The organism is Chryseolinea soli, assembly GCF_003589925.1.
Taxonomy (GTDB): domain Bacteria; phylum Bacteroidota; class Bacteroidia; order Cytophagales; family Cyclobacteriaceae; genus Chryseolinea; species Chryseolinea soli.
The window spans coordinates 4,206,119-4,263,789 of the sequence record NZ_CP032382.1; the positions used below are offsets into that span (position 1 = coordinate 4,206,119).

Here is a 57,671-nt window from a genome sequence, read left to right on the forward strand (position 1 = left end):
TTATTTGGATGAATCCTGCATAAATATCTATACCAGAATGTCAGTAAGCAAGAAAGATGCGATTATCAATATCCGGGCAACGGGCCTGGTCCCGGTCTACTTTCACCACGACGTAGACATGTTGCTCCGCAGCGTGTCGGTGAGTTATGCCTGTGGCATTCGCGCTTTCGAGTTTATGCACCAGCGCGACAACAAAGGCCTGCGCTATTTCGAATACCTCGTAGAGCGCCTCGATAAATTTCCCGGGCTCATGCTCGGCGTGGGCACGGTGCTGGATGCCACCATGACGGAGCGCTACATTCACTCCGGTGCAAGTTTTATAGCATCGCCTTTTCTGCGCCCCGACATGGGCGAAGTGTGCCAACGCCACGACATCCTCTGGATGCCCGGATGCTCCGCAGTACCGGAAATAGAAAAAGCAAAAGCGCTGGGCGCAGAGGTCATCAACGTGTCGCCAGGCAACGTGCTGGGTCCTGAATTTGTCGCCACGGTGGCACGCCAGTTCACCGACTTGCAATTCATACCATCCGGCATAGCCGATCTGCGCGACGCCGAGTTGATGAAATGGTTCGAGTCCGGGGCGATGGCCGTGAAATTGAACGCCCTGCTTTTTACCAAAGACCTGATCGCCGAAAAAAACTGGAAAGCCATTGAACAGAATCTTATAGCATTATTGAAAAGTATTCGTAAAATTCAGGCCACGGTAAAACCCCTGAATATTCTCAAATGACTCCCATCAACACTGCACTCCTTTCCTTCGGCATGTCGGGGGAAGTTTTTCATGCCCCTTTAATAAACGCCCATTCCGGATTTAACCTCACCACCGTCTTGCAGCGCAGTTCCACGCGTGCCAAGGACCTGTACCCCAACGTGAAGATCGTACGCCAGTTGGACGAGGTGATCAACGACAAGAGTATTGAGCTGGTCGTGGTGAACACCCCCAACGATACGCATCAACCCTATGCGGCCAAAGCTTTGGAAGCCGGCAAGCACGTGATCGTGGAGAAACCTTTCACCGTCACCACCCCGGAAGCCGACAGCCTCATCGCCTTGGCAAAAAAGGTAGGCAAGACCCTCACGGTTTTTCAAAGCCGGCGATGGGATGGAGATTACCTCACGCTAAAGCGGGTGATCGATAACAAGCTTGTGGGAAAGATCGTGGAGATCGAGTTGCACTATGACCGCTTCCGCAATTACATCGAACCCAACACGTGGAAAGAAGAGGCCGGCCCGGGAAAAGGGATTCTCTACAATCTGGGCTCACACATGCTGGACCAGGTGCTGGTCATGTTCGGCATGCCCAAGATGGTAGATGCCCGCATCGGCACACAGCGCCCGGGTGGAAAAGTGGACGATTATTATGATATACGCCTGCAGTACGATGGTTTTCATGCCATTGTGAAATCCAGTTACCTCGTGCGGGAGCCTGGGCCACGGTATATTTTGCATGGCGTGGACGGTTCTTTTGTGAAATATGGAATTGATCTGCAAGAACAAGCTTTAAAAGAGGGTAAGAGCCCGAAATCTACGTCATGGGCTATAGAGGGGAAAGAATGGTGGGGGACGCTGAATACGAGCATCGGATCACTTCATGTGGAGGGTGCTGTGGAAACCGTGCCGGGTAACTATCTGGGATTCTATCAGAATGTATACGAGGCGGTGCGGGAAGGAAAGGCGTTGGCGGTGAAGCCGGAGGAGTCGCGCGATGTCATCCGGTTGATTGAATTGTGTTATGAGAGCAGCCGCTTGAACAAGGCGGTTCCTGGAGCCTAAAGATCTTAAAACGCTTCGCCTTCGCTAAAAGCTTCGGCGAGCAAGGAGATGCGTCCTACTTCGCTGAAGCTTTGGCGAAGGTGAGGCGGTAAAAATATAGGTAACGATGAAGAAAAAGATAGTCACTTTTGGGGAGATCATGCTGCGGCTTTCTGCGCCGGGGTTCGCCCGGTTTACACAAGCGAAAAGTTTTGATGCGATGTATGCCGGTTCGGAGGCAAACGTGGCGGTATCGATGCGCAATTTTGGATTTGAAGCGGCGCACGTCACGCGCTTTCCCAGCAATGACCTGGGTAAAGCAGCCACCCAAACCCTGCAGCGCAACGGCGTGGATACCCGCCACATCCTTTACGGCGACGAGCGAATGGGTCTCTATTTTCTCGAGAACGGTGCCATGCAACGCTCGTCGCGTATCATTTATGATCGCTTCGACTCCGCCTTTGCCCACATTGCCCCGGGGAGTGTAGACTGGGACAGTATTATGAAAGACGCCGCCTGGTTTCACTGGACCGGCATCACACCCGCCATCTCGGAGGGTGCTGCCACCGTGTGTCGCGAGGCCCTGGTGTCCGCGCGCAAACACGGTGTGATGATCTCCGGCGACATCAACTACCGGCGCAACTTGTGGCAATACGGCAAGACCGCCCGCGATATAATGCCCGAACTCATTCAGCTCACCGATCGGGTAGTGGCCGGCATCACCGATTTTGAGAACTGCATCGGCGTGAGCGGCAAGACCTTTGAAGAAGTCAGCCACCACGCGATGAAGCAATACCCCAACATCCAAAAGGTGTCGTGCACCTACCGGGAGTCGATCAGCTCATCGCACAACAACGTCTCGGCAGTGATCTGGAATGGCAAGACCTTGAGCACCTCCAAAACCTATGCGCTCACCCACATCGTTGACCGGGTAGGAGGAGGCGATGCGTTCATGGCCGGTCTTATTTATGGCTGGCTCACCGGCAAGACCGACGAACAAACCGTGGAGTTTGCCGCGGCGGCCACGGCGCTCAAACACAGCATTGAAGGCGATGTGAACCTGGTGTCCGTCGAAGAGGTGGAGACACTGATGAAGGGTGAAAATATTGGAAAACTTTTACGATAACGCGCATGACATTCAGCAAGCAAAAGATAGTGGAGACTATAAAAGCATCGGGCATGGTCCCGTTGTTCACGCACGACGATCCCAAAGATGCACAGGAAGTGATCGAAGCCTCCTATGCCGGTGGCGTTCGCGTGTTTGAGTTTACAAACCGTAAGAAAAATTCTTTCGAAGTGTTTTCACATTTGTTGAGTGCCCGCGAGAAGTACCCCGATCTCATGCTCGGCATTGGCACGGTGATGGATGGACCAACCACCAAGCGTTTCATCGATGCAGGCGCACACTTCATCATTTCTCCTATCATGAAACCCGAGATGGCCGAAGTCTGCCACGCTCACGACATGCTGTGGATCCCCGGCTGTGCCACCGCTACGGAGATTGTGAATGCGAAGCAGCTGGGTGCCGAGGTCATAAAAATTTTTCCGGGATCGGTGTTAGGTCCGAACTTTGTGTCGTCGATCATGCCCGTTGTGCCGGATCTGCAGCTCATGATCACGGGCGGCGTGGAACCCACCGAGGCAAGCCTTTCTTCCTGGTTCAAGGCAGGTGCCATGTGCGTGGGTATGGGTTCTCAACTGTTTACAAAAGATATACTTCAACAACGGAATTGGCCTTTGTTGAAACAACGCGTGGAAGAGACCTTGCGCCTGGTGAAGGCGATACGAAAATAAACTTCTTTCCCTTAAATTATTTATTGTGCAAAACCTGTCCCAACCTGTAGGCAAATACCGCTGGGTGATCTGTGCCCTGCTGTTCTTCGCCACGACCATCAATTACATCGACCGTCAGGTGATCGGGTTGCTGAAGCCAACGCTGGAGCAGGACTTTGGTTGGTCGGAGACGGACTACAGCAACATCGTGATGGCCTTCAGTGCAGCCTATGCGTTGGGTCTGTTGCTGTTTGGAAAGATCGTCGACGCGATCGGGACAAAGATGGGGTATATTGTTTCGGTGGTGTTCTGGAGCATCGCCGCCATGTTGCACGCGCTGGTGAATACAACGCTGGGGTTTGGCGCGGTGCGTGCGTTTCTCGGCATCAGTGAAGCAGGAAATTTTCCAACCGCCATCAAGGCCACGGCCGAATGGTTTCCAAAAAAGGAGCGCGCCTTTGCCACCGGTATTTTTAATTCCGGTTCCAATATCGGGGCCGTTGTGGCGCCAGTGATGGTTCCCTGGATATTGGGCATGTATGGATGGCGTCAGGCGTTTGTCTGGACAGGCGCCTTGGGATTTATCTGGCTGATTTTTTGGATTATTTTTTATGAAATTCCTTCCAGGCAAAAGCGATTGTCGACGGAAGAGTTTGAGTACATCCACAGCGATGTGGATGAGAAGGCCGAGGCAAACATCGCCTCGCCGTCGTGGAAGACGCTGCTGGGGATCCGTCAGACCTGGGCCTTTGTGTTTGGTAAATTGCTGACCGATCCGATCTGGTGGTTCTTTCTCTTTTGGTTGCCCTCTTATTTTTCCGAAGCCTACCAGATCGATCTGAAGAAGCCGAACCTGCAACTGGTCATCGTTTACACAGCGACGACGTTGGGGAGCATTGGTGGCGGTTATCTGTCTTCCTATTTGATCCGCCGAGGTTGGGCGGTGTTCAAAGCGCGTAAGGCGTCGATGTTATTTTTTGCTTTGTGTGTGGTCCCCATCATGACTGCGCAATTTGCGGGCAACGTGTGGATTGCTGTCGCCCTCATCAGCTTGGCTGCAGCGGCACACCAGGCCTGGAGTGCCAACGTATTTACGACGGTGTCGGACATGTTTCCAAAAAATGCGGTGAGTTCTGTTGTGGGCATCGGGGGTATGGCCGGATCGATTGGCGGCATGCTTTTTCCGTTGCTCGTGGGAAATTTGCTGGACCATTATAAAGCGGCGGGCAACATCACGATCGGGTATAACATTTTGTTTGTCATTTGCGGTTTTGGTTATTTGTTAGCCTGGGGGATGATGCATTTGCTGGCGCCGAAAATGGAGCGGGTAAAATTGTAGCCGATCATCCTAAGCCTGCTTTTATTGGCCATCCCAACTTCACGCGGCAACCGTCGCGCAACAAGCGCGTGATTATCCGAAAGATTTTTCCTACTTTTCTTCCACTTGTGAAGAAGAGACTACACCTGTTCCTGATTCTGTCGATCCTCGTATGCGATTTTGAGGAGATTTGTGCGCAAACGGAGCAATACAAGTTTTCGCACGTCAACGTGAACCAAGGGCTGTCCCACAACCAGATCAAGTGCTTTCTCAAAGACAGCCGCGGTTTTGTGTGGTTTGGCACCCTTTCGGGATTGAATCGCTACGACGGCTACGCCATCAAAGTCTTCCGCAACACTGCGGGCGACACCACCTCCATCCGCAACAGCGATATCAACAAAATGTTTGAGGACCCCGATGGCAGGATCTGGATCGCTACCTGGACCGGCATCGATGTGTATGATCCCGCAACCGAAACCTTTCATCATAACCCCAGCGTCTACCTTAACCGCTTCGGCATTCCCAACGGCACCATCAACGATATTCGCAAAGACAGCCAGGGGAATTTCTGGTTTGTACACAACACCCTGGGGCTTTTCAAATTCCAGGCGACCACCCAAACCCTGACCCCGCTCTTTCACAAAGAAGCCGATACCACCTCGATCGCCACCAATCACATTGCATCCCTGGCCGACGACACCCATGGAAATCTCTGGCTCGTGCACAAGAACGGCATCGTGGAAAGGGCGGACACAAAAACAGGCGCCGTTACGTATCGCAGTTTTGCATTGCACAACTTTCTGAAGAGCGACGACCAGCGATATGTCATCACCGTGGACGCCGACGGCGACGTGTGGATCTTTATGGCCGACAGCAACCGGGGGATCTTTCATTTTGCCAACGACGGGAAAACTTTTGTTCACATCGACGACCGTTCATCGCCGCTGCGATTGAAGACCAGCATTGTGCGGGGCATCGTGCAAGACAACAAGGGGGTGATCTGGGTGGCGACCGATCATGGGGGCATCAACCTGATCCATAAAAAAGAGCAGCAGGTCACCTACCTGTTCACCGATCCCTCCGATGAAAAGAGCCTGAGTCAGAACAGTATCAATACCATGTACAAGGATTACGAGGGTATTATCTGGATTGGCACTTTTAAACAAGGCGTGGACTATTACCACGAAAACATTATCCGCTTCAACCTCTACCGGCATGCTCCCGGCGCGACGAGTTTACCCTTTGATGACATCAACGCATTTGTGAGCGACGAGAAAGGCAACTTGTGGATCGGCACCAACGGCGGCGGCCTCATTTTTTTTGACCGTGAACGAAACCGGTTTACGCAATACCTTCATAACCCCAGCAACCCGCAAAGCATCAGCAACAATGTGATCGTGAGTCTGCGGATGGGGCATGATAAGAAATTATGGATCGGCACCTACTTCGGCGGCCTCAACATGTTCGACGGTGTAAAGTTCACGCGCTACAAACATGATCCCGACAATCCGTCGAGCCTTGCCGATGACAATGTGTGGGAGATTTTGGAAGACCGGCAACATCAACTTTGGATCGGCACATTAAACCAGGGGCTTGAGCGGTTCGATCAACAAACCCAAAAATTCCATCACTACCCGATCGGTGAAAATTCCGTTCACTCCACCTACGTCCCGGCGTTGATGGAGGACAGGGATGGCAATTTGTGGGTGGGCACCGGTTATGGCATCGATGTCATGGAAAAATCTACCGGCAAAATACTGCACTACCTCAATGATGCGAAAGACCCCGGCAGTTTGAGCAACAACAGCGTGCTTTTCCTGCTGCAGGACAGCCGCGGGTTGATTTGGGTTGGAACGCACGGCGGGCTCAATGTTTTCGATGCACGCACCAAAACGTTCAAACATTTTACGGAAGAAGATGGCTTGCCCCATAATTCCATTCTTACATTGGTGGAAGATCGCCAGCGGAATTTGTGGGTGAGCACACCACATGGACTTTCCAATGTTGTCATAGGCTATGACTCCGTCTCGCAGGCCATAAAAATTTCCTGCAAGAACTACGATGAGTCGGATGGATTGCAAGGCCGGCAATTCAATGACAACGCTGTGGGAGAAACCCCACAGGGTGAACTTGTTTTCGGGGGATCGAACGGCTTCAACCTTTTCCGCCCGGATGAGATCGGTGTCAACAAAAACATTCCCAAGGTCATCCTCACCGATTTGCAGATTTTCAACAAAAGCGTGAAGATCGGGGAGACGCTTCACAAGCAAGTGATCCTGGAGCGATCCATCGGCGAGACAGAGACGATCACACTGCCCCACAACGACAATGTATTCTCCCTCGAATTCGTGGCGCTCAACTATTTCCATCCTCAAAAGAGTCAATACAAATACAAGCTGGAAGGCTTCAGCAAAGATTGGCTCACCACCGACGGCACGCAACGCAAAGTGACCTACACCAACCTGGATCCAGGCGACTACACGTTTCTCGTGACAGCATCCAACAACGAGGGTGTCTGGAACGAAAAGCCGGCGCGACTGAAGATCGTCGTGCTGCCGCCCTTCTGGAAAACAAAGACGGCCTTTGTACTCTATGTGTTTATCATCCTGGGCGCGTTGTTGCTTTCGCGTCAGCTCATCCTGGAGCGCGAGCGTATGAAATACCGGATTGAAAAGGAACGGCAGGAAGCGCAACAGCTTCATGAATTGGACATGATGAAGATAAAATTCTTCACCAACGTAAGCCATGAATTCCGAACACCGCTCACGCTCATCCTAACCCCGCTGGAGCGCTTGCTGAAGACCACCAGGGACGACGAGCAACGCGGACAATTTCAACTCATCCACCGCAATGCCCGCCGTTTGCTCAACCTCGTGAATCAACTTCTTGATTTTCGTCGCCTGGAGGTGCAGGAAGTGAAACTGAACAGTTCCGAAGGCGACATCGTGGCGTTTGTGAAAGAAGCGACGCTTTCGTTTTCCGATTTGTCGGAAAAGAAAAATATCGAACTCGCTTTCCATACCGCGGTGCCTTCTTTGGAGACCGTGTTTGATAAAGACAAACTGGAGAAGATCCTGTTCAACCTTTTATCGAACGCCTTCAAATTTACACCCGAGGGGGGCAAGGTGGATGTGGCCATGGCGTTGCGCGTGCAGGAAGACGAGTCGAAATGGATGGAAATAAAAGTGAAGGACACAGGCATTGGCGTGTCGGCCGAAAAACACGAAAAGATCTTCGAGCGGTTTTTCCAAAATGACCTGCCGCGCACGATGGTGAACCAGGGAAGTGGTATTGGACTGTCCATCACGCGGGAGTTTGTGAAAGCCCACAACGGCACCATCACGGTGGAGAGCGCACCAAACGAAGGAAGCTGCTTTACGGTGAGGATCCCCGTCGTTGAGATCTCGGGCGAAGGCGTACAGGATGCTCAGCCGCAATGGGAAGAGACCACACTAAGCCAACCCGCGACGGCGTGGGTTGCCCCCGATAGCCAGTCACCCCAACTCAAAAAACCGGTGCTGCTGTTGGTGGAGGACAACGAGGATTTCCGGTTCTATCTGAAAGACAATTTGAAAGGACAATACCAGATCCTGGAGGCCCGCAACGGCAGCGAAGGCTGGGAAAAAGTTGTGCAGCATCTACCCGACCTGGTGGTGAGCGATGTGATGATGCCGGTGATGAACGGGATCGAGTTGTGCAAGAAGATCAAAAACGATCCCGCTGTTTCACACACGCCCGTCGTGTTGCTGACGGCACGCACCAACGAGGAACAAAAAATGGAAGGCTTCGAGATCGGCGCCGACGACTACGTGACGAAGCCTTTTAACTTCGAAATTCTACAGTCGCGTATCCGCAACCTGATCCATCAGCGGGAATTGTTCCACAAGGAGTTTCGCAAGCAGATCGAGGTCAAGGCCACCGACATCAACATCACCTCGCTGGACGAGAAACTGATCAAGAATGCCATCAAGGCGGTGGAAGATCAATTGGAGAACCCCGACTTTTCCGTGGAGGACCTGAGTCGCGAGCTGGGGATGAGCCGGGTGCACCTGTATAAAAAGCTGTTGGCCCTTACGGGAAAAGCGCCCCTGGAGTTTATCCGCACCATTCGCCTGCAACGGTCGGCGCAACTGCTGGAGAAAAGCCAGCTCACCATTTCGGAGGTGGCCTATAAGGTGGGCTTCAACAGCCCGAAGTATTTTGCCAAATATTTCAAGGACGAGTTCGGGATGCTTCCGTCCGCTTACGTAGCCACAAAAAAGAATGGTCCGGCGCCCGCGGCAGGCTGACTTAACATTTGCAACCCTATGGGTTAACGTTCTGCGCTGTGAAATTTTGGGTCACGCAACATTTCAAACCCATATTGTTACGATTTGATAACCGTGCCGGGAGGGGCCGGCGTGTAGCTTTGAAGAAATTTACCTCGGAGCCACCATCATGCCGGTCGACAATCACAAGAAGAAACTTTCCCGCTTCATGCTCGTCCTCGAGATTATTCTCTATATATTTATTGCTTCCGCCATGGCCTATGCCATTGTAACCTAGGGGACTTGGCGTACCGCTTCATGACCAGCATGCGAACCTACATCGTCCTTGCCGCGGCACTCTCCGGGTTGCTTTCCTGTAGCAAGCCTGCTTCCGAAACCAAGAAGACCCTTTTCCAGAAGCTGGAACCGGAACAAACCGGTGTCTCATTCTCCAACCTGAACCATGAAGGGGAGGGGCAACACATTCTCGCCTACGAATATTTTTATAACGGGGGCGGCGTAGCCGTGGGCGATATTAACAACGATGGATATGTCGACTTGTATTTCTCATCCAATCAAGGAGAAAACAAACTTTACCTGAACAAAGGGAATTTCACCTTCGAAGACATCACCGAAAAAGCCGGCGTGACAGCCAAAAGCGGTTGGAAGACCGGCGTAGCCATGGTGGATATCAACGCCGACGGATACCTGGATATTTATGTGTGTCGTTCCGGACCGCAGCATGAAATGCTCCGGCAAAATGCGCTGTACATCAACAACGGGAACCTCACCTTCACCAACAAAGCCAAGGAATTCGGTCTGGACGATAACTCCTATTCAACCCAGGCCGCCTTCCTGGATTACGATCGCGACGGAGACCTCGACATGTTTCTGCTCAATCACTCGCGGCTCACCATCTCCAATTCGTACGACATCACCCAGCGCTACAAGACCACACGCGTGCCGTATGTAGGGAACAAGTTATTTCGCAACGACAACCAAAAGTTTGTCGATGTGAGCGATGTGATGGGGATCTATGGCCCCGCCTCTAACTATGGATTGGGCATTGTGTATGGGGACTTGAACGCCGATGGCTGGCCCGATCTCTACACTTCAAACGACTACACCGAAAAAGACAACGTGCTTTTGAACGACCACGGCCGTTTCTTCAACGAAGTGAGCGACAGCCTGCTCACCCACATGTCGCAATTTTCCATGGGCGTAGACATGGCCGATGTGAACAACGACGGCCGCCTCGACCTGGTCACGCTGGACATGTTGCCCGACAACAATCAACGCCAAAAGGAATTCTTTTGGCCCGATCGCTACGACGTCTACGCCGCCATGGTGAAAAGCGGGCGACACCATCAGTACATGCGCAACATGCTGCACCTCAACAACGGTGACGGTACGTTTTCCGAGATCGGGCAACTGGCCGGCATCTCCAATACCGACTGGAGCTGGTCGGCGCTCATTGCCGACTATGACAACGACGGGTGGCAGGACTTGTTTATCTCCAATGGCTTCAAACGCAATTTCACCAGCAACGATTTTCTTCGCTACAAGATCGATCTGGCCATCAAAGCACAGAAAGGACAACGCGATGCCACGTTGCAAGATGTGCTCAATAAAATGCCCTCGAGCAAGGAGCACAATTACATGTTCCATAATACGAACGGAATCCAATTTGAGGACCTGAGCGACGCCTGGGGCTTTGCACCAAAAAATCTGACCAACGGAACTGCTTATGCCGATCTCGACAACGACGGTGATCTGGATCTGGTGATGAATAACCTCGATGAAACGGCCGGCATCTACCGCAACGATGCGGGCAGTACCCTGCAAAATCATTATCTCAACATTCGCTTGCAGGGAAACGACAAGAACACCGCAGGGTTGGGTAGCACCGTGACGGTGTTTGCCGGAGGCCAAACCTTGAAACGAACGATGTGTCCTTATCGTGGCTTTCAGTCCTCGGTGGAGCCGATGTTGTTTTTTGGATTGGGCAAGCTGTCAACGATCGATTCACTCGTGGTGGACTGGCCGAAGGGAGAACAGCAAAAGTTAACAAACGTGACGGCCGACCGCGTGTTGGTGTTGCAACAAAAGGATGCCGCCGTGCAAGAAGAAGAAAAAAAGATCTCAACGCCAGCATGGTTCACGAAGGTTGAAAATGCCATTCCCTTCCGGCACAAGGAGAATGACTACATCGATTTTAAAGTGCAATCCCTGCTGCCCCGCATGTATTCAACGGAAGGACCGGCATTGGCTTCCGCCGATATTAATGGCGACGGCCTGGCCGATGTATTTGCAGGGGGAGCAAAAGGACAACGCAGCGCCGTCTTTCTTCAGCACAAGGACGGAACCTTTGCAGCGAAATCACAAACCTGGAAGGATGACCAATCTGAAAATACAGATGCTGTTTTCTTCGACATGGACAACGATGGCGACCAGGACCTCTATGTTGTGAGCGGCGGCTATGAATATGATACTACCGACGTCGCCCTAGGCGATCATCTGTATCGGAATGATGGAAAAGGAAATTTCAAAGATGTAGCCTTGCCACGGATGCTCAACAGCGGTTCTTGCGCCAGGCCTGCCGACATTGACCACGACGGCGATCTCGACCTGTTTGTAGGAGGAAGAATAATTCCAGGCCGTTATCCCGAAGCTCCACGCAGCTATGTATTGTTGAATGACGGCAAAGGAAATTTTTCCGAGCACACCCCAACGATAGCACCCGACCTCATCCGCCCGGGCATGGTAACGGACGCAACATGGCTGGATGTGAACCGCGATGAGTGGGCAGACCTTATTGTAGTAGGGGAGTGGATGCCGGTGAAGGTGTATCTGAATGACAAAGGAAAACTGAAAGACCAGTCAGCGCTCTATATTAAAGAGAAAACCGAAGGCTGGTGGAATCGCATCCTGATGGAAGACCTCGATGGTGACGGTGACAAAGACCTGGTGATTGGAAATTTTGGAATGAACAATCAATTCAAAGCCACTCCGGGACAACCGGTCTCGTTGTTTGCTTTGGATCTCGATAACAACGGCTCCATCGACCCGCTGATGAGCTATTTCATCGGTGGAAAATCCTATCCCATGCCCACGCGTGATGAATTGACCGATCAGGTGCCATCCTTCAAAAAGAAATTCCCCGACTATGGCCGGTACACGCAGGCCACGCTTCAAACCATGCTCACACCGGAAGATTTGAAGAAAGGGCAGATGTTTGAGGCCGTCACTTTCGAAACCAGTTGGTTTGAAAACACGGGCGCAGGCTTCGTGAGGCGATCACTGCCCATCCAAATTCAATTTGCTCCCGTACTGGCCCTGGCCTTTCTGGATGTTAACGGCGACGGCCACGGCGATCTCGTGACCGGCGGCAACCTTTCGCGCACGCGGTCGCGTTTTGGCAAAGCGACTGGAAATTTTGGTACCGCATTGTTGGGCGATGGCCACGGCCATTTCCGCGCAGCCGACCCGTTAGAAACCGGCCTTTGCCTTCGCGGCGATGCCCGCCGCATGATCCTCCTGGATGGTAAAACCCTGCTCGTGGGAATGAACAACGACTTCCCCCAAGTCTATAAACATTGAGTTTGGATTGTTATTGACCACAGGTTTAGGATGACTCCTGAACGCCTTTTTTCTGCCCGCTCCGGGCTTTTCGCCGTGCGGCGTTAACAAATTACCCTGTCTCCTGAAACATTTCATCCCCCCGGTTAACGCCACGGGAAGTAATCCGCAACATTTTCATACCCTCCTCCGCGCCTTTACGGCCCAAATTTGTCATGACGAATTTCAATCGTTTGTGAAATCGAAAGAAATCAAAACGGTTGGTCTGCTAAAGAACGGTACCTGGGTTAGGTATGATTCGGGCGTTGCCGGGGAGGCTGGCTGATAGAAACGGCCTCCTTCCGGCAACCCTCGCGGCGGGCGCGATTCTGAACAAATGCGGTTTACCCAACAAACTATACTCTATCCACTAAACCAAATCTATGATTATGAAAGAAGTCTACCGAAGCTTTTTCAAGAGGGCTTCCGTGTTTTTGTTGCTGCTGACGAGCGTGGCCGCCTATGGCCAGCACCTCGTCACGGGAACAATCAAGGACCCCGCGGGCAATGGTATGCCCGGTGTGAACGTGCTCATCAAGGGCACCGGCAATGGGACCACGACCACCATTGACGGAAACTATACCCTGGAGGCAAACGATGAAGATGTGCTCGTCATCTCCTTCATCGGCTACAAATCGCAGGAGATCAGGGTGGGCAACCAAACCCGCATCGATGCCGACATGCGGGAAGATGTGTCCACGCTCCAGGAAGTGGTTGTCGTGGGATACGGTGAAATGAAACGCACGGATCTTTCGGGAGCCCAAACGTCTGTGGGTTCCGATCAAATTGCAAAAACCATCAACACCACCATCGAACAGGCCATCCAAGGCCGGGCCGCGGGTGTGTATGTAACGCAAAACACCGGCCAGCCCGGGGGTGGCATCTCGGTGAACATCCGCGGTGTGAATACCATCACCGGATCGAACGAGCCGTTGTATGTGGTGGACGGCGTGCAGATCCAACCGGCCACGCTGAGCTATGGGGCTACGAGTTCCGCGAACGTCCTGGCGGGGATCAACCCTTCCGATATTTCCAACATTGAAATTCTGCAAGGCCCTTCGGCCACCGCCATCTATGGATCGCGGGGTACGAACGGCGTGGTGCTCATCAGTACCAAGCGTGGCAAGGCTGGTGACATGAAAGTGAACTATGGGTTCACCTACAGTTTGCAAGAAAAACCGAAGAACCTGGCCGTGATGACGCTGCCACAGTTTGCCGAAATGACAAACGAGATCCGCGCCATCACCGGTGGCACACCGCCGCCGGAATTTGGCAATCCTTCGTTGTTGGGTCCCGGCACCAATTGGCAAGATGCGCTTTTCAAAACCGCGCCACTCACCAAACACCAGCTAAGCCTTAGCGGCGGAAGCGAAAAAACCACCTTCTATTTATCCGGCGAACATTTCGACCAGGAAGGTGTAGCCCTCGGTTCGAGCTTTGCCCGTTCCAGCATTCGCCTCAATATGGACAACCAGACCCGTAAATGGTTGAAGATCGGTGCAAACCTGAGTGTGAACCAAACCAAGGAAAAGATCACCGCCACGCAGGAGAACACCATTCTCAATGCGCTTCAACTGGCGCCGAACATTCCGGTGAAAAATCCCGACGGAACATGGGGTGGTGCCAACAGCGTCAACGGAAGCAGCGTGCAGTTCACGCCCCTCAACCCCGTGGCAATCTCCAGCCTGATCCAGAACAAACAGAAAAAATTTCAGGTTTTGGGTGGTGTCAATGTGGACGTGACCTTGCTGAAGGGATTGGTTTTCCGCACTTCCCTCAATGGTAACCTCGGCTTCAACCGCACCGACTACTTCATACCCACCTATAGGCTAGGCGACAAGACCAACGATGTGGCCAGCCTCACCTCCGGAAGCAGCGACAATACCTACTGGAACTGGAACCAGATGCTCCAATACAATACGCGCATCGGAAAACATGACCTGGGTGTCATGGCCAGCCACGAATCGCAGGAATCGCATTGGGAAAATGTGAGTGGCTCCAAAAGAGGCTTTGTGACCAACACCGTGCCCGACCTGAACGTGGGCAACACACAAGGTGCGACAACCTCGGGTGGACAATCTCCCTGGGCGATGGAATCATACTTCGGACGTTTGAACTATACCTTTAATGACAAGTACATCGTGCAAGGTTCGATCCGCGCCGATGGCTCGGTCAATTTTGGTCCCGACAACAAATGGGGATACTTCCCTTCCGTGTCCGCTGCCTGGAGAGTGACACAAGAACCCTTCATGCAAAACGTGTCCTTTATCAACGAATTGAAATTGAGAGTCGAGACCGGCGTGACGGGTAACCAGGGAGGTACCTCGTACTATGGACCGCTGGCCAGTGTGTCCACCCCTTGGGGCACAGGCTTTCCGTTGTCCCGCTATCCGAACGCTGCGCTGCAGTGGGAAGAGACGCATACAAACAACATCGGCTTCAACCTGAACCTATTCCAAAACCGCATTCAATTGGAAGGTGACTTCTACGTAAAGAAAACCAGCAACCTCCTGATGACAAGTCCGCTTCCCGACTACATGGGCGTGAGCGCGGAAGGATCGATCGGTCCCCCGCAAGTAAACGTAGGGTCGCTCGAGAACAGAGGCTGGGGATTCACTTTGAATACCGTGAACATCGATCGCGGTGGTTTTGTCTGGCGAAGCAATTTCAACGTGTCGGGTTTCAAGACCGAAATGACACAGCTTTATTCAGCCAACGCATTCTTTGATCGCACAGCGTGGTTCATCGGTGATACAGGCTCCGGCAACAACTGGACGCAACGTTCGGCCGTGGGCCAGGCACCCTGGTTGTTCCGCGGATATTTGTATGACGGCATCTTTCAATCCGTGGACCAGATCAACAACAGCGCCATCCCCGTCAAGGTCAATGGCGATCGTCAGGATGTGGCGCCCGGTGGAGTTTGGGTGGGCGACATCAAATACAAAGACCTGAACGGCGACAACAAGATCGACGAAAAGGACATCACCAACATTGGTAACCCCTGGCCTAAAGCAACCTTCGGCTTTACCAACACATTTACGTACCTGGGCTTTGATTTGAATATCTTGTTGACGGCCTCCTATGGCAACGACATCTACAATTTTCTCCGGTTCAGCAACACGAACCCCAACAACATCAACCTCGGCCGGAATTTGATGGCAGAAACGTTCAACTATGCCCGCGTAGAGGGCAGCGGTTCGGAAACACACTTGACCAATCCCGGTACCGACATTCCCCGTATCGTGACGCCCGACGTGAACGGCAACGGTTTGCGTTTTACAGACAAGTTTGTGGAAGACGGATCCTACATCCGCATCAAGAACATTACGCTTGGCTACAGCATTCCCAAGACCCTCATCGGAAAACAGAATGTCGTGCAAGGCGTGCGACTCGCCGTGGGTGTACAAAACCTGTATACGTTCACCAAGTACAAAGGCTATGATCCGGAAGTGGGTGCCTATGTAGGACGCGATTCTCAATCCACGAATCAATCCATCGGCGTGGATTTTGGAAGATACCCGATGACACCGGTGTATACGTTCAACCTGGCCGTTGATTTTTAAGTCACAAAAAAAGCAAGAGCAATGAAAACATTAAAACATATCAAAATCAAAATCTGCCTCGCTGTCCTGCTTTTGGTTGGACTGTTTGCTGGCTGCAGCAGCGATTTTCTGGATCAGCCGCCTCAGGATACGATCCTCGATGTAAACTTCTACAAAACATCCGAACAGGTGTTGGCGGGTAGCGGGCCCCTGTATGGCGTTGTTTGGTTTGCCTACAACGACAAAGCTTCGCACGGTATCGGCGATGGAAGAGGTGGCGTGCTCACGTCGGGCTCTTATCAATTGGAAAACGTAGAGTTCAAAACCACCAGCGTTACCGCGGAGAATTTGAGTGCATGGCGTGCGTTCTACAACATTGTAGGGCAATCCAACACACTCATCACCAACCTGCGCAAATATGCGGGAGAAGAAGTACCACAGAATATCGTCGAACACGCCATCGCCGAAGCCCGCTTCATGCGCGGCATGGCCTACATGTTCCTGGTGCAGAACTGGGGTGAGGTGCCGATCATCACCGACAACACCGCGTTGCTGCAGGACACGACGATCACGCGCAATACCGTGCCGTCCATTTGGGAATTTATTACCCGTGACATTCGCTATGGGACGACGCATTTGCCTGAAACACCCATCATGAAGGGAAGACTCACCAAATATTCCGCCGAAGGCATGCTGGCCAAAGTTTACCTGACGCGCGCTGGCGTGGGCAAAAGCCTGACCCGCGACGCCGTGTTCCTGGACAGCGCCCGCATCCTGGCCAAAGACGTGATCGAGAACAGCAGTGCTTCGCTGATGACGGACTATGAAGAACTGTTCAAGACCAAGAACAACAACAACCAGGAAACCTTGTTCGCTTTGCAATGGGTATACAACGGTGCAGACTGGGGCTCACAGAACAGCGTGCAGGCCTTCCTCGCCTTCGGTTCCAGCATCACCGGCTTTGCCGATGGATGGGGTGGCGACATCGGCGCCTCGCTGTACTTGCTGAACAAGTATGATGGTTTGATCGACAACGGCAACACGCCCGACGCGCGCCGCAAAGCTACGTTTATGTTCCCCGGCGATCACTACACCTACATCCACCAACAGGTGATCGATCCGAACACCGGCAATCCTATAACACAGGAGTTGCGTGTTCCGCTCGGAGGCAGCGGCTACAACAATCGTGCATGGGTGAAGAAATATGTAGTGGGGCGCCCGGAAGACAACGACGGAAAAGTTTCTCAACAACATACCGAGAACTGCACCTACATGATGCGTCTTGCCGAAGTATACCTGATCTATGCCGAGGCGATATTGGGCGATGCGGCATCGACCTCCGATGCTGAAGCGTTGAAATACTATAACCGCGTGCGCCTTCGCGCGAACGTTGCGACCAAGAGTGTCATCACGTGGCAAGACATCTTTGACGAACGCCATTTAGAGTTCGCCATGGAGGGACAGCTTTGGTATGATTTCGTTCGCCTGCACTACTATAATCCTCAAAAGGCTTACGACATCCTGAGTACGCAAGACCGTGGCTTCTACCGGATCACACCGGATAAGATCCCCGACCCGACCAAGTGGACCATCGCGGTCGATCCCGATGATCAATCCCGGAACTTCCCCGTTGACGACGGTAACTTTAAAATACCGTTGCCTTCCACCGAAGTGTTGCGGGCTCCGAACCTGTCGAAGACACCCGTTCCTTATGTTTTTAACTGATCGACAAAAACGCTGGACAGGGCCTGAGAAAATGAAAGGCCTTGCCTCAGCCTAAAAAATAAACTTATGGATATACAGAAAAAAATAACGCGAAAAGTATTGACGGCGATGAGCCTGTTGATCGTTGTGGCGTCATTGTTTGTGGCGTGTAACGACGACGATCAAGGCGGCACCCCGGCCCTGGAGCGTGTAAGTTTGGTGGCCAAGGACTCCACCACGCAAAGCGGAAGGAGAGGGACCACGTATGTGATCTATGGCAACAACCTGGCCACGACCAGAGAGGTGTATTTCAACGAATCGCTGGCGCCGCTGAACGTCACGCTGGTGCGCAACGATAACATCATCATCCGGATCCCCGACAACGCCCCGTTTGCCAACGTGCCCAACAAGATCAGGGTGGTTACTGAATTCGGGCAAGCCGAACTGGACTTTGTCATCCAACAACCCGGACCGTCCATCGCCAGCTTTGACCCCGCCTTCATTGGCGCCGGTGGCATTGTGACCATCAAGGGCGAGTTCTTTGAAAACCTGCAAAGCGTCCGTTTCGATGATGCGGAAGCGGAGGTTGTATCGGCGAGCGGAAAAGAAATTGAAGTGAAAGTTCCAGACGGCGTGACGTCGGCTTACTTGTACGTGACTACCTCGGCAGGCACCGTGAAGTCATCGTCGGCTTTTGGCTTCAAGTTCGTGATCTACGACGAGGATCTGGTGGCCACCTGGCAGAAATGGGGTGGATGGAGCAGCACCACCGATTGGACAAGCACACAGCAAGCCAAGCGCGGCGACAAATCCATGAAGATCACCTACGATGGTGCCTGGGGTGGTTCACAATCACATCCGTCAAACACGTTTGTGTTGGTCAATAACTACACCGCAGTGAAGTTGTCGATTTTTGGAGGCGCGGGGACAACCGGCAAGAGTGTGATGTTGTTTATCAAAGACAACGATGGTGTCGTGGGCACTCAAAAATCGTTGGCCATCCAGGAGGGTGTGTGGACAGACTTTACCATCCCGCTCTCGGAACTGGGCAGCCCGTCGACCATCAATGAATTTGTTTTCCAGGATCAGGGCGGTGCTCCTTACGTGATCTTTATCGATGATATCGGATTATTGTAAACATTATAAAGCATTTTGATCTTATACCGGTGGTGCGTCTGTAACGATGTGCCACCGGATTTTTTACACCGGCATCCTTTGCCGTCAACCAACTCTTTTACATGCGGAGACTTTACGCTACCCTTTTTTTTGTCAGCCTCCTGTCCGTGCCGGTCATGGCCCAGGACACGCAAGGTTTTTTCCTGGACGACGCCACCGATAAGGATGCCGTCATACCTTCCTTTGTTGAATTTGATAAACCTGCAAAACCCTCTACGGCTACGGTGTCGGTGGATGTCTCCAATGTGGTGGCACCGGTATCGAAATATATCTACGGAAACAACGCCAACATCTACATGACTCAAATGGTAGATCAACCCGCGTTGCTGGGCTACATCAAGACCCTATCGCCAAATGTCCTTCGCTTTCCCGGTGGAAATATCAGCAGTGTTTATTTTTGGAATGCGCAAAACGCTTCACAGCTTCCGGCCGATGTACCCACAACGCTGGTCAATGCCGATGGCACCACCGGCGATCCGAATCCTTATTGGTTTGGGAAGAATGCTGAAAGCTGGACCATGTCGCTCGATAACTATTACGAAATGCTGAAGCAAACAAAAAGCACCGGCATCATCACCGTGAACTACAGTTATGCGCGCTACAGCACCGCCGAAAATCCGGTTGCCGCCGCCGCGCATCTCGCCGCCGACTGGGTGCGCTACGACAACGGTCGCACCAAATTCTGGGAGCTCGGAAACGAAAACTATGGGACCTGGCAGGCCGGCTACCGCATCAAGACCGCCGACAACAAAGACGGCCAACCCGAGATCATGACGGGTGAGATCTATGGCAAACACTTCAAAGTATTTGCCGACTCCATGCGTAAGGCCGCCACGGAGCTTGGCGTGGAAATTCACATCGGCGCCCAGTTATTTGAAACACCACCGGCCAGTTGGTCCGGTGACATTGAACGGAATTGGAATACAGGCGTGTTGTCCAACGCGACATCGTCGCCCGATTTTTATATCGCCCACAGCTACTTCACCCCCTACGACACGGACTCCAAAGCTGCCGACATTCTCAGCACCGCGTTGACGGTTCCCACAGACATCATGAGCTTTCTGAAGAAAACCATATCCGATGCCGGCCAACCGATCAAACCCATCGCGCTCACGGAGTGGAACATCTTTGCCGTGCACTCCAAACAAATGGTATCCTACATCAGCGGCGTGCATGCGACGATGGTTTTGGGTGAGCTGATAAAAAACAAATTCGGCATGGCCAGCCGCTGGGATCTGGCCAATGGATGGAGCAACGGCGATGATCACGGCATGTTCAACAACGGCGATGAGCCCGGGGGCATTCCCAAATGGAATCCACGCGCCATCTATTACTACATGTATTACTTCCAAAAATACTTTGGCGATAACATGGTGAGTACAACGGTGTCGGGTAGTTCGGATGTGGTGGCCTATGCTTCTTCATTTCATTCCGGAGAGTCGGGAGTGGTCATCGTAAACAAAGGCACCTCCGAGCAAACCGTAAGTGTAAACCTGCAACACTTTGGCTATGGCAACCGGTTCTATACCTACACGTTGACCGGCGGCACCGACAATGGCGAATTCTCGCTAAAGGTCTCTGTCAATGGCCAGGCACCGGCGTTTTCATCCGGTGGACCGGCAAATGTGGAAAGCATCAAAGCCCGCTCGGCGCTTGTTGGCAGTGGGGTAAAGGTGACGGCTCCACCCAGGTCAGTAGTGTACGTCTTGGTCGAGAACGGCGAGAACATCATCACGCCCGTAGAAAAGGAACAACCCGTTCAGAAAATGAAGGTCTATCCCAATCCTGCTACCGAGAATTTCAGACTGGATTTGCCGACTGCCGGATTTGACAAAATGGAGTTGCTGGACACCACCGGTAAAACCGCTTTTAGAGCAGCCATCGATCCATCCCAAACCTCTGCAGAATTTCATGCCCATCTTCCAGCAGGACTGTACTTCATTCGGGTCTCGGGCTCCAAAATGATTTTGCTGGATAAATTAATGACACAATAATTTAGCGTTACTTTACGTCAGGGCCTGTTGGGCTTTCCGGCAAGCTCGTCATTCCGCAGGCACGCGTTTCGTCGAGCTTCGCATGTGGCCCAAGGAATCCCGCGGATAGCGCACTAAATCTGTGTGGTGATGTATTTCAATCGGGCGTGCGACTATCGGTGTTTGTCAGTGTTCGTTTTAGTTCGTGTGCGACAAAGTACAAAACTGAATTCTATGTCATTTAAAAAAGGCATCCTTGTCACCGTCTTGTTTCTCCATGCTACCTGCGCGGGCAAAGCACAGGATGGACTTTCCACGGATATTCGACTTAACCAAACAGGCTTTTACCCCGCAAGCCAGAAAGTAGCCGTGATTACCGCAGAAAGCCCTACTGAATTTTATATCGAAACCGTAGGCGAAAAGAAAAAAGTATGGGAAGGAAAACTGAGCGATTATCGCACGGTGACGTTCAGCAATAAAAAGACACGCATCGCCGACTTCACTTCGTTTCAAAACGAAGGCACCTATCGTCTTGTCATAAAAGGATTGGGATACTCCTATCCCTTCGCCATCCAAAACAACGTTCACGAAGCCGTGGCAAAAGGCTCCATAAAAGCGTTTTACTTTATGCGGGCCTCCACTGCGCTCTCCAAAACCTATGCAGACAAGTGGGCCCGCACGGCCGGACATCCGGACACAAAAGTTTTGGTGCATCCCTCTGCTGCATCGACGCAACGAAAAGCCGGCACGGTCATTTCATCACCACGCGGCTGGTATGATGCAGGAGACTACAATAAATATGTCGTGAACAGCGGCATCACCACCGGAACATTGCTTTCGTTGTATGAAGACTTTCCTCAATACATGAACGCGGCTTCCTGGAATATTCCCGAAAGTAAAAACGCCATACCCGATCTCCTGGACGAAGTATTGTGGAACCTCCGCTGGATGCTCACCATGCAAGATCCCAACGACGGGGGAGTATATCACAAATGCACCAATGCAAAATTCGACGGGATGGTGATGCCCGAAGTAACGAAGGACCCCCGGTATGTCGTACAAAAAAGTACAGCCGCCGCGCTGGATTTGGCTGCGGTCACAGCGCAGGCATCGCGCGTGTACAGAAAATTCGACAAGGAGTTCCCGGGCTTGGCCGACTCTTGTCTGAAAGCATCCATCAACGCGTGGCAATGGGCCGTGAAAAATCCGGATGTGTTGTATGACCAGAACAAGCTCAATGCCTCCTTCGAACCGAAGATCACCACAGGAGCCTATGGCGACCGCGACGTGAAAGACGAATGGATGTGGGCCGCAGCCGAATTATATCTCACCACACACGAAGAAATTTACTACAATGCTGTGACCATGCTTCCGGATGAAAAGATGCCCTTGCCGTCGTGGCCGCAAGTGCGACTGTTGGGATACTATTCACTGGCCCGCTTTTCTGATGCCTTGACCGGGAAAGCAAAGGAAGATTTCCCCGAGATCAAAAAACGATTGTTACAAACCGGCGACGATCTTATTCGACAAGTGGACACACAGCCTTATCAAACCGTGATGGGGCAGACCGCAAAAGATTTTATTTGGGGCAGCAACTCCGTGGCGGCCAATCAAGGGATATTGCTGCTGCAATGCTATCGTCTTACAAAGGATAAAAAATATGTGTCGTACGCCCTGACCAACCTGGATTACCTCCTGGGACGGAACGCCACAGGCTATTCCTTTGTCACCGGCTTTGGTTCGAAAACCCCCATGCACCCACACCACCGCCCATCCGAAGCCGACGGCATTGTGGAACCGATACCCGGACTGTTGGCCGGCGGACCCAATCCCTCGATGCAGGACAAGTGTCAATACTCCAGCGCCCTGCCGGACGAGGCCTATGTAGATGATGTGTGTTCGTATGCCTCAAATGAAATTGCCATCAACTGGAATGCGCCGTTGGTGTACCTCGCCTTTGGCATAGAAGCGTTGGCAGGCGAGGGGCGGTGAACCTAAAGATTCGCGAAAGGAGCAAAGAAATTGTATTTTAGGGACAACCTAAATACCCTCTATGCGCAAGCTTGTTTATCTCCTTTTACTTTTGACCCTATCGATGCCCACGATTGCAACGGAGCGAGCTTCGAAACCATCATCCAATCCTTCCGACTCATTACTATTTTTCACCGCTGCCGACGGCGTAAAGATCCACTACGACGTGAAAGGCGAAGGCAAAGCCGTAGTACTCGTCCACGGATTCATCGTGGACGGTGAATCATGGAAACGCACGGCACTGTACAACGATCTCCTGACAAACGGATTCAAAGTGATCACCCTGGACCAACGCGGCAACGGCAAGTCCGACAAACCCCACACCGCAGAAGCCTATGCCAACGATGCAGAAGCACGCGACATCATGGGCCTGGTTTCATTCTTAAAGATCAAATCGTATGACGTGGTGGGTTACTCGCGGGGAGCCATCATCACCGCCCGGTTGCTGGTGTTGGATAAACGCGTAGACCACGCCGTGCTCGGTGGGATGGGCGACGACTTCACAAACCCCGAGTGGCCTCGAAGAATTATGTTCTACAAAGCCCTTAGCGGAGAACCCGTGAAAGAATTGGAAGCCGTGGTGAAACGCATACAAGACACCGGTCTCGATCAACAAGCCCTGGCGATGATGCAAAAAGAACAGCCTTCCACCAGCAAAGAAGCATTGGGAAAAATAAAGAAACCGGTGTTGGTGCTTTGCGGCGACAAAGATTCGGATAATGGATCGGCCGGCAAGTTGGCTGCCTTGATCCCGAAAGCAACGTTTCATACGGTGCCCGGCGATCATGGCGGAGCATCCTCCACCAAAGAATTCTCCAGCGAAGTATTGAACTTCTTTAAATAGCGTCAGGCCCGCGTTCGCCGGTGCGCAGACGGATCACTTCTTCCAGCGGCGTGATAAAGATCTTGCCGCTACCGATCAGCCCACCGTCGTTGGCCTTGGTGGCGCTGATGATGGCGTTGCACGTGACGTCTACGAACTCGTTGTTGACGGCAATTTCCAGACGGATGTTGGGCACCAGGTTGGGGATCACCACCTGGCCGCGATAGATCTCTTCTGTTTTGCTGCGGCCGTGACCCGAAACGTGGCTCACCGTGATGCGCGTGATGCCGGCATCGATCAGGGCCTCGCGCACCTGGTCGAGTTGATTTTCGCGAATGATTGCTATAATGAGTTTCATTGGATATTTCAATTTAGTAAAGCGCCGGGTGGTATGCCCAACTTTTTTGCGTGAATGAATTAGCTGGGATTCGTCATGCCGTATCCTCTTTCACCGTGGTAGTAGTTATCCAACCCACGCATCTCGGCTTCGGCGTTGGCGCGCAGCGGGATGATCTTGTTCAATACCACCAGGATGACCCACGTCCCTACGCCTGCATAAACAATGGCAATACCCACCGCCGATGCCTGCACACCCAATTGTTGCCACACGGTCCAGCCGCCTGCAGCAGTGGCCGCTTCGGCCATCCATGTATCGCGGATGAAGAACGTAAGGAAAATAGCGCCTACAATTCCGCCCACACCGTGGATCCCAAAAGCATCCAGTGTGTCGTCATAGCCCAATTTGTTTTTGAGGATAATGGCCAGGTAGCAGATCACCGTCGCCAGTGCTCCCAGCGCTAAAGCGCCAACCGGTTTCACCACGCCTGCGGCAGGCGTAATGGCTACAAGGCCTGCGAGAATACCACTCACAAATCCCACCGCCGTGGCTTTGCCTTGATGGAATCCTTCGATGATGATCCACGTGAGGGCACCGGCCGCTGCTGCCACTTGGGTAGCTGTCAAGGCCTGTGCGGTGCTCAGTCCGCTGGAGATACTGCTGCCGGCGTTGAAACCGAACCATCCAACCCAAAGCAACCCTGCACCGATCATGGTCATCACCAGGTTGTTCGGACGCATGGGAAGATGGGGGAACGACTTGCGTCCACCCAGATAGATCGCGGCCACCAGCCCGCTCACACCGGCGGAGATGTGTACCACTGTGCCACCGGCAAAATCGATCGCGCCTTTAGCACCCAGGTTGAACAAGAATCCGTCTGCTGCCCAAACCCAGTGGCAAAGGGGATTGTAAATAAGAATGCCCCACAAGGCAATGAAGAAACAATAGGATTTGAAGGAAACCCGTTCGGCAAACGCGCCCGCGATCAATGCGGGTGTGATGATGGCGAACTTGGCCTGGAACATGGAAAATACATATTCCGGAACTCCGGCGGACATTACTTTGTCGTCGATGCCGCCAAGAAAGAAATAGTCGTCGCTCCACCCAAACCAGCCACCGAGTACGCTGGGGCCAAAGGCCATGCTATAACCACAGGCCACCCACAAAACGGTCATGATGCCCATGGCAGCAAAACTGTGCATCATAGTGCCCAGCACATTCTTGGTTCGTACGAGGCCGCCGTAGAACATGGCCAGGCCGGGAACCATGAGAAGCACCAGCGCGGCGGAGGTCAGCATCCAGGCCGTGGCACCGGAATCGATGACCGGCGCATCGGCAGCCCACAAATGGGCAGCAGGGAAAAGCGTGAAGGCCAGGAGCAAAAGGAGGAAGCGTGTAGTAATTTTCATTTAAGGCGAATTGGTAGTCTGGTTATATAAACTGAGACAAGCATCGCTTAACTTGGAGGGCTCTCCGTCGAAACGAAGAAAAGCCGTTCAGGTATGGCACGAGCTGCCTAAATTTAGAGGGCAAAATAAAGTAGTTTGGATCGATCTACAAAATCAAGGGTCCAAAACAACCCAGTGAAGCACAAAAGAATACAAAAATTATAAAAATCAGTTTAAATTTTAACGAACTAACAACCCTAATCAACCTAACAAACGGTAACCAGCCTTATGCGTGAGACAAAACCCGAATTCATAAACATCCCTAAATCTCAAATGGAAGAAGCCTTCCGGCAGATATTGCTTCGCCACGGCTTCCCGTCCGCCAAAGCAGCAACCTGCGCAGCCATATTCACCGAAAACAGCATCGATGGTGTGTACACGCATGGCGTGAACCGCTTCAGCCGGTTTGTCAAATACACCCAGCAAGGTCATATCCTCCCGGAAAAAGAAGCCGTGCTGAAACAGGCCGCCGGGTGCATCGAGCAATGGGATGGTCAGTCGGCTGCAGGACCGCTCAATGCCTTGCAATGCACGGAGCGCGTGATGGAAATTGCCGGCGTACAGGGTATGGGTTGTGTAGCGCTCGCGCACACCAACCACTGGATGCGCGGTGGAACCTATGGCTGGAAAGCCGCCAAAGAAGGCTTTGTCTTTATCGGCTGGACCAACACCACGGCCAACATGCCCACCTGGGGCGCCATGGACAACAAACTGGGCAACAACCCGCTCGTCATTGCCGTGCCCCACGAGGGCGAAGCGATCGTGCTCGACATGGCCATGTCGCAATATTCTTATGGTGCCCTGGATTTCTATGAACTCAAAAAACAACAACTCCCCGTACCCGGCGGCTTTACAAAAGACGGCGTGCTGACGACTGACCCTTCCGCCATACGTGAGTCACAACGCATTTTGCCTATCGGCTACTGGAAGGGCTCGGGGTTGTCGCTCTTGTTGGATATCGTCGCCACCTTGCTTTCGGGTGGACTTTCCACCGCCGGCGTCTCCCAACAAAAGGCGGAGACGAGCGTCTCCCAGGTGTTCATGGCCATCGACCTGAAACGACTGGGGAACTACAAAACCATGGCGGCCTCGCTGCAACAGATCCTCGACGACTATCACGCCTCGCGCCCCGATGGAAATTCACGCGTGATCTTCCCGGGCGAGAGGGTGCTGGCTACACGCGAAGAAAATACGAAGAATGGGATACCCGTGTTGAAGAAGGTTTGGGATGAGATCCAACAATTATAGTAATTTAGGTAAACGTTATTTGTAGAACATGAAGAGAAAATACATCGCCCTGTTGGTGTTGATCTTGTCGACAACGTTCGCTACAGCGCAAAAATTAAAACCTGGATTCAACAAAGCGGAATACATCGAGATGCTTCGCATAACGTCGCGGCATTTTGACACCGCGGCATCCATTCTCAAAATCCCCGGACCAAAGGATTTTGCAAAGGCGTACAGGTCGCCCGTGATGGGACTCGACAACCGGTGGGACCTTTGGACCAATGGCGATGGCGTGGGCGTGATCAGCATCCGCGGCACCACGGCAAATCCGGTGGGGTGGTTGGAAAATTTTTATGCCGCCATGGTCCCGGCAACAGGCAAGATTAGGGTGGCCGCTGATTATGAATTCAGCTATTCGCTCAGCCAAAACCCAAAGGCCGCCGTGCACCTCGGCTGGCTCATCGGCACAGCTTTCCTGGCCAGAGACATCGTTCCGAAGATCGACTCCTGTTACAAGGCCGGTATAAAAGATTTTTTCATCGTCGGCCACAGCCAGGGCGGCGCCCTTTCTTATCTGATCACGTCGCACCTGCGCAGTATCCAACAACAGAAGCACCTGCCCGCCGATATACAATTCAAGACCTACTGCAGCGCAGGACCAAAGCCCGGTAATCTATTTTATGCCTACGAATATGAAAGCATCACCCTGGGATGGGCATTCAACGTGGTGAACTCCGCCGACTGGGTGCCGGAGACTCCCATCAGTCTTCAAACCGTGAACGACTTCAACAAGACCAACGCTTTCGTGAACGCCCGGCCGTTTATCAAAAAGCAAAAGTTCCCGGCGAAACTCGCCTTGAAGCACGTATACAACCAACTGGAAAAGCCACCGCGGAGAGCGCAGCGCAAATATGAAAAATACCTCGGCGGCTTCCTGTCAAAGCGCGTGAAGAAAGCTTTGCCGGGTTATGTCACACCGGCCTTTGTTCACTCGACCGATTATGTGCGCACGGGCGCATTCGTCGTCTTGCTGGCCGATCCCGAATATTTCACAAAGTTCCCCGACAGCAAAGAAAAAATTTTCACACACCACCTTTTTGAACCGTATTTCTATCTGGCTGACAAATTGCCAGATTGAAAATATTATCGACGCCACACAAACAAATTTTGAAACTTCTGCGTTTTGATTGCGATGACGGGCGTTATCCGAAGCTGCGACCGCAGCCGCTTGTGCTGCCTGCCCGCTTCGTATGTTTCACTAAAAGAAAGGAGGTACAAATGTCTAGTCCCAATGAAATTTTATCAAAATCAATCAAATCAATCCATCTCGCAGGTGAACTGTGTTGAAATGAGGGTTTGAATTCCTTGTGAGATTTTTGATTTGTTGATAAAATTGAATGAGGATTTATTGAAGGGAGGCTGTCTCAAAAGGACAGCCTCTTCTTATTTTAGTAAGCCCAGGCTCTAGTCCAAAAGGAATTTATATTAACCCAGCCTTTAGCTTGGGGTTATCGGTGTGATAAAAAAAGATGCCATAGGAAAGTCGGATCGATCTTCACGTTTCATGGCACCGACTGTACGCGCAGCCTCGGGCACTGTCGTGGCGAGCCGCACTCTTCCTGGCGTGAGGTATCCTTTGAGCAAGTGGCCCAATTATACTTCGTAGCCAGAGGTAGTGAAAGGTGCGCTAAGAACGTTCGTGCTACTGTGAGATGGCTGAGCGTGGCGCAGTTACGATAGGATTGCCCTACCCCAGGCTAAAGCCTGGGGTTATTAAATCCGAAGTGAGGCAAGGATTTGTTTGGTTGTTGTCGCTCAAAAAAAGAAAGAGGCTGCTCTTCTGAGGCAGCCTCTTTTCTGTTTTATGATTTAACGTCAACGGGTCCTATTCATATCGCAGGGTCTGTGAAGGATTGCTCGTGGCGGCTTTGATGGTTTGTGTGCTCACCGTGATGAGTGCCAGCGCTATCGCCGACGCAGCGGCCAGTAAATAGACGAGCAAGTTCATGTCGATGTGATAGGCAAAGGTGCCCAACCATTTTTGCATGAAGTACCACGCCACAGGCCACGCCATGACATTGGCAATGACGATGAGTATCACAATTTCTTTCGATAATAGTCCCAGAATGTTCGGCACGGAAGCACCCAGCACTTTGCGGATGCCGATCTCTTTCACGCGCTGCATGGTGTTGAAGGTGGCCAATCCGAAAAGACCCATACACGCAATAAAGATGGCGAGGCCTGCAAAGATCGTGAACAGTTGACTTTGCTTTTGTTCGGATGCATAGAGGTTTTGATATCGCTCGCTGAGGAACTCGTAGTCGAACGGGCGCTTGGGCAAAAATTCGTGCCACAGCTTTTCCAGGTGGGCCATGCCTTCCTCCATGTTCTTTCCCGAGATGCTCACCGCCATCCGGCGGTAGCCGCCCTTGCGGGGATAGAACACGAGCGGCACGATTTCCTGGTGCAGTGACTCGAAGTGGAAGTCTTTGACAACGCCGACGAGTTTTCCCGTAGTACCGCCATAGGCGAAATCTTTCCCGACGCCATCGGCCGGCGTCTTCCATCCATAGGCCTTCGCCGCGGCTTCGTTGACGATGAACGCCAGCGTGTCGTCGGTGGTGATGTCTTTCGAGAAATCACGGCCGGCAGCCATGGGGATGTCGAAGGTTTTGAAGAATTCATAATCAACCCGCACGTCTTTTGTGGTCACGGTCGAAGATACCAGGCTGTCGCCTTTCATGATGAGCGGCGCGCCCTGGCTATCCAATAGTCTTCCCGTTGGAACACGCGAGGAGCGGGACACATTTTTGATGTGTGACGATTTTGTCATTTCGTTATAAAAGGCATCATATACCGGATCCAGCTCTTCATCGTAGTAGGGCAGTGTGATGATCTGATCTTTGCTATAGCCCAAATCGAGGCTGTTGAGATAACCAAGCTGCTGGAAGGTGATGGCCGTGGCAATGATGAGGGCAATGGAAATGGCAAACTGCGCCACCACCAGGGCTTTGCGCAAGCTGCCTTTGCCGCGGGTGGAACCTTGTTGTCCCTTCAGCACCAAAGCGGGTTTGAACCCGGAAACCACAAAGGCCGGATACACACCTGCCAGTATGCCCACCAGGATGGAGAACGCGATCAGCCCGATCAACAATGGCCAGTTGGCAATGAGGTTCATGGAAAGCGTTTTTCCGGTGAACAAGTTGAGCCAATGCAAGCTGATGAAAGCAAACCCTGTTCCCAACACCAGTGCAAAGAAAGAAATGAGCACCGACTCGCTGAGGTACTGGCTCACCAGTTGCATCTTGAACGCACCCACCACTTTGCGCAATCCCACTTCCTTCGCGCGCTTGGTGGCGCGGGCTGTGGAGAGATTGATGAAGTTGAAGCACGCGATGAGGATGATGAACAATCCGATGATGCCCATCATGTATACGGTGTTGATGTTGCCGTTCACTTCCAATTCGTCGTCCAGGTGCGAGCGGAGGTGGATGTCGGTTACTTTCTGGAGAAAGAGGGTGGTGGACTTGGACGCTACCCAATCAGCGGGAACGCCCCAGTTGGCTTTGGCGTAGTTGCCAAAATGTTTGTCGAGAAACGCGGGGAACCGGGCTTCGATCTTTTTGGCATCGGCGCCTTCTTCCAGGAGCATGTAGGTGCCGAAGGAATTGTTGCCCCAGTTGGTTTCCAGGTTCTTCCGTCCGTAGATATTGTCATCCTCCAGGGTGCTGAAGGACACGAGATATTCCGGATGCCAGAAGGCCTGGGTTGGAAGGTCTTCGTAGACGCCGGTCACCTCGATGTCGAATTGATTGTTGGCGCGCAGCCGTTTGCCGGTCACGTTCACGTCGTTGAAGAACTTCATGGCCGTTTTGCGCGACAGCATGACCGTCATCGGGCGCGTAAGGGCGGTGGCCGGGTCGCCGGTCACGATCTTGAAATCGAAAATCTTAAAGATGTCGGGCTCTGCCAGGAACAGGTGGTCCTCCGAAAAATTCTTTTCCAGCTTCCCGTTTTCCTCCAGCCCCATAACGATCCCGAAGTTGACGGTGCGGGCCAGGACCTTGATCTCGCCAAAGTCGTTCTTCAGCAGCGGTCCGATGGGAGGGGCCACATTGCCCAGGTGCAGGTTTGGGGTGCCGTCGTCGGACAGGAAATTCCGGGTGACGCGGTAGATGCGGTCGGCCGAGGCATGTTGCTTGTCATAGCTCACCTCGTCGCGGATATATAAATAGATGAGCATACAGCACATCATGGCCAACGCCAGCCCGGCGATGTTGATGAAGGCCGTAAGCTTGTTGCGGAAGATGGACCGCAGGGCTACTTTCAAATAGTTTTTGATCATACGGATAGGGTTACAAACAGGGTAAACTGAATCAATAGACTCTCGTTACACAAAGACTGTGCTTTTTTTCAAAAGGTTGCCTGATAGACGGAAATAGCGTTTTTAAACTTTGAAAGTGTTCACTTTTGTTCAGCCGGGCGTCCGTTTTTCGCCGGCCTTTCCTTCGCCCCGGCCAAAAATGTATTTACCTTCACGGCCTGACTGTACAGCTATGCGATCGATCATCAACGGGTTAGGATGGAGCATTATCGTGGGAATGTTGCCCCTGCTGGCCGCCGCACAAACCGCGCGCCGGACCACGTACTGCAACCCCATGGACATCGACTATAAATACAACTACGAGCAACTGAACGACAGCATTTCCTACCGGTCCGGCGCCGACCCGGTGATCGTGAATCACAAAGGCTCATACTTTCTTTTTGTCACCATCTCGGGAGGCTACTGGCACTCCAACAACCTGGTGGACTGGTCCTATATCGTACCCGACAAATGGCCCATGGAAGACATGTGTGCTCCGGCGGCGATGTCGGTGAAAGACACGTTGTATCTCTTTCAATCCACTTTTGAGCAACGCCCCATCTTTTATTCGCTGGAACCCGAAAAAGGAAAGCTGAAATTCTATAACCGCTGGCTCCCCGCATTGCCCAAGGAAGTCGGGCCCTGGGACCCCGCGTTGTTTTATGACGAAGAGCTGAACAAATGGTATATGTATTGGGGTTCATCGAATGTGTTTCCCATGTACGGCAGCGAGCTGGACAAACACAAACGCCTCAGCTACAAAGGTGCATACAAACCAATGCTCTACTTGCAGCCGGAAGAACACGGCTGGGAACGCTTCGGAAAAGATCACACCAGCAGCATAAAACCCTTCATGGAAGGCGCCTGGATGACGAAACATAACGGCAAATATTATTTGCAATACGGAGCGCCGGGCACGGAATATAACGTGTACGCCAACGGTACGTATGTCGGCGATCATCCTCTGGGTCCGTTTGCATATGCGCCTTATAATCCCGTGTCGTACAAACCCGGCGGATTCGTGACAGGCGCGGGCCATGGCAACACGTTCCAGGATGTTTATGGAAACTACTGGAACACCGGCACGCCCTGGATCGCCGTGAACTGGAACTTCGAACGCCGCATCGCCATGTTCCCCGCCGGCTTCGACGCCGATGGGCAAATGTTTTCCAACACGCGCTTTGGTGATTTGCCCCACCGGCTGCCGACAAAGAAATGGACGAGCAAAGACGAGCTGTTCACCGGTTGGATGTTGCTGTCCTATAAGAAACCTGCCACGGCATCGTCGGTGCGGGATACCTTTCGCATAGCCAACGTTACCGATGAAAACCCGCGTACATTTTGGGTGGCGCAACAAAACAAAGCCGGCGAGTGGATCGCCATCGATCTCCAAAAAGAACAGGATGTAAAAGCGCTGCAAGTAAATTATACGGACTACAAATCGGATATTTTTGACAACGATACGGCCCGGGTATACACCCAATTCAAATTATTCGCCTCCCGCGATGGTAAACAATGGGATCTCATCACCGACCTCACGCGAGAGAAGAAACGCGATCGGCCTAACGCCTATGTGGAGTTTGAAAAACCCGTGAAGGCCCGGTATATCAAGTATGAACACGTTTATGTGGCGTCGCCTAATCTGGCCGTTAGCGATATTCGCGTTTTTGGGAATGGTCAGGGAAAGCCTCCTGCTACGCCTTCTAACGTCGCAGCCAAACGTGACACGGATGTGCGCAATGCTTTTGTTTCATGGAAGCCGGTGCCCGGCGCCGTGGGATACAACATCTTGTGGGGCATCGATAAAAACAAGCTTTATCAAACTTACCAGATCTTTGCAGACGAGCCCGTCACGAAAGAGATCCGTGCGTTGTCGCGGGGCGTGTCGTATTATTTTGCTGTGGAGGCTTTTAGTGAGAATGGGGTGTCGGGGAGGAGTGAGGTGGTGATGGTGAAATAGGCCTTTTGGTATGGAGAAAAACGATGCGTCTGTTCAGGTTTAGCTCTTTGAGGGTGGTTCAAGCATCGTATTCGATGTAATGTATCACTCTATCAACTCTTGTATCAATGTCGTTTTTGTCGGCGAGTCCATCTAAATCCTCCATCATCTCTTGAATTAGGAAAATCTCCATGCAATAACTGAATCCAGGGCATTTCCTGTTTGCGACTTCATGGGTTTTCATTTCCTGTTCTTCTTCCGTCAAGTCTAAAAGAATGGCCTCGGACGATGGCAGCAGTTGTCCGTCTATTCTCTTGGCATATAAGACCAAATCCGGATTTAAAGTTGGACTTTTTATAATAGCTTCTCTTAAATTCATTTTGTATTTTTTATTCCAAGCATGGCCTTGCTGTGGGGAGTTGCTTTTTATCAATCATCACTTCAAATTTTGATCCTTTTTCAAAATATTCCTCAATTCATTAATCTTTGTCTGACTTGACGAAAATTCGTCACCGTCATGGTCTTCGATGCCCGGAAAGAATTCTCTATTTTTGTTTAATCAATTTTGACTTTTGTCGACAAACACTCCCTTCTTCATAACCGTGAACATCAGCTCGCTCACAATGAACAGGATTACAACGCCGATTAACAAGTATATCACCTTCAGAGCCCGCGAGGAGTCTTCACTAATTTGTTCGTTAAACTTCTCGGTCTCTTGTACTAACAAGTCGAACTTGTCCTTGCTATCCAAGGAATCTGATTGGATTTTGTTAAGTGTTTCGTATTTGAACTTGGCAATTGCTCCAACATTAAGGTCGGTTCTTTTGTTCAAATAGAAAAGCAGTGAAATCGTGAGAAGGAGGAAAAACGCCCTGAGGATATTTCGTATTCGGTTCATTGTTGATGTTGCAAATTGTCTGTTTCTCTATCGTCCCCACCCAGCAGCTCGCTAAAGTCATCCCAAACATAACGCGTTGCCCAAGTTTCCTTACCACCAAAATCCGATTGTTTACGATCCGCCGGCCGGCCGGAGATAGACGTATAAAATTTTTCAGCAGGATGGTTCCCTTCCAACACCCAGAGGTAGAAATTACTCCTTCCATCGGTCAACAGTTTTTTGGCCGCCGCCCGCATGAGTTTGCCACCAATGCCAGACCCTTTCAAATGCGGCACGACATGCAGATTATCCACCAGCGCTTGGTAGCCGGCGTCCGGCACGTCCATGACAGCGATGAAGCCCACCACGTCGTTGCCGATCTCAGCCAGGAGCACGAATTCGTTGTCCTTTAAGTTTCCCATCTTTTCAGACCAATAGCGCGCACGTTCACCGGCCAGATCGTTATCAAGGTATTCGTCGAGCAGGAGTCCCCGGTAGGCAATTCTCCAACTTGCGGCGTGAAGAGCGGCAATGACCGGAGCATCGGCGGCCAAACCTTGTCGGATTGAAATATTTTTCATGTGCTACGTAATGGAGTAAAGATAAAACATTTCATAACAGGCCTGAAAAGAAGCATTGATCCCGTCGCTATAATTTTCATCACAAACCCGGCCCTGGACTGCCGGCAATTTGCTATCTAGCAAAAAAACTGAATGCTTATGATGCGCTGGATCGTATTCTTCCTGGTGGCGGTTCTATTTGTCGCGGCGGTACCCGAAAAGGATCGTCGTATAAAATGGATCCAACTCTTCAATGGAAAGGACCTCAATGACTGGAAACCGAAAATAGCCGGCTATCCGCTGGGCGAAAACTTTGCAGGCACCTTCGGTGTGAGCGATGGGAAAATAAAAGTGAGCTATGGCGGCTACGAAACCTTTGACGAGCGATACGGCCACCTTTTTTATAAGAAGCCATTTTCCTGCTACCTGCTGGCCGTGGAATACCGGTTCACAGGCGAGCAAGTCAAGGGCGGTCCCGATTGGGCCATTAGAAACAGCGGGGCGATGATCCATGGCCAGTCGCCCGAATCGATGGGGGTGAAACAGGATTTTCCCATCTCCATCGAAGTGCAGTTGCTGGGCGGCAATGGTAAAGATGAGCGCTCCACCGCCAACCTCTGTACGCCGGGCACCAACGTGGTGATGAACGGCAAGCTCTATACTGACCATTGCATCAACTCCACCTCCAAGACCTTTCACGGCGACCAGTGGGTCCGGGTTGAAGTATTGGTGCTGGGCGACTCGCTCGTCAAGCACATCGTGGAAGGCGATACCGTGCTCACGTATGAAAAGCCCCAAATCGGCGGCGGCAATGTCTCAAACTACGACCCCAAGGAAATGGTCGACGGCAAACTCCTCACGAAGGGATCCATTTCCCTGCAAAGCGAAAGCCACCCGGTTGAATTCAGAAAAGTAGAGCTCGTCGACCTGGAGCCCTATGCGCACGATCCCAAGAAGTTGGGCGAAGCGTTGGCCAGGCTGCGGCATCGAAATTGAGTCGAAGTATTTTTAATCCTGTTTTATGAATGCCGGACAAGATTTTGGGGCGGTCTTTTCTTTTCTGATGACAATGGGCATCATTTATTTTTCAGGTGCCCGTATGTTGAAAGTTTCCCGGTTTCTTAAGAAAGCCAGGACCACAAAGGGCGTTGTAGTAAAGACCATCGAATCTTCGCCAGGCGAAACAGGCTCGTTTCACTACCACGTCGTTCGCTTTCAGAACGACAAACAAGAATGGATAACCCAACAAGCTGGCAGCGCTATGCCTCGGGCTCTTCCCGAGGGAGAGGAAATAGAAATTATGTATAACCCCGAAGATCCGACGCAGGTTGAAATTTACTCCGGCAGACTCATATACCTCCCATTAGGTTTTCTTGCGTTTGGGATTATACTATTTGTCGTTTTGCTGTTTAGCTAATTAGGCAAAATGTACTCCTTCGAATTTAACCCAGTGAGGATTTTTTATCATAATCTCCGGGTACCCGATTCATATCGGGGTACCCGGAGCAAAAGCAACTCCCCAAACGTGCGCCACGTGTACCTTTGATATCCTATTGGCCTGCCGCAACGCCGGCAAAACTTGCGGGATATAGTCTCCTGAACATGACGTAGGTGACAGCGACCATAACCAACGCAAAAATAGCATCGCCGGTCGAAGCGAAATCAAACACCGCCAGTTTAGAAAAGAAGGCAAAAATGATATCAAAGAATACGCCGGCAAAGACCCATTCTTTTAGACGAAGCAATTTGCCCGGTATTAAAAGCACGGCAACGCCCAGCAGTTTGGCAACGCCGAGTATGTAAATGAAGTGCGCCGGGTATCCCAGGGCCAACGTGACGTCCCATACAACAGGATTTGTGGTGAGCTCAAAAAAGCCGCTAGCACCAAACCACAATGCGGTCAATGCTGTACCTACCCAATAAATTGTCTTTGCTGTTTTTAAATTCATGATCATCTTGGTTTTAATAAACAAAGGTTCTTCAAAACCAGGGAGCATCGAAGTGATTATGGGTGAAGTGGACAAATGGGCGGGCGGACTGGACAATTAGAATCTCCTGTCGTGTGTCTTGCAGTGCCAATTCGGATCACAGCCTGTAACCACACATCCGCCAAGTTCAATTTTACCTTTTTTAACTTTTCTGAAAAAGCTCTTGGGGCCCGCAACTAATCCGTAAACAATGGGGATCACATTGTCCTTGTGGTTGCCCGTTGGACATATTCCAGTGAGCTTTGTTTTCTCGTACGGGCAGATTTTAGGTGGATAGTCAATCTTGATTTCGACAGTGGAATCTTTTTTTAGTTTGATGTTGAACGTGGTATCAGGTTCGAACACGCCGCTGATCGACAGTTGATACTCGCTACTTTTGTTAACGAACAGGTTAAAGTATCCCAAGCTATCGGATCTAACGGAGAGCGGTTTGCTTTTAGGTTTATTGATGTCCGTGGCGGTCACCCAAATGATGCTTGATATCGGGTTGGTCCTTGTATAGTTGATCTTTCCACGCAGTTGTTGTCCAGCCAGGTTTGCCGAAATAACTATTGTCAGACATGTTAGAATAAGTCTCATTGTTTTTGGTATAGGATGCGCTAACAGGTCAATTAAATTAATGATGATCTTTTCAACGGGGGATATGGAATCGTCGATTGTTATTCCTGCTGATTCTATCACGGTGTCGAAAAGTGCTCAGAACGATTTCAGTATCGTACCAAATTAGGGGCCAGGTTTTCGATGCAAGTCTTAGGAATGCGTGATGGCAAGCGGGTGACGTAAATCTTTATGCCCTTCGCCGGTCTTTTTACCAAGTGTCAGGATTCAATCCCTATCTTTGACAATAACGCAACGATCATGAATAAGAAAGTCCTCATCGGCATCGTCCTCTTGGCAACCATCGCCGCCGGTTTCTTTATCTACCGCGCTACCCGGCCTAGCCCTCCCGGATCCGTGGAGCTCACCGTCGGAGACCTGACGGTCTCTGTATCCTACAGCCGGCCATCCGTGCGCGGTCGCCTCATCTTCGGGCCCGAAGAACAAAAAGCCTTGCAACCCTTTGGCACCTATTGGCGGCTCGGTGCCAACAAAGCCACTCAAATAACGCTTAGCAGCAACGTTACCTTCAACGGTCAGCCCGTCAAGGCGGGAACTTACAGAATGTACGCCATCCCCGGCGCCGACAGCTTCGAGATCATGTTAAACACCGAGCTCGGCAAATCCGGCGCCGAAATGCCCGACCATCAATTCGACATTCTGCAAACAAAAGTTCCAGTCGCCACCGCCTCCACATCCGTAGAAAAATTCACGATTTCCATGGCCGAGGCCCAACAAGGCATTGACGCCGTCTTCGAATGGAGCACCATCCGGTTTGTCATCCCTATACGTCCACAATAAAAATTAAAGCGGCGCACGTCTTAGAAATGCGTGAAAGCAGGTGACTTGTGCCTGGCGTGCATCAAGTGATCAAACTTGCGAACAGCAAAGCGATCACACCTTCTCCCGTAAATTCTCCACCATCCTGACCACCGCGCCCAACTGTGAATTCGAGGACTTCTTCAATTGATCCAGCACGACTACCGAAATAACCTTCGGCCAGAACAACCGCGAATTGACGTCGCCGGCTTTTGCTTCGATGGAGGCGATCTGTTGTCCCAATGCCTGTTGCAACGCCGGCGGCACATCCGGATCTTGCGACAGCGCCTTGAGCTTGATCAGTCCTGCCTGGATGCGATGGTTCTGCAGGTCGTCGATGGCATCGGTTAATTTATACGGCCAGTGAATAGCCGTTTCGTTGGCAAACCCCGCCCAGTAAAATTTAGATTGTGCAAAATCTTTGTCGTACGCACTGGCCAGCCCCATCAACATATAGAACACAGAGGCCTCATACTGTACCGAAGAGCCGGGTTTTAAGAGCCGGTGCTTCTTCGCTTGCTGTGATTCTTCGCGTGCCAGGCTGTCCCACCCCTGCTCATACATGGTGATGGACCGCAGCGATTGCGCCAGGTACTTCACCGTAGCATCGCCTTCTTCCGCGGCAAGGTCTGCCTCGGCAAACGCCAGGGCAGGTTTTGCAGAAACCGTCCATCCATACCCTAGCAGCAAATGTGCATACGCCGGATCCAGGGGCGCCAGCGAATCCGGTCGCTGGTCGTTATACAATTTTACGGCCGGCCCCAGGGTCGTGGCCGAAGTTGCTTTATATGTGCGATAGGTCAACCCGGAAGTGGTATCTTCATAAAGCTCCCGCTGGGTCTTTTCCCCGGAACAGGCAAAAAATAAAACAAACAGAGTGAACAGCCATGCCCGCCGCCGAGGGATCGTTGATGAATACATTGGCGCAAGATATAAAAACGCCGGTTTGATCTGTATCCATCTTCCGGGTCATGAGGCAATATTCCTGACCGGATTTCGCTACCTTCGAAGCCGCATACCAGTTTTCATGAGCATCATCAACCATACGCCCGTGGAGTTGTCGGATATCGTTAAAGAATCCAACCTGATTGTGGAAGTCCGGTGTATCGAACCCTTTACGGAAGAAATTGCGATTAAGGGCGATGGCTCCGGAGCGGCGATTAAACCGTTTAAGAAGAAAGGGTTTGTTTTCAACGTGATCAGCGTCCTGAAAAATACCGCGGCCATCCAGGTTCCGCCAACCATCCGGGTCCCGAACGAGGAATGGCGAAGATCCCTGAACCAACATAAAGAACTTTACGCCAACGGGATTAGTAAATCGTATGGAGTAAAACAGTATGTTACCGACGTCCCCTCCCTGAAACGGGCCGACATTCTTTTCCTGCATCATTTCCAGGACAACTTTGAGCTTGAAACCCAGGATTCTTTTGAGTCGGCAGCCGCCCGTGAAAAGATCGATATGCTGCTTGCTGCCCGGTAACGATCGTTTCTCAAAGGGATTCACGCTAGAACTTAACTTGAAAAGCGTTGCCGGACAGCAACATGATTATGGCTTGTGACCATGTTGTCGGTGATGGAATTGCCCTGTTTGAACAAGCAAAGAAGGTCAGGATTTTCGTCTATACGATCAAATGGCCCGATTTGGGTTATGACCGGTAGCCCCTCCGGGGTTTCACAAAAAGCACGCCTCCAAGTTTTCATACAAAGCACACCTCCAGGCGCGACACACATGTGCCGGCCTGGAGGGCTCCCAACAATTATTGTATGCGATCGGGCTACGCCACAAACCGCAGCACCACATCAGAGTAAATCACCTCCGGGTCTGGGCCGGCGGCGCCTACGCGGAAGGCGTATTGTTTGCCAGGTTCGAGGTTGATGATGGTTTTGGTGCGGGTGGTGCTGTTGAGGGTTTTCCACTCGGTCTGGTCGGTAACGGGTGCCGGAGCATATTGATAGACGAAGAGTACGGCATTGGCCACTTTGCCGATGCTTACCTTGACCGTCCCCGGCAAGTTGCCCACCGTTACTTGCAGACCACCGGGTTTTTCTATACGCCCCGCCGCCGTGGGTTCTTTGCGGGCATCGAAGCCCGAGCTGAGCAAGATGCCAAGGTCGTTGTTGCTTTTTGCGTCTACTACATTGGCCAGGTGGCGACAGGCGACGATCAAGGCCGCGCGCAGATCATTTTTAATGGCCGTCTCGCGTTTCGTACCCGTGCGCTGCGCCACCAACGCAACCTGAAAGGCCGTGAAGGCTTGCGACACCGCATCGAGCTCGGGAATGGACCCAGGAAAGCTCGCATTGTTCGTCATGTTCTTGATAATGGATTGCACCTTCACCTCCAGGGCCTCATCGCTTAACCGGTACATGTTAAGTGCCACACGAATCACTTTTTTCATACAATTGATAATTTGATTTTTGAAAAAAAACTTTTTGTTATGCCATCACATTTCCAATCGGCATGCCAGGCGCCGACGTCTTTGCAGTCACTGCAGATTAGGCCACGTAATATTTCAAGTCGCACAGAAAAATGTCGACGGAATGTGTTGTGCATACAAATGTGATCCTGATTTTATTGTTCCTGCGATTCCTTCCGTTGTCAATTAAAATAGGCTTGTGGTGTGCGGCAGCTTTGCATACAACACGGCGAACGAAGATGTAAATGGCAGTCTTTTCTTCCACCATACACCAGGCTGTGCCGAGCCAATGCAGGTTGATGGCTGCAATACGTAGCCGCATAGCGATGATAGGATGATCGAAGAAGTCGATTGCATCGTTGGTTGCTTTAACATGCAGGGGCTTTACTGCAAGCCGATGAAGGAGCGTGTCGATTGTATGGTTGATGCCTCTAACATGCGATGTGATAACTGCGAACGAATGAAGGAGGCGATCGATTGTATGAACGAGGAAGTCGACTGTATTTTTGATGGCCGCAACGCAAGCCGGGGAGATGTTGAGAGGCAAGCGCTATTTGTATCTTGTCGGGAGGGAGACACGGGTTGTCAAGATAAGGATGTCAGTTGATGAAAGGGTGACGATGGTTGTTAAAACCTTTCGGCCTGTCATCAAGGTTCTTATGCCGGTTGTCTGTGGTGTCATGTTGGTTGAAGGCGCTTTTAAAATGGTAGTTGGCATGGGATGTTGTATGATCACTGTTCGAATGTTGGTTGTCAAATCCATGATGTGGTTTGTCAAGATGGAATGACGGATTGCAGGGATCGTCATGTGGTTTGAACGAATTGAGAGAGTAACCGTCGGGGCCGTGGTTTTGTTGTTGGGATGAAAAAGGCAATGATCAAAATCGCTATGCTGTTGGCTTAATTGAATGGACGGAAGGACAAAGTCGGGAAGGCAAGCGGCGAGAGACCGTGCGCAATTGCGATACTGCAAGCCATTTGCAGTAAGAACATGTATCTTTTTTGTGATGAATGTTTGATTAAGGGGATTTGACGTGCCTTTCTATCCGTGCCAAGAAACGTTAGGCACTGTCATAAATTCCAAATTGGTCCACTTGTTTTTTCAACATGGGATGCAGACTGCAAATTCGTTAGTGGAAATGCAGAAATTCAAAGCCGGAGCCCTTTAATAAATAAAATATATACTTTATGGGTTCATATCTCGTGGCAGGACTGGCAATTTTGGTCGTTGGACTGATAGTTAAGTATACCAATGTCCGGCGAAACTATTGGTTAGGCTACAGGACGCCCCGGTCGATGAAATCGCCGGCCCATTGGGCGTTTACCAATCAAAGAACGGCAAGGTATGCCATTGCTATCGGTATCCTGTCTGACTTGATCGGCATAGTATTTTGGTACTACAAGGTGGATAGTATTTATCTAGTGCTGTTCACCCTAATGCTCTTGCTTGCTGCCATCATTGAAGTAGAAGTTGCGTTGTATAAATTTGATAAGCAAGGGAGGAAAGAATGAATGTCTACGCCCTGTCTACGACTTGGACTTAAATGCAATTTGAATAACCCCGGGCTTTAGCCCGGGGTAAGGGCGTGAAAACAAAAAAGTGCCAAAGGAAAGTCGGATCGATCTTCGCGTTTCATGGCACGACCTGCACACATCGCCTCGAGCCGGAATGTGTCGTGTTCTCAAAAAGGGACCGGTCAGGGCTAAGCCCGTGATTGGATATGGCCTATATACCCCGGACTGAAGTCCGGGGTTATTCATTTCACTCATGCCCTTGGTGTGTTGTGCACGGAAAATTTGATCATTCCGTACTTTGCCCAAGGAGCAACATCCGATCAGCCATCGCCTTTGCCTGCTCTCTCTCCGGCCTCTTCCATGACGGTTCGCAGAAACTCCAGCAACAGGTACATTTGATGACCCATCTTATCGAAATTAACCGGCAAGTGGCCATGCTCATGACCGAGATAGCGAAGATAGATGTCGATAATGGTATCGCGGTAGGCCACGGGTCGATAGGTGTTGAACAGGTGGGCGAGGGCCTCTTTTACCACGGGAGTAACTTTGAACGGTGCTTCCATATGTTGTTTTGGTTAATGCCTTGCCACGCTCCCGCGGAAAAATCCGGCAGGGGAAAAGCTCAAACCAAAAAGACGAGATTGTTTTCCTACAGAGACTTTGCATGGCCTTTGCGTCTTTGCGCCTCCGCGGTAAAAAATGAAATTAAGGGAGAACCCCCTAGACACCCCAGCTGCCAACCCGATATCGCACAACCCGGCAGGTTGTTTTATACAACCCCGCATTTTATTACCTTTGGCTTATGACGAAACCAACCCACATCGGCCGCAAGATCAGCCGCCTCCGCGAATTGAAAGAGATGAAACAAGAAACCCTGGCCGAAGCGTTGGGCATCAGCCAACAAGCGGTTTCCAAGATCGAGCAAAGCGAGACCATAGAGGAGTTGACGTTGGAGCGGATCAGTAAGGTGTTGGGGTTTTCGCCGGAGGCGATCAAGAATTACGACGATGATAAAGTTGTCAATAACATTCAAAATAATTATGACAACGCGTCCGGACCTTATAATAATCAGTGCATTTTTCACAACGACAAGGTTATTGAGTTGGTCGAAGAGAATAAGAAGCTGCTTAATGAAGTTAGAAGTCTTTACATCGCTTTGTTAAAAGAAAAAGATGAAAAAATCGCTTTGTTGGAAAATAGGTTGAACAAGTGAGGGAGTCGAACACTTGGTCTATGTTAATTTGTAGTTCATAGTGACATTTTTTGGAGCATTACGTTAGGGAGATTGGATCAAATTGGAAGCGATAATGAAAGAAATAAAAGGTATTGGTTTTTACTTACCATATGACAAAGAAAGTTTCATTCCATTGAACAGTCTAGCGTCATTGTCAGACATAGATATAGCAATTTTTTCCCCGAATCTCGATACTACAGATTACTCTAGGTTTGGAGACTATTCCGATACGGGTGAGCATGAAGGAAAAAAACGTTATAATAAAACGTCTTCGGCTTTGATAAAGGAACATAGCAAACATTGGAAAAAGGAACTGAATAGTTTTTTGCACTCTGGTGGAACATTATACATAATACTCAGTAAACGGGAAGACTTCTTCATATACACAGGGGAAATGGACGTTACCGGGACCGGAAGAACCCAGTTAAAGAGACATTATGTTGTGCCCTTTTCTAATTACGATTTTTTGCCGTTCCAAAAAGTTACCTACTTCTCCGCGTCAGGCAAAACTGTGACGCCTCAATCGCCGATAATCGCTGATTTGTTTCAGCAATTCAAGGATATGTTTTCTTATGAGACATACCTAGAGTCTAAAGCAGATGCGCAAAATCTCTTCACTACAAAAAATAAAGACAGGGTACTTGGTGCGTTGGTAGAAGTTGGGAGTGGTTATGTGATTTTCCTGCCCAGCATTAATTTTGATAGTTCCGAATTCGTTAGAAAGGATAAAGGAACAAACGAAGAAGTCTGGACAGCTGCTGCGCTCAAGAAAGGTAGAGTTTTTGTCAATTGCCTCGTGGAAATAGACAAGATGTTGCGAAAAAAAATGGCCAAAACACCCAAGCCAAATTGGATCAATGCCCAAGTTTTTGAACTGCCTCAATCGAAAGCAACTAAAACTAAGATTGAGTCAATCCAAAATGAAGTAGATCTCAAAAATAAAGAACTTGAACGGCTGAAGAATATTTTAGAAGAGCAAGAGTCTTTAAAGGATTTACTCTTTGAAACCGGAAAAGCTTTGGAGACTGCGGTCATAAGGGGTCTTAAAATTCTGGGGTATTCTGCCGAAAATTACGATGATGGTTCTCTTGAACTTGACCAAATTATAATTTCACCAGAAGGTCATAGATTCATAGGCGAATGTGAAGGTAAAGATAGTAAGGACATCGAAGTTACCAAATTTAGGCAGCTTTTAGACGGTCTTAATGCTGACTTTGCAAAAGACCATGTAACAGAAAAGGCATTTGGACTTCTGTTTGGGAATCCGCAAAGACTAACTGAGCCGGATCAAAGAAGTCTTGATTTTACGGCTAAATGTAAAAGCGGAGCGAAAAGAGAGAACATTGGACTCATCAAGACACAAGACCTTTTTTTAGTTTGTAGAGTGATCGTAGAGAACAATGACGTTGAGTATGCGAAAATGTGCAGGAATGCCATACTGAACCAACTAGGGCAAGTGGTCAAATTTCCCGCATATTCTACTTCCTCTAAAATTCATTAACTGACCGCAAAATGCCAATCATCGAACCAACTGAGTCAAATCCGCAACGTCTTGTGCTGATCGGTGTAATAATCACCAATACAGACAGCCGTATCGCTGTTTAATTCATTCGAAATCATTGATGTAGTAAAAATTATCTGATGTTCAGTCTGGTGATTCTGGGATATGCGCGCAATGATGTTTTGAAAATTCTGCGAACGCTCCTTTTCCATTCCCTTATCTTCCATATTGTCGCATAAAATGAACCGTGGATAGCGCATGAAATCCAAATCAAGGGACGAGAAGAAGATACTATAAAGAATGGAATTTTTTAGGTAAATTTTTGAACTAGCAGAGAAGTTATTACTGCCATCCAAGGAATATGAATCTCTACGAAAGTCGATCTCAAGTTCAGTGCCCGACCGAAATTCTGCCTGTCTCGGGAGGTCATTTCTTAATAAATTTAAAGTGTAACTACGAATTTTACTCATCGCAGCCTGGCTTTTAACTGTCTGCAAATCTTCTTTTTCCTTGATTTGTAGTTTTACGTTTTCAATCTCATGGGCAAGCTGAGCAAGTTCCTCTCTCAGCTGTGAGAGAATGCTTGCTGCTTTGATTCTGTCTGTTAGGTGTCGAATTTGTTGTTCAATTCTTCCCTTTCCTATGAGTAATTCATCGATTTTTTCGTCACGGCTTGATTGAGATTGCTTGACAGCCCTGTCAATTTCCCGCTGCAGGAACTTGGCTCTTTCAATTCTAGCGGGCATATTTGCCCTTAAATTTCTGGTTGTTGATTGTTTGTTTTCAAGTAAACTCTTGGACTCTTGAATTTGTAATTCAAGTTCTTGTTTGAGCTTCTTTGCGTTTGATCTTTCGGCTTCCTCTTCGAGCGGCTGTTTGCAAAGAAAGCAATGTCCGTCCAGCGCTGTCTCTGTCAATTTTGCAAGGCAATTAGGGCAATGTGTTAGCGTTAGTTCGCCCAGGTATTTTCTTGTTACAAGGGAGTAATCGATTTCCTTAATTCTCCTTTCCAACGTTTTGATAAATTGTTGAGAATCGAAAATATCTACTTCGAGCTCCTGAAGATTGTTGTCGTCAGTAATTATAATTTTTTTTAGTGCGGTGAATTCAGATTGAAGCGTATCCACCTTTTCTAAGGCTTTCCGTGACGAAAAATTTCGATTCTGACTTTTAGATTTGATAATTTCGCCGTCAAGATTATCAAGTGATATTTTTGCCTCCTCAAGGCTTCTTTCTAGTTCACTTGGTGTTATTTCACCTGCTTGGCTGAAGCCCCGTCTTATTCCTTCGTAGAGGCTCTTTTTTTCATCATATTGCTTTTCGCTATTTCGCAAAGAAACGCGATCGGAATAAAGAGAATCATCATAAATCCCAAGCAAAATTTCAGCTACCGTCTGTCGTGTCAGAGGCGGATCAAATTTCTCAGCTCGAAACAGATTTTGGGTTGCTGTATCCTGGTCGATGTAAAGAATTCTTAGTATCTGATGCATCGTGATGCTTGCATCCTCATCAGTTTTAACGTCGGGAAATCCTAAAGCATTGAAAATGACCCTTGAGAAATTTATTAAATTTTCTGTTTGCCTATATGGATAGGTTTGCCATTTCAATCCATCTTTTAACCCTTCTTCGTAACTTCCCCAGTATATACTCATCGGTTGATGAACAGCTTGTGTAATGCCTCGCTTTAGTGTTGCGACAGAGTCATTCAATAGAACTTCAGCATAGATTTCTCGACATTTACTGGCTTCGGTAGTCCAATTGTTATAGTCGCCACCTAGAATGTAGAAAATAAAATTGGCTATAGTGGATTTTCCGGAACTGTTTTGCCCCCTTATGACATTCAAACCCTTGTGAAAATGCTGATCATAGGCAACGGTTCCTGTGTAGGAGATAATCACCAATCTTCTCAAGAAAAGGGAGGGGTCAACGTGAATCATACTTAAATTCAATTAAGCCAGTGCGATATTTTAGTCCCGATTTGCCAAATAGTGGTAGGTCACGAAACCCGGTAACCAATCTTAGAACATTTAGTCTTTCGATGGTCAAGTCTGTCAGGAGAATCTGGCGTAGCTCCGTTGGTATGGCCTCCATCCCAGTTTTTTTTACAAGACCTTTAGATAATTCCTGCCCGTCAATAAATCCGTATGATGCAATGGCCTTTACCGCAGTCAGTTGATATGGTTTCATTCGTTCGATGATTTTTTTTGGGTCAATTAAATCCTCATATGGATTTGGGTCTTTCTCTTTAAAAATTTTTTTAAGCTCATGCAGCTCTCTTGGGAATTGCATTTTTCTTATCTCTCCGGGGAAGGTCAAATAGAAATCCCAGATTCGGAGACGATCGATCTCGATCTGTTCATCTTTAAGGTGGATGAGCAATTGTAGCACTCGGAAAATGCAATTGTATAGATCAAATGCAGGATGGTAGATCAACATAAATTATTCGGTCCACTTTATGTGGCAATTTCCGGTCAAATAATAGACCATTCCTAGTATATGATCTGCGTTGAACTCAAGGCAATTTTCGCCTAACTCCGTCAATAACGGCTTGACAATCTTTTCGTTTATTAAGTTGTCAATAATAGCTTTCTCCTTCCTCTCAACAATCATTGGGTATATCTCGGTCAAATAATTTGTTCGAATCAAAGTGAGAAGGTGTAAGTTTATCTTTTGGGCAACCATTGAGAATTGTGATGTTCTTATGAGTTTTTTATGGTACCTTTCTTTTAAATCTTTTGCATACCACAGGATCTCCCCTCTATTTCCTGCCTTCAATTTTTCTTCTAATCCAAGAACATCACCGCTAGCCTGACTGGTGTAATGTTGAAGATCATCGATAAAGAGCCGCTCCTCGGCTGTTTTTACCTCTTCAAGAAACTTCTTATATAGCCCTTCTAAGTATGCTGTCGTTTTTGCACTTGGGTGTATTGTTACATGCTTGTCACGCCCGATAACGTCGCCTGTTACGACGTTATCCGTAATCTGAACTTCGTTCGCCATCTAAGGTTACTTTTTCTTGATATCTCGTCCCGCAAGATCGCCGCCAACTTTGTTGCCCTTGATTATGGACTTGTTGCTCTTTTTTGATTTTACATAAAATGTAACGGCTGCCCCAGCAGAGATGGCTGCAATCACAGCCAAAATTATGTTTGTGATGTTGTCACCTGTCATAGTTCATTTACTCGTTTAAATGTTCACAATTGGTGATTCCAGGTGGGCTAGCGATCAGATTGGATCAGGTGGGACAAGGAATCTTGGCCAAATTAACAAATTTTACCAGAAAATCCATCGCATTCTGGCGAAGGCGGTAATGAGGTTTGTTTCGATACCCGTCGCAATAGAAATGTAAGATGATTGTCCTCGCCTGATCGCCTGGGATTATTGGGCATGTTTATTTTTGGCCATCTAGCAGATAATCTAAGCCTTTCTGATCAGCAGCCGGTACGCTGGATACGACAACGCCACAATGATGAGAATAAGCACGAAATTATACGGGTCGCTGATTGCAAACCCAACAAACAACCCAATCGTCACCAACAACACCAACGCCGACGTCCACGGATAACCCCACGCGCGATAGGGACGGGGCAAGTTAGGCTCAACCCTGCGCAGCTTAATGAGCGCGCCGAATGCAAACCCCAACACGATCAACGATATAAAAGCACTAAGCGAAAACAACGCTTCGAATGACCCTACAAGGATCAATCCCAATGCAAGCGCTGCCGAGGATAGCAAAGCCACCGTCGGTGTGCCACCTTTATTAACTTGCATCCCCTGCCGCACAAAGAAACCATCGCGGCTAAGCCCGAACAGAATGCGCGCCGGTATCATCATGTAAGCATTCAGAATGCTCACGAGCGAAGCGATCGCCAACACCACCACAAACGTGGCCCCACCACTTCCAAAAACTACCTTGGCAGCATCAGAAGCCACCAGCGTAGAGGTGGAGATGGAATCGAGCGGGACAACATAAAAGAGTGCAATATTGAAAATGACATAGATCAGGATCACCGTAACGGCCCCCATAAACAACGAACGCGGCAGATTTTTTTCCGGGTCCTTATCCTCCTCAGCAAAAAAGCACGCCGACCACCATCCATCATACGCACCGACGATCAACTGCATGGATTTGAGCATACCGATGAGCAACCCACCCTTCAATACGGGCAACGGTTGACCAAAAGAAATATGATCGACCTTCACAAAGAAGCAAGCCGCGATCAACACCACAAAGAAAATGACTTTCGCCAGGCTCATGATCTGCTGCGCGATGCTGCCACCTTGCACACCAACCAAGTGAAACGCTGTGAACACCAACAGAAACCCCACCGCCACCAACGTTTCGTAGCCAGCCCAGGCCGGAAACAGGATGACCACATATTCGCTGATCACAATGCAAAAGTAAGCCGGCCCAATGGCGTTGATGAGATAGTCGAGCCAGCCCGTGAGGAAACCGCAGTAGGTACCGAAAGCCCGCATCACGTAATTATACGGACCACCGGCCTTGGGCATGATGGTCGCCATTTCGGAAAAGGAACTCACACCCATCAGCACATAGACTCCCCCGAAAAGCCAGCACAAAACAATGAGCCAATAGTTGTCCAGCATCAAAGCAATCGTACCCGGCGTGCGCAGGATGCCCGCGCCAATGGTGCCCCCGATCATCACGGCCACGCCAAAGCTGACACCCAGCACTTTTTTCAGTTCGTGTTTTGGTGATCCTGACAAAGATTTTTCCATACGACGTTGCATTTGAAGGGGCGTGCGTGCCCCACCGAAGCTTCAACATAGGCGAGCCGCGCCCACCGAAGCTTCAACGTAGGCGGGCCGCGCCCACCGAAGCTTCAACGTAGGCGGGCCGCGCCCACCGAAGCTTCAACGTAGGCGGGCCGCGCCCGCCGTAGCTTTAGCGCAGGCGGGTCAATATAGAAACAAAATAGACAGGATTAAAGGCCTCCGTTCGCACCTCTGCGGGACCGTGCATTGGGTTTCGAACACGCTTTCATTATCTTACGGCTGCTAACGTTAGTTTCATGAACACAAAAAGAATTATCAAGATCACTTTCCCGATCATCTTGCTGGCGGGCGCTTATTTTTTAGGCTCCGAACCGGCGAAACCCAAGTTTGACCTGGCCTTGCCGCAAGTTCCGGCCGATCCCACGGGGCTGGTGGCGTATGTGAAGGAGAAAGAATCGCATCATAAAATTAAGCCCGAGAACGAATCGCGCATCGAGTGGTACGACAGCGTTCCGAAACGCACCGAATATGTCGTGGTGTATGTGCATGGATTTTCGGCCAGCCCCATGGAAGGCGAACCGACCCACCGCCGCTTTGCCAAGGAATTCGGCTGCAACCTTTACCTGCCCCGCCTGGCCGACCACGGCCTCGACACCACCGAGGCCTTGCTCATGATGACACCCGACCGCCTCTGGGAAAGCGCCAAAGAAGCGCTGGCCATTGGAAAACAACTGGGCGACAAAGTGATCCTGATGAGCACTTCCACGGGCGGCACACTGTCGCTGAAGCTGGCGGCTGAATATCCCAACGATGTCTATGCCCTCATCAACCTTTCGCCCAACATTGCCATCAATAATAGCGCGGCGTTCCTGCTGAACGATCCGTGGGGGTTGCAGATCGTGCGGCTGGTGAAGGGTGGAAAATATTCGGTGGATAAGCCCGATGAATTTTCTAAATACTGGTATGATACCTACAGGCTGGAAGCCACCACCCAATTAGAAGAGTTAGTGGAGTCTACCATGACCAAAGATCTTTTTCAGCGTGTTAAGCAACCGTCGCTTACGGTGTATTATTACAAAGATGAGAAAGATCAGGACCCTACGGTGAAAGTCAGCGCTATGCTGGAAATGAACAAAGCATTGGGCACTCCTGACGATATGAAAGAAGCTGTGCCTATTCCTGGTGCGGGTGTTCATCCGTTGGGGTTTGAGAAAAAATGTAAGGACTATCCGGCGGTGTATGGGGCGGTGGAGAAGTTTGCTTTGGGGAAATTGAAACTGACACGTGCTGGACAAGAAATGCTGGTGGAGAATTGACGAGCACGCGTATCAAATAAAAAGGAGTTGCATCATTTGATGTAACTCCTTCTTTTTTTCAGATTAAACCGCAAAGGCGCCCTCCTTCGCTAAAGCTTCGGCGGGCAAGCAAAGAAATCCACTTATGCTTTTAAGTACTCGATGGCTTTTAGCAGGTCGTCGGGCGTGTCGATTCCGAAGGTTTCTTTTGTGGTTTCCACGACGGTGATTTTAAAGCCGTTTTCCAGCCAGCGCAATTGTTCCAGTGATTCTGCTTTTTCCAAAGCGGAAACAGGAAGTTGTGTTAGTTTTTGGAGGATGTCGGAACGGTAGGCATACATGCCGACGTGTTTGTAAAATCGATGCTTTTCCAGCCACAGGTTTCGCTCGGTGTTCCGGATGTGGGGGATGGCTTCGCGGCTGAAATACAAAGCTTCGCGTGCGGCGTTCAACACGATCTTTACTTCGCTGGGATTGAAGAGTTGTTCCAGGTCGTCGATGGCTTTGATGAGGGTGGCGATCTCGGTCTTGCCGTCGAGGGTGGCGGCGACGAGGTCGATCTGGTCGGGTTGGATGAAGGGTTCGTCGCCCTGGATGTTGATGACGTAGTCGAATTTTTCTTTTTGCAGGGCCAGGGCTTCGTAGCAGCGGTCGGTGCCGCTCACGTGGTCTTCGCGTGTCATGCAGACGTCGCCGCCGAAGGATTTCACATGGTTGTAGATTTCTTCATGGTCGGTGGCTACTACCACTTTCGACAAGCTTTTGGCGGCTGCTGCCTGTTCGCATACCCGTTGGATCATGGATTTTCCGTTGATGTCCACCAACGGCTTGGCGTGAAACCGCGATGATGCATACCGCGCGGGTATCAGTCCGATTATCTTCATCTATTGTTCGGTTAGTTGTTTTACTTGCACACTGGAACCTGTCTCGCTGATCACCTCCACCGAAGCGCCGCGGTCGATGTATTCGCCGCGGGTGAAGGCATCGTAGAGATGTCCTTCGATGATCACTTTGCCACTGGGGCGCAGCACGGTGTGGGCCGTGCCATTCTTGCCTTTTAACGATTCCTTGTTGAAGTTGCTGTTGTAGCCTTCACTGCTGTCTTGCGTGTGGGTGAGGGCCACGCGTTTGTAGAAACGGGTGTCGGGCAGCTTGGCGCCGCCGATAAAAAATAAGATCACACTTCCCAGCAGTCCGCCCACTGCTGCGGCGAGGGCGAGCAGGATGTCGTTCATGCGTACGAATTCAAAATCGAAGTCTTTGTTGTTGATCATGATCAGCACCAGCGACCCGACCGTGAGCACGATCCCCGCAATGCCGGCCACCCCAAATCCGGGAATAACAAAGACCTCCGCGGCAATCAGCGCCATCCCGATAAAGAAGGCGATGATCTCCCAGTTCTGCGCCAGGCCGTTGAGGTAGTAGGGCACCAGGTAGAGCGTCAACGCGACCACGGCGGCAACGGCTGGGAAGGTGGCACCGGGTGCCTGTAGTTCAAAATAGATCCCACCGAGGATAATAAGGATGAGCACGCCGCTGATGAATGGGTTCAGGAAAAAGGCGACGATCTTGTCTGCCGCGCTCAACTCGTATTGGTCGAGGGTGTAATCTTTTATGTTGTTCTTTTTCAGGATCTCTTCCACGGAATTTACCTCGCCTTCACAATATCCGTTGTGAATGGCTTCGGAAGTGGAGAAGGTGATGACCTGGCCAATTTTTTTGATGCTGTCGATCTCCACTTGTTCATCTACCATTCCTTCGGCGATGGTCGGGTTTCTTTTGTTGACCTCAGCCGTGGAACGCATGATAGAGCGCATATAAGACTGATATTTGTCGGGAGCCTTCTGCCCACTGCCGTCCACGACGGTGGCCGCACCAATACTAGCCCCGGGCGACATGTAGATGCTGTCGCAGGCAATGGAGATGAGTGCGCCGGCCGATGCAGCGTCGGAGTTGACGAACACCCAGACCGGTTTTTTCACTTTCAGGATCATGTCCACGATGTCTTTGGCATCGGTGAGCACGCCGCCGTAGGTGTCCATTTCAATGATGATGATGTCGGCGTTTGTTTTTTCGGCATGCTCCAGGGCCAGCGACACGGAGCGGGTCATGCGGGGGTCGATCTCGTCTTTGATATCCATCACCATCACCCGCTTTTGCTGGGCCAGGGTGGAAATAGACGATACAATCAGTAGGAGGAGGGCTAACCAGGGTTTGAGCGTTTTCATATCGGGGTGCAGGCTTAAGCCGATAGCTATCGGCTCCGATAAACTATCGGCTCGATAAACTAGCGGAGGGATCCGATAGTTATCGGATTCCTGTTTTAATTTGCATAAAATTAAGATTAAACCGGTTGGGGCGTAGCATAGAACACAACTTTTCGCATGTTTTTGACGGCACCGTATGGAACCTGCTCGCCTCCGAAAAACACGACGTGCTCATTGTCGAGGTGCGTAACCACGAAAAAAAGCAGGTTACTTTCTCGGCTTGTCATTGCCAGACAGGCCAATTCCTCTGGCGCGACGTCACCTTTGATGAGCCGTGGTGGATCAACCTGGCGGGCGTAACGGGCGATGTGGTGCTCTTTACCTTGTACCTGGAAACGCAGAATCCCGATCGCAAGGGCGTGTTGGCCTATCACCTCATCGAGCAGAAGATCCTCTGGTGGAACAATGATCTGTCTTTGACGGAAGTGTCGGGGGCTTTCGTTCGAGGTATTGCCTCGAAGTATGGTCACCGCGAGGTAGTGCTGGATGCCGCAACAGGCCAGGCCGTTGATCCCGCGCAGGCGGTCCAGGCGCCTGTATCCTCGGCGATCCGGAGGCCGTATCAATACCTGGAGGAGAACCCGTACTTTGCCACGGTGAAAACATTTTTGGAGGAGAAATTCAATTTATCTCCCGTGGTAGCGTTGGAGTATCTGGAGCATGATGCATTGATTTTTATTTCCTTTTATCTCCGGGAGGAAGAATTGGCGAATTATTTGATGGTGCTTTCGGCAGAAGCCAACGTGTTGTTGAAAGAAAAATTAGACGAACAGCGGAAAGGAATCGGTCTGGATACTTTTTTCATCCTTTCAGGTTGCGTATTTTTCGTGAAGAATACAAGAGAGTTGGATAGTTACAAGATCTATGATTAATGAATTGATATTGGCGGGTGTCTCATTTTTTCATCCGCAAGTGCAGCAAGATTCTATCGGAACAGAGACCGTGAACGGCAAGATCTTCGTGCTCCACCAGGTAGACGAAAAAGAAACCCTTTACGGCATCTCGAGACGCTACGGCGCCACGGTCGAATCCATCGTCCAATACAACCCCGGGGTCGACACAGGGCTGGAGATTGGCAAGGTGCTGCGAATCCCCTATACACCACGCACCACGGCCAAGAAGGCCGAGGGCGGCACCACACACATTGTGGCGGCCAAGGAAACCCTGTTCTCCATCTCCAAGCAATACGGCATCACCGTAGACGAGCTCAAGCAATGGAACAACATCACCGACAACAACCTGTCCATCGGCCAGGAGATCATCGTCAAGAAAGGCGGCCACACGACCGCTTCGACATCGCAGGCTCAAACGCAAACACAGACACAGACGACGGCCACGCCTCCAGTCGCTGCCCCCAAGAAGGGTGTTCACATCGTAGCCTCTAAGGAAACCCTGTTCTCCATCTCCAAGCAGTATGGCATCACCGTGCAGCAGCTCAGGGATTGGAACAAGCTGGAAGAAAACGACATCAGCATCGGCCAGGAACTGGTGGTGGCTGCTGCCGGCCTGAGCCAAGCACAGGTTCAAACCGCGGCGATCCCTCCGGTGGTGGAAGTGAAGAAAGATGCGACCGAGATAAAGAAAGAACCTGAGACAAGGAAAGAACCTGAGATAAAGAAGGAACCTGTCGTCACGACCACACCCAAAACGCCTGTCAAGGAGCCCGCTAACATTGTCATCTCCGAGTCGGTGAAGAACAGCGACGAGATCGTACAAAGCGGGCTGGCCGAGCTCATCGAGGGCACCGACGGCAACCGGAAATACCTCGCGTTGCACCGCACCGCTCCCGTGGGCACGATCCTGAAAGTGAAAAACGAAATGAACAACCGCGAAGTCTTTGTGCGGGTCATGGGCAAATTGCCCGACACGGCCCTCACCGACAAGCTGGTCATCAAAGTTTCAAAATCAGCGTATGACCGTCTCGGCGCCATTGACCCGCGGTTTCGGGTAGAGGTGACGTATTATAAGTAACGGCCATCGCCGTTGTCTCGCCGTTGTTGGTGTTCGTGCCGCCGTTGTTGGTGTTCTTCACCAACAACTCATCCGGCCCGCGTTATTGTCCTTAGTCAACAATACAAAGCCGTCCATTGGGTCGTACCATGCATTTATTGATGCTCGCCATCCAGTGTTGTTGGTGAAGAACACCAACAACGGCGGCAGCCGTCCATTGGGTTGTACCCTTGCATTTATTGCTGCTCGCCACCCAATGTTGTTGATGAAGAACACCAACAACGGCGCCACCAACAACGGCGGCAAGATTTTCTTCAGCCCGGACAATATTTTCCCTTTTTTTGCTTTAGGAAAAGGAATGATCCGCCTTCGCCGGCGGGTGATAAACCTTTACACGACCATGAAGCTTGCGCTGCGTTCTGAACTCCTCTTCACAACGTTCACCGCCCTGTTGACCGTGGCCCATCTCGGCGCCCAGAACCTGGTGCCCAACTCCGGTTTTGAAGATTACGATCGCTGTCCTGGCAGCTATACGCAGGACAAAGCCGAGTTTAAAATACCCGGCTGGTCTTCCACCACCGCCGGCACCCCTGACCACTTTCACGCCTGCAGCCGCGGCGAAGCCGGTGTGCCCTACAACTGGGCCGGGGTGGCCGAAGCCTACGAAGGACAGGGCTATGCCGGCCTCTATGCCTGGTCCGACAACGGCAAGAGCTATCGCGAATACCTGCAATGCCGCCTCACCACACCCCTCGTGAAAGATTCGCTCTACCACATCGAGTTTCGCTATAAATTGTCTTCTTATTCAATGTATGCCATCGACCGCATCGGCCTCCACCTGGTGGACTCCACGGCGCAGATCCGGCATGACAAAGTGTTGAAACTAAAGCCAACACTTTCCGTTGTCCAGGATTCTGCGTTGACTTTGAGGACGGGTTATTGGGAATATGCCACGATGGAGTATCGGGCGAAGGGAGGCGAAAAGTATTTGCTCATCGGCAATTTCTCTTCCGACGAAGACACGCACTTCTACAAAATCCAGTTTCAGCCCATTCAGGAGATCATGCTGGCCCACAGCGCCTATTACTACATCGACGATGTCCAAGTGATCCCGCACAACGCCGTGCCTGTAGAGCCGCCCAACGCCCCCATATTTTTGGCCGGCGAGGTGGAGTGGGACAAAGACTATGTGCTGCGAAACATCCAGTTCGAATTCGACAGCTACAAACTCCTTCGCTCATCGTTTGAAGAGCTTGACCAGTTGGTGGGCTGGCTCGAAACGCACCCCGACACGAACGTCCAATTCTCCGGCCATACCGATGATGTGGGCGGCGACCGTTACAACAAAGAGCTCTCGTTGAGGCGTGCTCAAACCGTGGCAGCCTACTGCACCTCGCAGGGTATTGCGGCTTCGCGGATTCAAATTTTCAGCTATGGGAAAAGCAAGCCGTTGGTGGCAGCATCCACCGAAGATGCCCGTCAGTTGAACAGACGGGTAGAGGCGAGGTTTGTGGAATGATTGACCCCGTTCGGGGCCCAGGTAAAGCAAGAAATTTATTCGACGGAGACCATCTGAAACAGGGGCTTCATTTCCAGGGAATCGCTGTGGGCGACTTCTTTCAGATAGGACTTGTTCCGGGTGAGGAACTGGTTGTAGTGGCTGGTGATAAAATCGTATTCTTCGCGGTAGTTGTTCACCCGCTGGTCGGCCTGTTGGATGTCGTCCACCAGTTTTTGCAGGGTGGTGTTGTAGGTGAATTCGCTTTTGGATTCGGTGAGGGTGATCAGCTCGTTGATGAGCGAGGTGGAGGCAAAATCATATTCTTCTACTACGTCGGCATTGCCCATGGACTTTTGCGTGTATCGCAATCGATAAAGCTGGCTCAGCTGCTCTTCGTAGCCGCTCAGCACATCGCGTTTGTCGGGGGTGGAAACGATGAGCTCGTGCAGCAGGTTGTGCATGGCTTTAAGCTTCTGGTTGTCGTCGTTGATCATCATATTCCACGACTGCAGCATGCTGTCCTGCAAGGCCAGGTAGCGGTCGGTAAGGGAATCGATCTTGGTGAAGGTGGTGGTGGGGCCATCGGCCTTTTTTTCCCCGCAGTTCATCAACGCTATTCCGCAACAGGAAATTAAAAGGATGGGAAGGACAGTTCTCATGATTTACGTTTGGCTCCTGTTGGTCAAATACGTGGCAAAGAAATGAAATGTTATTTGCGTTTCAGGTGATTTGTAATATATGTATGGTTTTTTGTGATTTTAAAGGGGCTTAAACTGTTCGAACGACTCCTGGCAGTCGAAACAGTAGTGAATGGACCGGCACAGGGTTGGTCCAAAGACATTTTTGAGCGTCGTATTCGTCCCTTCGCACCGCGGGCAGGACACGTGTTCCAGCACCTCCAGGTCGGTAAAAACCTTTGCCGGCAGGGGAGGGGCAAGCCCGAATTCTTTTAATGCGCGCCGTCCTTTTTCCGAGATCTTATCCGACGACCACGGATCGCGAAAGTTGACCACGATGCGCACTTCCGTCATTCCCCGCTGCAGCAACGTTTCGGTTATTTCCTGTTTCATGATGTCCAATGCGGGGCAACCCACAAACGTTGGCGTCATCTCGATATCCACCGTAGTGTTTTCCACCACCAC

General features: G+C 50.6%; 47 protein-coding genes (1 of these 47 cut by a window edge). 27 read left to right on the plus strand and 20 right to left on the minus strand.

The window, feature by feature from the left end:
• The first annotated feature begins 37 nt into the window (after positions 1-37).
• The 13 genes from D4L85_RS18015 to D4L85_RS18075 all read left to right on the plus strand — a co-directional run bounded on the left by D4L85_RS18015 (position 38) and on the right by D4L85_RS18075 (position 23,978).
• Positions 38-730 (plus strand): bifunctional 4-hydroxy-2-oxoglutarate aldolase/2-dehydro-3-deoxy-phosphogluconate aldolase, encoded by a 693-nt coding sequence (locus tag D4L85_RS18015; RefSeq protein ID WP_119755605.1) that lies wholly within the window; start codon positions 38-40, stop codon positions 728-730.
• The gene (locus D4L85_RS18020) at positions 727-1,773 is read left to right on the plus strand and encodes a Gfo/Idh/MocA family oxidoreductase (RefSeq protein WP_119755606.1); all 1,047 of its coding nucleotides are present in this window, start codon (positions 727-729) and stop codon (positions 1,771-1,773) included. The genes D4L85_RS18015 and D4L85_RS18020 overlap by 4 nt, the downstream gene beginning before the upstream one ends.
• 106 nt (positions 1,774-1,879) lie before the next feature.
• A complete protein-coding gene (locus D4L85_RS18025) occupies positions 1,880-2,878 on the plus strand; it encodes a sugar kinase (protein WP_119755607.1) in 999 nt (332 codons plus the stop codon).
• Positions 2,879-2,883: 5 nt separating this feature from the next.
• Positions 2,884-3,546, plus strand: coding sequence for a beta/alpha barrel domain-containing protein (locus D4L85_RS18030; protein WP_119755608.1), 663 nt, complete (start codon positions 2,884-2,886; stop codon positions 3,544-3,546).
• A 34-nt stretch (positions 3,547-3,580) separates the two neighbouring features.
• On the plus strand, positions 3,581-4,864 hold the full coding sequence (locus tag D4L85_RS18035; protein ID WP_119758842.1) for an MFS transporter: 1,284 nt from the start codon (positions 3,581-3,583) through the stop codon (positions 4,862-4,864).
• Between the two features lie 107 nt (positions 4,865-4,971).
• Positions 4,972-9,132, plus strand: coding sequence for a hybrid sensor histidine kinase/response regulator transcription factor (locus tag D4L85_RS18040; protein WP_119755609.1), 4,161 nt, complete (start codon positions 4,972-4,974; stop codon positions 9,130-9,132).
• Positions 9,133-9,393: 261 nt separating this feature from the next.
• A complete protein-coding gene (locus D4L85_RS18045) occupies positions 9,394-12,690 on the plus strand; it encodes a VCBS repeat-containing protein (protein WP_228450523.1) in 3,297 nt (1,098 codons plus the stop codon).
• Between the two features lie 407 nt (positions 12,691-13,097).
• Positions 13,098-16,271, plus strand: coding sequence for a SusC/RagA family TonB-linked outer membrane protein (locus D4L85_RS18050; RefSeq protein WP_119758844.1), 3,174 nt, complete (start codon positions 13,098-13,100; stop codon positions 16,269-16,271).
• A 21-nt stretch (positions 16,272-16,292) separates the two neighbouring features.
• Entirely contained in the window at positions 16,293-17,975 is a 1,683-nt protein-coding gene (locus D4L85_RS18055) for a RagB/SusD family nutrient uptake outer membrane protein (protein WP_119755610.1), read from the plus strand.
• Positions 17,976-18,041: 66 nt separating this feature from the next.
• A complete protein-coding gene (locus D4L85_RS18060; protein WP_119755611.1) occupies positions 18,042-19,091 on the plus strand; it encodes an IPT/TIG domain-containing protein in 1,050 nt (349 codons plus the stop codon).
• A 101-nt stretch (positions 19,092-19,192) separates the two neighbouring features.
• Entirely contained in the window at positions 19,193-21,124 is a 1,932-nt protein-coding gene (locus D4L85_RS18065; RefSeq protein ID WP_119755612.1) for a T9SS type A sorting domain-containing protein, read from the plus strand.
• A 213-nt stretch (positions 21,125-21,337) separates the two neighbouring features.
• Complete coding sequence (locus D4L85_RS18070) at positions 21,338-23,095, plus strand: glycoside hydrolase family 9 protein (protein WP_119755613.1); 1,758 nt, start codon at positions 21,338-21,340, stop codon at positions 23,093-23,095.
• 61 nt (positions 23,096-23,156) lie between these two features.
• Positions 23,157-23,978: an alpha/beta fold hydrolase gene (locus D4L85_RS18075; RefSeq protein WP_228450524.1), complete on the plus strand. Its 822-nt coding sequence runs from the start codon at positions 23,157-23,159 to the stop codon at positions 23,976-23,978.
• Here the strand turns inward: D4L85_RS18075 and D4L85_RS18080 are convergent.
• Together D4L85_RS18080 and D4L85_RS18085 are read right to left on the minus strand one after the other, a co-directional pair.
• Complete coding sequence (locus tag D4L85_RS18080; protein WP_119755615.1) at positions 23,971-24,315, minus strand: P-II family nitrogen regulator; 345 nt, start codon at positions 24,313-24,315, stop codon at positions 23,971-23,973. The two genes, D4L85_RS18075 and D4L85_RS18080, sit on opposite strands and share 8 nt — an antisense overlap.
• A 59-nt stretch (positions 24,316-24,374) precedes the next feature.
• Positions 24,375-25,703, minus strand: a complete 1,329-nt coding sequence (locus tag D4L85_RS18085; RefSeq protein ID WP_119755616.1) for an ammonium transporter — start codon at positions 25,701-25,703, stop codon at positions 24,375-24,377.
• Positions 25,704-25,970: 267 nt separating this feature from the next.
• On the opposite strand from D4L85_RS18085, the gene yiaK reads away from it, so the two are divergent.
• Positions 25,971-26,990 (plus strand): 3-dehydro-L-gulonate 2-dehydrogenase, encoded by a 1,020-nt coding sequence (gene yiaK, locus D4L85_RS18090; RefSeq protein WP_119755617.1) that lies wholly within the window; start codon positions 25,971-25,973, stop codon positions 26,988-26,990.
• A 28-nt stretch (positions 26,991-27,018) separates the two neighbouring features.
• Positions 27,019-28,107 (plus strand): lipase family protein, encoded by a 1,089-nt coding sequence (locus D4L85_RS18095; protein ID WP_119755618.1) that lies wholly within the window; start codon positions 27,019-27,021, stop codon positions 28,105-28,107.
• A 747-nt stretch (positions 28,108-28,854) separates the two neighbouring features.
• Here the strand turns inward: D4L85_RS18095 and D4L85_RS18100 are convergent.
• A complete protein-coding gene (locus D4L85_RS18100; RefSeq protein ID WP_119755619.1) occupies positions 28,855-31,314 on the minus strand; it encodes an ABC transporter permease in 2,460 nt (819 codons plus the stop codon).
• 211 nt (positions 31,315-31,525) lie between these two features.
• Here D4L85_RS18100 and D4L85_RS18105 point away from each other — a divergent pair, with 211 nt between their 5' ends.
• Positions 31,526-33,292: a family 43 glycosylhydrolase gene (locus D4L85_RS18105; protein ID WP_119755620.1), complete on the plus strand. Its 1,767-nt coding sequence runs from the start codon at positions 31,526-31,528 to the stop codon at positions 33,290-33,292.
• 58 nt (positions 33,293-33,350) lie between these two features.
• On the opposite strand, the gene D4L85_RS18110 is transcribed toward D4L85_RS18105, so the two are convergent.
• Together D4L85_RS18110 and D4L85_RS18120 are read right to left on the minus strand one after the other, a co-directional pair.
• Complete coding sequence (locus D4L85_RS18110) at positions 33,351-33,650, minus strand: hypothetical protein (protein WP_119758845.1); 300 nt, start codon at positions 33,648-33,650, stop codon at positions 33,351-33,353.
• A gap of 515 nt (positions 33,651-34,165) precedes the next feature.
• Positions 34,166-34,729: a GNAT family N-acetyltransferase gene (locus D4L85_RS18120; RefSeq protein WP_119755622.1), complete on the minus strand. Its 564-nt coding sequence runs from the start codon at positions 34,727-34,729 to the stop codon at positions 34,166-34,168.
• A 141-nt stretch (positions 34,730-34,870) separates the two neighbouring features.
• Here D4L85_RS18120 and D4L85_RS18125 point away from each other — a divergent pair, with 141 nt between their 5' ends.
• Positions 34,871-35,704 carry a 3-keto-disaccharide hydrolase gene (locus tag D4L85_RS18125; protein WP_119758846.1) on the plus strand — a complete coding sequence of 278 codons (834 nt, stop codon included), beginning with the start codon at positions 34,871-34,873 and terminating at the stop codon, positions 35,702-35,704.
• 25 nt (positions 35,705-35,729) lie between these two features.
• On the plus strand, positions 35,730-36,125 hold the full coding sequence (locus D4L85_RS18130) for a DUF3592 domain-containing protein (protein WP_119755623.1): 396 nt from the start codon (positions 35,730-35,732) through the stop codon (positions 36,123-36,125).
• Positions 36,126-36,258: 133 nt separating this feature from the next.
• On the opposite strand, the gene D4L85_RS18135 is transcribed toward D4L85_RS18130, so the two are convergent.
• Both D4L85_RS18135 and D4L85_RS18140 read right to left on the minus strand, forming a co-directional pair.
• Positions 36,259-36,657, minus strand: a complete 399-nt coding sequence (locus D4L85_RS18135) for a DoxX family protein (protein WP_119758847.1) — start codon at positions 36,655-36,657, stop codon at positions 36,259-36,261.
• A 96-nt stretch (positions 36,658-36,753) separates the two neighbouring features.
• A complete protein-coding gene (locus D4L85_RS18140) occupies positions 36,754-37,275 on the minus strand; it encodes a hypothetical protein (protein ID WP_160143809.1) in 522 nt (173 codons plus the stop codon).
• A gap of 279 nt (positions 37,276-37,554) precedes the next feature.
• On the opposite strand from D4L85_RS18140, the gene D4L85_RS18145 reads away from it, so the two are divergent.
• Complete coding sequence (locus D4L85_RS18145) at positions 37,555-38,094, plus strand: DUF2911 domain-containing protein (protein WP_160143810.1); 540 nt, start codon at positions 37,555-37,557, stop codon at positions 38,092-38,094.
• A gap of 93 nt (positions 38,095-38,187) precedes the next feature.
• Here the strand turns inward: D4L85_RS18145 and D4L85_RS18150 are convergent, their stop codons facing one another.
• Positions 38,188-38,916: a hypothetical protein gene (locus tag D4L85_RS18150; protein ID WP_160143811.1), complete on the minus strand. Its 729-nt coding sequence runs from the start codon at positions 38,914-38,916 to the stop codon at positions 38,188-38,190.
• 223 nt (positions 38,917-39,139) lie between these two features.
• Between D4L85_RS18150 and D4L85_RS18155 the strand changes: the two genes are divergently transcribed.
• Complete coding sequence (locus tag D4L85_RS18155; protein WP_119755627.1) at positions 39,140-39,592, plus strand: hypothetical protein; 453 nt, start codon at positions 39,140-39,142, stop codon at positions 39,590-39,592.
• A gap of 295 nt (positions 39,593-39,887) precedes the next feature.
• Here the strand turns inward: D4L85_RS18155 and D4L85_RS18160 are convergent, their stop codons facing one another.
• Together D4L85_RS18160 and D4L85_RS34455 are read right to left on the minus strand one after the other, a co-directional pair.
• Positions 39,888-40,511, minus strand: coding sequence for a fibronectin type III domain-containing protein (locus tag D4L85_RS18160; RefSeq protein WP_119755628.1), 624 nt, complete (start codon positions 40,509-40,511; stop codon positions 39,888-39,890).
• A 97-nt stretch (positions 40,512-40,608) separates the two neighbouring features.
• Positions 40,609-41,076 (minus strand): hypothetical protein, encoded by a 468-nt coding sequence (locus tag D4L85_RS34455; protein ID WP_160143812.1) that lies wholly within the window; start codon positions 41,074-41,076, stop codon positions 40,609-40,611.
• A gap of 641 nt (positions 41,077-41,717) precedes the next feature.
• On the opposite strand from D4L85_RS34455, the gene D4L85_RS18170 reads away from it, so the two are divergent.
• A complete protein-coding gene (locus tag D4L85_RS18170) occupies positions 41,718-42,041 on the plus strand; it encodes an SdpI family protein (RefSeq protein WP_119755630.1) in 324 nt (107 codons plus the stop codon).
• 323 nt (positions 42,042-42,364) lie between these two features.
• On the opposite strand, the gene D4L85_RS18175 is transcribed toward D4L85_RS18170, so the two are convergent.
• Entirely contained in the window at positions 42,365-42,607 is a 243-nt protein-coding gene (locus D4L85_RS18175; RefSeq protein WP_119755631.1) for a hypothetical protein, read from the minus strand.
• Between the two features lie 239 nt (positions 42,608-42,846).
• On the opposite strand from D4L85_RS18175, the gene D4L85_RS18185 reads away from it, so the two are divergent.
• The gene (locus D4L85_RS18185) at positions 42,847-43,257 is read left to right on the plus strand and encodes a helix-turn-helix domain-containing protein (RefSeq protein ID WP_119755633.1); all 411 of its coding nucleotides are present in this window, start codon (positions 42,847-42,849) and stop codon (positions 43,255-43,257) included.
• A gap of 94 nt (positions 43,258-43,351) precedes the next feature.
• A complete protein-coding gene (locus D4L85_RS18190; protein WP_160143813.1) occupies positions 43,352-44,779 on the plus strand; it encodes a hypothetical protein in 1,428 nt (475 codons plus the stop codon).
• A gap of 35 nt (positions 44,780-44,814) precedes the next feature.
• On the opposite strand, the gene D4L85_RS18195 is transcribed toward D4L85_RS18190, so the two are convergent.
• The 5 genes from D4L85_RS18195 to D4L85_RS18215 all read right to left on the minus strand — a co-directional run bounded on the left by D4L85_RS18195 (position 44,815) and on the right by D4L85_RS18215 (position 49,519).
• Positions 44,815-46,716 carry an ATP-binding protein gene (locus D4L85_RS18195; RefSeq protein WP_119755635.1) on the minus strand — a complete coding sequence of 634 codons (1,902 nt, stop codon included), beginning with the start codon at positions 46,714-46,716 and terminating at the stop codon, positions 44,815-44,817.
• On the minus strand, positions 46,703-47,215 hold the full coding sequence (locus D4L85_RS18200; RefSeq protein WP_119755636.1) for an ABC-three component system middle component 5: 513 nt from the start codon (positions 47,213-47,215) through the stop codon (positions 46,703-46,705). Before D4L85_RS18200 ends, D4L85_RS18195 begins: the two co-directional genes overlap by 14 nt.
• 3 nt (positions 47,216-47,218) lie before the next feature.
• Entirely contained in the window at positions 47,219-47,779 is a 561-nt protein-coding gene (locus D4L85_RS18205) for an ABC-three component system protein (protein WP_119755637.1), read from the minus strand.
• A 6-nt stretch (positions 47,780-47,785) separates the two neighbouring features.
• Entirely contained in the window at positions 47,786-47,950 is a 165-nt protein-coding gene (locus D4L85_RS18210) for an LPXTG cell wall anchor domain-containing protein (RefSeq protein WP_119755638.1), read from the minus strand.
• A gap of 246 nt (positions 47,951-48,196) precedes the next feature.
• Positions 48,197-49,519 carry an APC family permease gene (locus tag D4L85_RS18215; protein WP_228450525.1) on the minus strand — a complete coding sequence of 441 codons (1,323 nt, stop codon included), beginning with the start codon at positions 49,517-49,519 and terminating at the stop codon, positions 48,197-48,199.
• A gap of 293 nt (positions 49,520-49,812) precedes the next feature.
• Between D4L85_RS18215 and D4L85_RS18220 the strand changes: the two genes are divergently transcribed.
• Positions 49,813-50,832 (plus strand): alpha/beta hydrolase, encoded by a 1,020-nt coding sequence (locus D4L85_RS18220; RefSeq protein ID WP_119755639.1) that lies wholly within the window; start codon positions 49,813-49,815, stop codon positions 50,830-50,832.
• Positions 50,833-50,954: 122 nt separating this feature from the next.
• Here D4L85_RS18220 and kdsB read toward each other — a convergent pair whose 3' ends face one another.
• The gene (gene kdsB / locus D4L85_RS18225) at positions 50,955-51,695 is read right to left on the minus strand and encodes a 3-deoxy-manno-octulosonate cytidylyltransferase (protein WP_119755640.1); all 741 of its coding nucleotides are present in this window, start codon (positions 51,693-51,695) and stop codon (positions 50,955-50,957) included.
• Positions 51,696-53,039: an NfeD family protein gene (locus tag D4L85_RS18230; protein ID WP_119755641.1), complete on the minus strand. Its 1,344-nt coding sequence runs from the start codon at positions 53,037-53,039 to the stop codon at positions 51,696-51,698.
• 125 nt (positions 53,040-53,164) lie between these two features.
• Here D4L85_RS18230 and D4L85_RS18235 point away from each other — a divergent pair, with 125 nt between their 5' ends.
• The 3 genes from D4L85_RS18235 (at position 53,165) to D4L85_RS18245 (ending at position 56,547) form a co-directional block, all read left to right on the plus strand.
• The gene (locus D4L85_RS18235; RefSeq protein WP_160143814.1) at positions 53,165-53,950 is read left to right on the plus strand and encodes a DUF4905 domain-containing protein; all 786 of its coding nucleotides are present in this window, start codon (positions 53,165-53,167) and stop codon (positions 53,948-53,950) included.
• On the plus strand, positions 53,943-55,049 hold the full coding sequence (locus D4L85_RS18240; RefSeq protein ID WP_119755643.1) for a LysM peptidoglycan-binding domain-containing protein: 1,107 nt from the start codon (positions 53,943-53,945) through the stop codon (positions 55,047-55,049). The genes D4L85_RS18235 and D4L85_RS18240 overlap by 8 nt, the downstream gene beginning before the upstream one ends.
• A 244-nt stretch (positions 55,050-55,293) precedes the next feature.
• Positions 55,294-56,547 (plus strand): OmpA family protein, encoded by a 1,254-nt coding sequence (locus tag D4L85_RS18245; protein ID WP_160143815.1) that lies wholly within the window; start codon positions 55,294-55,296, stop codon positions 56,545-56,547.
• A gap of 35 nt (positions 56,548-56,582) precedes the next feature.
• On the opposite strand, the gene D4L85_RS18250 is transcribed toward D4L85_RS18245, so the two are convergent.
• Together D4L85_RS18250 and paaD are read right to left on the minus strand one after the other, a co-directional pair.
• Positions 56,583-57,188, minus strand: coding sequence for a hypothetical protein (locus D4L85_RS18250; RefSeq protein ID WP_160143816.1), 606 nt, complete (start codon positions 57,186-57,188; stop codon positions 56,583-56,585).
• Positions 57,189-57,287: 99 nt separating this feature from the next.
• A protein-coding gene (gene paaD, locus D4L85_RS18255) for a 1,2-phenylacetyl-CoA epoxidase subunit PaaD (protein WP_119755646.1) crosses the window boundary here: on the minus strand, positions 57,288-57,671 show its 3' portion. It continues 108 nt past the right edge of the window; only the last 384 of its 492 coding nucleotides appear in the window; the start codon falls outside the window, past its right edge — the gene reads right to left on this strand; its stop codon occupies positions 57,288-57,290.

Coding starts and splice junctions, on each gene's coding strand:
- D4L85_RS18015 (WP_119755605.1), top strand. CDS start 38: ATGTCAGTAAGCAAGAAAGATGCGATTATCAATATCCGGGCAACGGGC.
- D4L85_RS18020 (WP_119755606.1), top strand. CDS start 727: ATGACTCCCATCAACACTGCACTCCTTTCCTTCGGCATGTCGGGGGAA.
- D4L85_RS18025 (WP_119755607.1), top strand. CDS start 1,880: ATGAAGAAAAAGATAGTCACTTTTGGGGAGATCATGCTGCGGCTTTCT.
- D4L85_RS18030 (WP_119755608.1), top strand. CDS start 2,884: ATGACATTCAGCAAGCAAAAGATAGTGGAGACTATAAAAGCATCGGGC.
- D4L85_RS18050 (WP_119758844.1), top strand. CDS start 13,098: ATGAAAGAAGTCTACCGAAGCTTTTTCAAGAGGGCTTCCGTGTTTTTG.
- D4L85_RS18055 (WP_119755610.1), top strand. CDS start 16,293: ATGAAAACATTAAAACATATCAAAATCAAAATCTGCCTCGCTGTCCTG.
- D4L85_RS18060 (WP_119755611.1), top strand. CDS start 18,042: ATGGATATACAGAAAAAAATAACGCGAAAAGTATTGACGGCGATGAGC.
- D4L85_RS18065 (WP_119755612.1), top strand. CDS start 19,193: ATGCGGAGACTTTACGCTACCCTTTTTTTTGTCAGCCTCCTGTCCGTG.
- D4L85_RS18070 (WP_119755613.1), top strand. CDS start 21,338: ATGTCATTTAAAAAAGGCATCCTTGTCACCGTCTTGTTTCTCCATGCT.
- D4L85_RS18075 (WP_228450524.1), top strand. CDS start 23,157: ATGCGCAAGCTTGTTTATCTCCTTTTACTTTTGACCCTATCGATGCCC.
- D4L85_RS18080 (WP_119755615.1), bottom strand. CDS start 24,315: ATGAAACTCATTATAGCAATCATTCGCGAAAATCAACTCGACCAGGTG.
- D4L85_RS18085 (WP_119755616.1), bottom strand. CDS start 25,703: ATGAAAATTACTACACGCTTCCTCCTTTTGCTCCTGGCCTTCACGCTT.
- yiaK (WP_119755617.1), top strand. CDS start 25,971: ATGCGTGAGACAAAACCCGAATTCATAAACATCCCTAAATCTCAAATG.
- D4L85_RS18095 (WP_119755618.1), top strand. CDS start 27,019: ATGAAGAGAAAATACATCGCCCTGTTGGTGTTGATCTTGTCGACAACG.
- D4L85_RS18100 (WP_119755619.1), bottom strand. CDS start 31,314: ATGATCAAAAACTATTTGAAAGTAGCCCTGCGGTCCATCTTCCGCAAC.
- D4L85_RS18105 (WP_119755620.1), top strand. CDS start 31,526: ATGCGATCGATCATCAACGGGTTAGGATGGAGCATTATCGTGGGAATG.
- D4L85_RS18110 (WP_119758845.1), bottom strand. CDS start 33,650: ATGAATTTAAGAGAAGCTATTATAAAAAGTCCAACTTTAAATCCGGAT.
- D4L85_RS18120 (WP_119755622.1), bottom strand. CDS start 34,729: ATGAAAAATATTTCAATCCGACAAGGTTTGGCCGCCGATGCTCCGGTC.
- D4L85_RS18125 (WP_119758846.1), top strand. CDS start 34,871: ATGCGCTGGATCGTATTCTTCCTGGTGGCGGTTCTATTTGTCGCGGCG.
- D4L85_RS18130 (WP_119755623.1), top strand. CDS start 35,730: ATGAATGCCGGACAAGATTTTGGGGCGGTCTTTTCTTTTCTGATGACA.
- D4L85_RS18135 (WP_119758847.1), bottom strand. CDS start 36,657: ATGAATTTAAAAACAGCAAAGACAATTTATTGGGTAGGTACAGCATTG.
- D4L85_RS18140 (WP_160143809.1), bottom strand. CDS start 37,275: ATGAGACTTATTCTAACATGTCTGACAATAGTTATTTCGGCAAACCTG.
- D4L85_RS18145 (WP_160143810.1), top strand. CDS start 37,555: ATGAATAAGAAAGTCCTCATCGGCATCGTCCTCTTGGCAACCATCGCC.
- D4L85_RS18155 (WP_119755627.1), top strand. CDS start 39,140: ATGAGCATCATCAACCATACGCCCGTGGAGTTGTCGGATATCGTTAAA.
- D4L85_RS18160 (WP_119755628.1), bottom strand. CDS start 40,511: ATGAAAAAAGTGATTCGTGTGGCACTTAACATGTACCGGTTAAGCGAT.
- D4L85_RS18170 (WP_119755630.1), top strand. CDS start 41,718: ATGGGTTCATATCTCGTGGCAGGACTGGCAATTTTGGTCGTTGGACTG.
- D4L85_RS18175 (WP_119755631.1), bottom strand. CDS start 42,607: ATGGAAGCACCGTTCAAAGTTACTCCCGTGGTAAAAGAGGCCCTCGCC.
- D4L85_RS18185 (WP_119755633.1), top strand. CDS start 42,847: ATGACGAAACCAACCCACATCGGCCGCAAGATCAGCCGCCTCCGCGAA.
- D4L85_RS18190 (WP_160143813.1), top strand. CDS start 43,352: ATGAAAGAAATAAAAGGTATTGGTTTTTACTTACCATATGACAAAGAA.
- D4L85_RS18195 (WP_119755635.1), bottom strand. CDS start 46,716: ATGATTCACGTTGACCCCTCCCTTTTCTTGAGAAGATTGGTGATTATC.
- D4L85_RS18200 (WP_119755636.1), bottom strand. CDS start 47,215: ATGTTGATCTACCATCCTGCATTTGATCTATACAATTGCATTTTCCGA.
- D4L85_RS18205 (WP_119755637.1), bottom strand. CDS start 47,779: ATGGCGAACGAAGTTCAGATTACGGATAACGTCGTAACAGGCGACGTT.
- D4L85_RS18210 (WP_119755638.1), bottom strand. CDS start 47,950: ATGACAGGTGACAACATCACAAACATAATTTTGGCTGTGATTGCAGCC.
- D4L85_RS18215 (WP_228450525.1), bottom strand. CDS start 49,519: ATGGAAAAATCTTTGTCAGGATCACCAAAACACGAACTGAAAAAAGTG.
- D4L85_RS18220 (WP_119755639.1), top strand. CDS start 49,813: ATGAACACAAAAAGAATTATCAAGATCACTTTCCCGATCATCTTGCTG.
- kdsB (WP_119755640.1), bottom strand. CDS start 51,695: ATGAAGATAATCGGACTGATACCCGCGCGGTATGCATCATCGCGGTTT.
- D4L85_RS18230 (WP_119755641.1), bottom strand. CDS start 53,039: ATGAAAACGCTCAAACCCTGGTTAGCCCTCCTCCTACTGATTGTATCG.
- D4L85_RS18240 (WP_119755643.1), top strand. CDS start 53,943: ATGATTAATGAATTGATATTGGCGGGTGTCTCATTTTTTCATCCGCAA.
- D4L85_RS18245 (WP_160143815.1), top strand. CDS start 55,294: ATGAAGAACACCAACAACGGCGCCACCAACAACGGCGGCAAGATTTTC.
- D4L85_RS18250 (WP_160143816.1), bottom strand. CDS start 57,188: ATGAGAACTGTCCTTCCCATCCTTTTAATTTCCTGTTGCGGAATAGCG.